Genomic DNA, 57,671 nt, shown 5'->3' with positions numbered 1-57,671 from the left:
TTTTAAAACATACTTAAATAATATATAATAATAAGCGTAAATGATAATTAAGTTAGGAGTGTAAATATGAAATATGTTCAGAAAAATGGTCAACATAACATTCTATATCTAGTAATTTTTTCTATATTTATAGGATTGACGTTTACTATAAATTCAATTAGTGTATCGGCAAAAGAATCCAACAATGACAATCAGGCGTTTGATTTTACTATGTCAGCAGAGTTGCCGGATAATCAGCAAAATAAAGATGTGACATATTTTGACTTAAAAGTAAGACCCGGGGATAAACAAGATTTAAAACTACGGGTGACGAATACTGGAAAAAAGAAGAAGAAGATACGAGTAACGCCAACAAATGCAAAGACTAACCAGAATGGGAATATAGACTATTCTATTCCACCTAAAAGTTATAAACAAGACTCATCATTAAAGAATCCGTTTACAACTTTTGTCGAAGGTGGTTCTAAGATCGTTGATGTTGCTCCTGGAAAGACTGAAGATGTTGTATTTAAAATGACTTTACCGAAACAGCCATTTAAGGGACTGGTTTTAGGTGGCTTTGTTGCAGATTTGCCAGATGACAAGAGTAATGCAGAAGATACCAAGGGTGTTAAGATTGTTAATAAATTCCAAGTTGTTAAGGCAATTATGCTTCGCGAAGATGATGGTAAAGTGGAGCCTGAATTAAAGCTAAACAAAATAAAACCTGCTTTAGTTAATTATCATACAGCAGTGACTGCTAATATTCAAAATATTGAACCAGTTATGTTTGGAAAATTGAAGATTGATGCGAAAATTACAAAAAAAGGGTCTGATAGAGTTATTAAATCGACTGTAGCAGAAAATCAGGAAATGGCCCCTAATTCTAATTATAATTTTCCGATAATGTGGGAGGATGAACCTTTAGAAGCTGGTGATTATACGTTAAAAATGACTGCGTCTACTGGAGATAAAAAGTGGCCTTTTACTAAGAATTTCAATATTTCCGAGAGTGACAGCAATAAGTTAAATAAAGAGGCTGTTAATTTAAATAAGAATCAAGGATTCTCAATTTGGGGCTATGTATTAATTGCACTAGTTATTCTTTTAGTAGCAGCGGGTAGCTTTATTTTCTACAAGAAAAAAATGAGAAACAAGACAGTACAATTAAGTAAGACTAAGAAAAAAGCTACCGGATCATCCAAAAAAACAGTTTCGCATACTAGTAAGACTAAAAAATCAAGTGCCGGTGCAAGTACTGGCAAGACAAAGAAAAAGAAATCATCGGATAAAAAATAAAAAAAGGTAATGGACCAAATGGTCTGTTACCTTTTCTGCATGTCAAAAGCTGATTTTAATTTAATATTATCGGGTTTACTGTCATGAGGATATTGTTGGTAAACAAGCTGATTGGTTTGTTCATCATGAATGATATATAGACTATCAGCAGATCCTTTACAAGGTCCTAAAGAAAAGGCTGTTTTAGAGTCATCGATTAATTCAATATCTTTAAGTGTTTGAGCTAAAAGCTGTCTGAATCGATTTATTTTTTTTATTTTTTCTTCAGCTTTTTCAACGGCTTTACTCAATTTATACCCTTCATCAAGATATTCTTTGATGATAGTTACTTTAATTACTGTTCTTAATTGGTATCTGCGATAGCTGTTATCTGTTTGATTCTTAATTGATTGAATAAAGTTCTTTTCTTCCCAATAACGCAACTGTCTCGTTGAGACGTTGGTCATTTTACTCAGCTCACTAATGCCTACAACAATATCGTGATTTGTTAATAAAGTCTTTAGCGGAATTTTCACATTGGCACCTCTTGATAATTATTTGATGTTTAAATTGTAACTTTTTTAACATTAATGTCAAGCTGGTTGACAAATGACTTTAAAAAATTTAAACTATATTATGTTTTTCAGAAAATAATAACACAAGGAGTGAAATAGATGGAAAATATACAAAAACCGCTTGATATTTACGGGAAACCATATCATCGCGGTATCTTAATAGGTGTTCTTTTAATTGGAACATTCTGTACTGTCTTAAATCAAACGCTGTTGGCGACAGCCTTTCCAGCTTTAATGAAAGACTTTGATATATCTGCATCGACTGTTCAATGGTTGACGACAGGTTTTATGCTGGTCAATGGAATTATGATTCCAATCACAGCTTGGACGATGAATAAGTTTACATCAAAGAGTTTATACTTATTTGCAATGATTGTATTTTTACTAGGAACTATTCAATGTTTTTTAGCGCCTAATTTTGAATTTTTATTGTTAGGTCGTTTAATACAAGCAATTGGTGTAGGAATCTCTATGCCTTTATTGCAAACTATTATGCTAACTATTTTTCCTCCTGAAAAACGCGGGGCGGCAATGGGAATGACAGGGATTGTTATCGGTTTAGCGCCTGCATTAGGGCCAACTTTATCGGGATGGATTATTGACCATTATCAATGGCGTGATTTGTTTGGTATGATCATTCCTATCGTGATCTTAGTTATCATTCTAGCATTTTTCTTTATGCGCAGTGTTATTCCTTTATCTAATCCTAAAATCGATATTTTATCGATCATTTTGTCAACAATTGGATTCGGTAGTTTATTATATGGATTTTCCAGTGTTGGAAATGATGGTTGGGGTAGTATGAATGTATTATTACCGTTAATTATCGGTATTATTTTTATTGCTATCTTCGCACGGCGCCAATTACATTTAGACAATCCGTTTTTAGAATTGCGTGTATTTAAATCACCAGTTTTTACAATAGCTGCTATTTTAGCTGGTGTAACTAATATGGCGATGATTGGAGCTGAAATGGTTATTCCGTTATATATTCAAAATATTCGAGGTGAATCAGCGTTTCATTCTGGTTTAATGCTTTTACCAGGTGCTCTTATAATGGGAGCTATGATGCCGATTACCGGTCGCATATTTGATAAGCACGGCGCAAGACGATTAGCTATTACAGGTATGTTTATTTTAACTGCAGCAACTGCTCCGTTTGCATTCTTAACTGAGACAACACCTGTTGTATATATTATAGTACTTTATGCGATTCGTATGTTTGGAATTTCTATGGTTATGATGCCCGTTACAACTTCAGGTATGAATGCTTTGCCTACTAATCTGATAACTCATGGTACCGCAGTAAATAATACCTTTAGACAGATTGCTAGTTCCATTGGGACAGCAATTTTGATTAGTGTCTTAACGAATGTCACAAAAACTAATATTCCAGACAAATCAATGGCAAAAGCGACACCTTTAGCGTTCAAAGAAGATGTTTTAAATGCTACGTTATCTGGCTATCATGCAGCCTTTATTGTCGCTATCATTTTTGGTTTAGTAGGTCTGATTATTTCTTTATTTTTAAAGAAAGAATCAGTCATTTATAAAGAAGCCGATTCTGATTCTGAAAGGGAGGCTGCCTAATGATTATCTTTATTTTAATTATCAGTGTGGTATTATTTATGCTGACTAATGTGTTTGCTAAGAAAATATGGCAAACCGTTGTATCCTTTGTTTTTGGTGCGTTGTTTGTTGTTTCACTCATTTTGATTGTTTTGAACGTATCAAATCATTACGGAATGAAACAAGTAACGGAAACGAAAGAAATTTCGCTTGTGTCGAGCGGTGACACGAATGGACCTAAACTATTATTGTATCAGCCATTGGGAAATGGTGAAGAGACAGTTTTTCTATATAAAACAAAAGATTCTCAAAAAAAACCGAAAGCAACAGGAACAGACTATGTGACTAATGAAGTAATTAAAAATAGTAAATCACCAAAATTAATTGAAAAGAAAACATATTGGGTTTATAAAAATCGCGGTTTTGAACGTTTCTTCCATATTAATGGCAGCAAAAAAGAATTTGTTAAAGAAGAAAATGAATTTCAAGTACCATCGGATTGGTATGTTTTAACAACTGATCAGGCGAAAGAACTACAAAAAACGATGCAGGATCAGAAAATCCAAATCGAATCCGATGCAAAAGCATTCGCAGCCAATCAATTAAAAGAAGCAATGATGAAAAATCCGAAGTTAGATAAAGCGGCACAACACCAATTAGCTGAAAAGGCTGGGGCTGACTATCAAGCAAAAGTATTTCAAGAGACAGTCGAAAAAATTCAAAAAAAATAAAAGTCAGGGTGAGGCAAATGTGTCTCATTCTTTTTTTGATAGTAACTAAAATAGTTGAAAATTTCTTAAAAAGGTTGTTTTATTAAGAGGTAATATGATACTATCCAGTCATGTATTCGAATCATTTCTTCTTAGATTATGTACCTGTAGGAGGCCAAAATTATGGTACTAAAAAAAATATATACCAAAAAAAAAGAACAATTACCGGAAGAAACAATAAATTCAGTGGGCTTACCAAATGATTGGGCCGTGTTAATCAGCTCCTTATGTTTATTGATAGCGGGATATCTATTTTCAGCGAATGATATATATAGTGGATTTTCAAAGGCATGTTTTATCTTAGTCATTATTATTACTGGAACTACTCCAGTCAAAAAGACGTGGCAGAGTCTCCGTCAAAAACAATTTAATGTCTATCAACTAGTTGTTTTAATTGTAATTATTTTACTGTCAGTAAAACAAATTCTATGGGCGGCTTTTTTACTAGTCACACTGGTCGTTATTTCATTCATTAAACAGCATGTCAAAAAAGAAAAAAAAGACAAGTTATCATAATACAAGCTTATGCAGCAGTAAAATTTATTTTACCGCTGTGTAAACTTTTCCGATTTAAATAATTGCATTTCTTTTTTTTATCGTTTATAGTTGACGAATCAACAATTGACGAATCAACTGTTTAAGGAAGGGGACAATGATGACTGGGAGACAGGTAAATCAGGTTTTTTATCAAGTAAAAATATTGGAACAGCAGATTGCTAAAATATTTGAAGAACGTGTAGGAATTAGTTTAAGCCGATATAAATTATTACTAATTCTTCAAGAAAAAGGTCCATGCCTGCATTCAACACTGAAAGAAGAAATGCAGATTGACCAAGGTGCTATCACTAGGCACTTAAAAGTACTAGAAAATGAAGGGCATGTTTTGCGACAAAGAAACCCTAAAAATAATCGCGAGGTTTTTGTGGAACTGACTAATACAGCAAAGAATAAATTAATTGCATGTGAACATAAGCATCAACAATTCGAAGCATTATTAGGTACGTATGTTGATGAGACAGACTTAACGAATTTATCAGGTTTGTTAGAGTCTTTAACGTCTGCATTGAAAGCTATTGAAGAAAAATAAAAAGGAGTTTATAGAAATGACACAATTTAAAACAAATGACTTTTCAGAAATAGTATTTGGGAGAAAATCAGTCATGAAGAAATGTTGGAAATGATCAGTGAAGCTACAACAGCACCATCTTCAGTAAATCTTCAACCATGGCGGTTTGTGGTAGTTGAAAGTGAAGCAGCAAAAGAAAAATTACATCCTTTAATTCGTTTTAATACAAAACAGAATGAAGAGTCCTCAGCAATGGTCCTAATCTTTGGCGATTTAAGATGTCATGATTTAACAGAAGAGATCTATGATCAGGCCCATACTGCTGGTAAAATGCCGAAAGAAGTCCGTGATCAACAAGTTCAAGCTATTGTTCCGCACTATGAAGCTTTCTCGAAAACTCAAATGAATGACGTTGTTAAGATTGATGCTAGTTTAGCAGCAATGCAGTTTATGCTGATTGCTCGAGCACATGGGTATGAAACAAATCCGATAGGTGGTTTTGAAAAAGATCAATGAGCTGAGGCTTTTGGTTTAAACAAAGAACGTTATGTGCCGGTGATGATTCTTTCTGTTGGTAAAGCGACTGAGTCAGGATATGAATCCGTTCGTTTAGATAGTAAGAAAATTACAACATTCAAATAAAATTTGAAACAATCGAAAGGATTGCCCTTTCGATTGTCTTTGCTTTATAACAACTGCTCTACGTGTGCTATAATTGATAGTAATTTAAGAATGATAGACATAACTGAGGGGTGAAGCTTCATGGCATTATTAGAATTAAATCGTGTGACATATGAGACAGAGAACCAAAAGATAGTAAAAGACGTATCTTTTCAGGTAAATGAAGGCGAGTATCTGACAATTGTCGGTCCGTCGGGTGGTGGTAAGAGTACACTTTTAAAATTAATCGCATCATTGATAACACCAACATCGGGGTCCATCTTATTCCAAAAAAAAAGCCAGTCGGAGTATTCGCTGCCGCTGTATCGTCAGGAAGTTTCATATTGTTTTCAACAACCGACACTATTTGGAGAAACTGTCGCTGACAATATGATATTCCCTTTTGAAGTAAGACAAGTTGCTTACGATGAAAAATTAGCTGCTGAGCAGTTGCAGCGTGTTGATTTGACCGAGGATTATTTAACTAAAAAAATTGTGGACTTGTCTGGCGGAGAAAAACAGCGGGTAGCTCTTGTCAGAAATTTATTGTTTCCGCCTAAGTTGCTGTTGTTGGATGAGGTAACGGCAGGTTTAGATGATGACAGTAAAAAAATTGTCTTGAATTTGATTGATGATATTCATCATCATGCGACGACAATGATTCGCGTGACACATGATGATAGTGAAATAGCTTCAACTCAAAATATTTTAACAATTAGAAATGGAGAGGTTGTCCATGAATCAGTTAGCCATTAATGACGTATCACTAGTTATCTCATTCGCTTTAGTATTGATTGCGATGGCTATTAGTATGAAAGAAAAATTGGGACTGTCAAAAGATATTATTTATGGTGTCGTTCGTGCAGTTATTCAACTAACCATTATCGGCTACGTATTGAAATATATTTTTCAAGTGGATAATATTGTTTTAACGCTGTTGATGAGTTTATTCATTGTATTCAATGCCTCTTGGAATGCTTATAAACGTAATCCCAATCAGCATAAACATTATTGGAAAACTCTTGTTGCAATTATTATTAGCACATATGTGACCATCAGCGTGCTACTTCTATCAGGTGCACTAAAATTTGTTCCATCTCAAGTCATTCCGATAACCGGTATGGTGGCGAATAATGCGATGATTGCTATTGGTCTATGCTATCGAAATTTATATCAGCAATTTCATGATCAACGCCAACAGGTTCTTGAGAAGTTAGCGTTAGGTGCAGATATTAAATTAGCCAGTCGGAGTATATTAAAGTCAAGTATCAAAATTTCTGTACAGCCGACTGTCGATTCAACTAAAACTGTTGGACTGGTAAGTCTGCCAGGAATGATGTCAGGATTGATTTTTGCAGGTGTCGATCCAGTTCATGCAATCAAATATCAAATTATGGTGTCGTTTATGATTTTAGCAACCACAAGCATGGGGGCAATTATCGCTGGCTATGGAGCGTATAAAGAATATTTTAATGATCATCAACAGTTTAATAATTAATTGATGTGAGACAAAAGAACCCAAGACAGTCGGGTTCTTTTTTTTATTGCTATTTTACAAAATATACGGTACATTAAATTATCATTAGAATTTGATTTGTTTTTTGGAATTGAAAATGAATGAGAAGAGTGTTTGGCAGGTTGTAAGGAATTTGACCTGAATGAACTTTTAGGGGGAAAAGGTATGACGTATGAACGAGTGTCAGGTAAAGATTTTTTGAATCGTGTATTGGCAGGAACAGCAACAGGAATTATCGTAGGGATTTTACCCAACGCGGTATTGTCTTCTATATTAAAAATATTTGGAAACAATTCGCTAGCTTTGCTGATTGGGCAAAGTGTGACCATTTTTCAAATTGCGACACCTTTGATTATCGGTGCTTTAATTGCTCATCAATTTAAATTTGCACCGTTGGATATGGCTATTGTTTCAGGTGCGGCTTACGTAGGGTCTGGTGTAACTAAGTTTAATCCAGCCATTATTAATCCGATAACAGAAAAACCAGGAATGTTTATTTCAGCTGGAACAGGAGACCTGATTAATACGATGATTACAGCTAGTCTTGCAATTGGTTTAACGTATTTGTTCGGATCGCGTTTAGGTTCGCTAAAGATAGTCCTAGCACCGATTATTATCGGTGGTGGAAGCGGCTTAGTTGGTTTGCTCATTTTGCCGTTTGTTTCAAAAATAACAACGACTATCGGTGATTTGATTAATTCATTTACTACGTTACAACCTTTCTTAATGAGTGCGCTGATTGCAATGTTTTTCTCAGTGTTGATTATTTCACCGATTTCAACAGTAGCTATTGGTTTAGCTATTCAGTTAAATGGGGTTTCGGCGGGAGCTGCCGCAATGGGCGTAGCTGCAACAACTATTGTATTAGTTGTTCATTCATGGAAAACTAACAAGTCCGGGGTGACGTTAGCTATTGCATTAGGAGCTATGAAAATGATGATGCCTAACTTATTCAAATATCCGATTATTTTGCTGCCAAGTCTAGTAACTGCTTTAGTGTCATCTGTTTCAGTTGCTTTATTTCAAATATCAGGTACACCTAACTCAGCTGGTTTTGGTTTAGTCGGTTTGGTTGGTCCGTTAACGTCATTAGACATGGGGCCTATGAGTATTAATATATTTATGGCTTTAGTATCTTGGATTATTATTCCAACAGCAATAGCCATTGTTTCACGATTTATATTTGAAAAGGTTTTTAAGTTATATGATGAGAAAATAGTATTTGCTCATCAAGAAGCTTAATATAGGCTATTTAGTAAAAATAATATCTATACTGAGTCTTTTTATATTGAATCAGTTTATTAAAACAAATTGCTTTAATAAAGTACACAATTGTATTATAACTATATTGATGGTTTAGCACTTTATTGGAAGTTAAACGCTTAATTAAATAATAAACTGCAAGGAGTTATAGGTATTAATGAATAATATAAAAAGCGAAAATTTTAGACAAAAACTTGATAATGAAAAATTAAGGATTATTGATGTTCGCGAGGTTCATGAATTTAAAAAAGGCCACATAAAAATGGCTGAAAATATTCCATTAAGTATTTTAGCAAATCAACTAGAAAAAGTATCTCATGATGAAACGTATTATCTTATATGTCAGGGTGGTGGACGTTCAGCACATGCGGCTGAATTTTTAAATAGTAAGGGATACCAAGTGGTAAATGTTTTAGGTGGAATGAACGCTTGGCAAGGATTTATCGATAAATCAGATGAAAATTAATTTAAAATACATATTATTTAAACAGACAATTCAAAACAGCACCGTCTTTTTTTGAGACGGTGCTGTTTTTATTTGTTTGTGATGGCTGTCAGGGTACAACGACCAACACTGGTAATTGTGTTCTGCTCATCATAAATTGTTGCTTCCCAGACTTGAATAAGCCGTCCAACTCGGTTAGGTTTAGCTATAACTGTGATGGTACCAGAGCTGACTGGAGCTAAATGATTAACTTGTAAGTCGATGCCGACAGCATGTTTGGCAGAATCATGTAAATTTAAGAGAGCACCCTGACTGCAGGCTGTTTCAATCAATACGCCATTAAGACCGCCATGTAAAACACCGTATGGTTGAAGATGCTTGCCGGTAACAGGCATAGTCATTATGACTTGCTCCGGTGTTTGTGATTGAACAGAAATATTTAATAAGTCGATGAGATTCATAAAAAAGCCTCCAATTTAGTTAAGTATCATACTTATTATATCTTATTCACTGAATAACAAACAATATTTACCCTAATTTTACGCTCTTTGTGTATAATGAAACAGTTAGAAACAATAAGGAGGGCTCTTAAGGTGAGAGAGTGGAAAGTAGTTAAGAATTATGAAGAAATTTTATTTGAACAAGAAGGTAAGGTAGCAAAAATCACAATTAATCGTCCGCATGTACATAATGCGTTCACACCGAACACCGTCTTTGAAATGATTGACGCATTTAATATTTGTCGTGATTGCGAAGATATCGGTGTTATCATCTTAACGGGAGCTGGAGATAAGGCATTTTGTTCGGGTGGTGACCAGAAAGTCCGTGGTGATGGCGGCTATGTGGGAACAGACAATATTCCACGTCTGAATGTGCTGGATCTGCAACGATTAATACGCGTTATTCCTAAACCCGTCATTGCTATGGTTAAAGGCTATTCTATCGGTGGCGGTAATGTCTTACAACTTCTTTGTGATTTGACAATTGCAGCTGACAATGCTGTTTTTGGACAAACAGGACCGAAAGTCGGCAGCTTTGACGGTGGTTACGGTTCAGGGTATTTAGCACGAGTTATTGGTCATAAAAAAGCTAAAGAAGTCTGGTTTATGTGTCGTCAGTACAGCGCTCAAGAAGCACTTGATATGGGGTGGATTAATACAGTCGTACCGCTTGAACAAGTTGAAGATGAAACTATGAGCTGGGCATATGATATGTTAAAACACAGTCCTTTGGCATTAAGAATGATAAAAGCGTCGATGAATGCTGATACTGATGGACTAGCTGGTGTACAGCAATTAGCTGGTGATGCAACGCTGCTATATTATACTATGGCTGAGGCTCAAGAGGGACGCGATTCGTTTAAGGAAAAACGTGATCCGAACTTTGATCAATTTCCTAAGTTTCCTTAATAAGGCTGGAGGGTAGCAAGTAATGAATTGGTTAATACAACAATTACAAGAACGTCCGGATGCACCGGGTTTGTATTACGGCAATCGCATGTGGACGTTTGCTGAAATCGGCCAAGAAGTTCAGGAGCGAATGAGATACTTCAGTGGATGCATCCCAACGACAGCTGTCCGCATTGCCGTTATGAGTCAAAATTCCCAAGAATTATATTTTACTATGCTGGCATTATGGTCGCTGGGGAAGGAAATTGTTTGTTTAAATATACATTTACAACCTCGAGAACTTGAGTATCAATTGACTGATGCTCAAGTCTCTTTTGTGCTTGCATCTGAAAAATGCAGAACGGCATTGCAAAAAGTTCAGAATATCAAGATGATACCTCTTGAACAGCCGACTGATTATTTAGAAAAAGGCTATTTGCAGTTTTCTGACATGTCAGATGAAGCTGTTGCAACGATTATGTATACATCAGGGACTACGGGCAAGCCGAAAGGTGTCATTCAACGCTTTAAAAATCATAGAGCGAGTGCCGAAGCCGCTGCGATTAATCTTGGTTTGTCATCTGCGGACTGTTGGCTTTGCGCAGTTCCATTATTTCATGTGAGTGGGTTGTCAATAATATGTCGCCACCTGTTATACGGATGCAGTATTAAATTATATGAACACTTTGATGCTGAAATGGTGACTGCCGATTTGGTCCGTGGACATGGCAGTATTATGTCAGTCGTACCACTAATGCTTGAAAAATTACTGGCAGAGTTTCCAGACAGCGGTTATCATCAAAAGTTTCGATTGTTTTTATTAGGCGGCGGGCCTGTATCGACAGCAATGCTGCAGGAATGCAGACACTATGGAATTGAAGCAATTCAGTCTTATGGTATGACAGAAACTTGTTCACAAGTCATTTCGCTGAATTCAAAAGATTCCTTAAAGCATATTGGTGCAGTCGGTCGGCCTCTGGAAGGTGTGCAGATCAAAATTGTGGATAGAGAGTATCAAACAGTTTCTGCAGATACTATCGGGGAAATTTGGTTAAAAGGTCCAAGTGTGATTAGCGGTTATTTGAATGATGCTGAATGGCATCATGAAAAATGGACGCTGGATAACTGGTTCAGGACTGGAGATATGGGTTATTTAGATCGTCATGGTTATTTATATGTAGTTAGTCGTTTAAGTGAACTGATTATTTCAGGTGGTGAAAATATCTATCCGGTAGAAGTCGAGCATGTGTTAGAGATGATGCCGACGATTAAAACGGTAGCCGTTATCGGTGAACCAGATAAAATGTGGGGACACGTTCCGGTTGTATATATTGTTGGAACTGCTACACAAGATGAAATAAATACTTTTTTAGAGGGGAAACTAGCGAAATACAAACGACCAAAGAAGATCTATTATTGTCGCGTATTACCGCGGACGGCTAGCGGTAAATTAGCCAAACATCGTTTGTTGACTGCAGAAAGAGAGGATTTTTTATGGAGATAACACCTGTACCGCAAGAACTGGCAGCATATCAAAATGAATCGATTGACTATCTTACTTGGATTTATGATATGGATTTCAAAAAAACGGTACTTGATTTATTTCAAGCTAGTCAATCATTAAAGATTGCGGAAACCTGGTATTGGGAAACGCCTAATCGCCAACAATCAATGGCTGGGTTTGGTGCTGTAGCTCAATTTATCGGTGAAGCTGCAAAGCCTCAAAAAATTAATGATTGGCATAAAAAACAAAAAACAATTGTCTTACCTGATTCTATTGAACTTAGCGGAAGAACACCGTCATTAGTCGGCGCTTTTCCTTTTATGCTACAAGGTCATCATCCGAATGATAATATGTGGGGGGAATTTGGAGACGGCTTTTTCTTTTTACCGAAAATACAGATTTTGGCGAATAAGAAAAAGAAAACTATTCTCTTCAATTTTTCAAAGAAAGATTTGTCTGTTTTAGAAAAAAGTTGGTCAGAACGAGTCTCTTTGGTTCAGAAATTAAGTGAAACTTTGTGCAGCGAAGAGTCGGTGTCTAGTGGTATTATAAAACAGATAGAACTTGATATACCTGCATGGATGGATTTAGTTGAGAAAACGATTAAAACTTTGAATGGTCGAACAGAGTTAGCTAAAGTAGTGACCGCGCGTATTTTAGAAGTTGAATCACGAGATACTTTGTCAAGCGGACAAATAATGGCTGCCTTGCGTGAGCAGCAGCCTAATACATATTTATTTTCGTTAACTAAAGATAGTCAGACATTTATCGGATCAACGCCTGAACGTCTATTAAAAGCAACACCAAGTAATTTTTTGACGGCAAGTATTGCCGGATCGACACCGCGTGGAGCGACTGCAGCTGAAGATCAGCATTTAGGCAATGAGTTGCTACAGGATTTAAAAAATAGGGGCGAACATCAAATTGTGGTAGACCGAATTGTTACAGAATTAGAACAATTGTCAGGTACAGCAATTCATCTAGATGAACCAACACTATTAAAAAATCGTGACATCCAACATCTGTTTTTACCCATTGAGGCACCTCGTGTTGCTCAGACAAGTTTTTTAACAGCAGTTGAAACGTTGCATCCAACACCAGCTTTGGGCGGTGAGCCTAAACAATTGGCGCTTGATTTTTTAGCGGCACATGAACCGATTCATCGAGGACTTTATGGTGCCCCGGTTGGCTGGCTAAGCTTGACAGCTGATTGTGGTGAATTTGCAGTGGGCATTCGCTCTGCTTTGCTTGACAAGCATAAAGGTTATCTTTATGCCGGTTGTGGCATTGTTAAAGAATCACAACCGACATTGGAGTTAGCAGAAACACGGGTTAAATTTCAACCGATGCTTCGTGGAATGGGAGGTAAATAAAAATGGCTTATCAAGAAGAACTAACTGATTATCTGCAAGCAGTAGTTAATGGGTTAATCAGTCAGCATGTAACAAAAGCTGTTATCAGTCCAGGATCCAGGTCAACCCCTCTAGCTTTGCTGCTGTATCATTCAGCTGTAATCGATACATTTATTGGTGTGGATGAGCGTTCGTCAGCCTTTTTAGGGTTGGGCTTAAGTAAAGCAAGTGGTCAGCCGGTGGCTTTATTATGTACATCAGGAACTGCTGCGGCCAATTATTTTCCAGCGATTTGTGAGGCTAATGCCAGTCAAGTTCCGTTAATTGTTTTAACGACAGATCGACCTCATGAATTACGAGATGTCGGTGCACCGCAAGCAATGAATCAAACGGCTCTTTTTGGAGAACATACAAAAAAATTTATTGATATGAGTTTGCCGGATAATCAAGAGGAAATGCTGGATTATGCGTTTTGGCAAACAGCAAGGTTAACTAATATCGCACAGCAAGTACCGAAAGGTCCCGTTCAACTGAATTTTCCATTGCGTGAACCTTTGCTTCCGGACTTAAACCGTACTCCTGTTAAGATGTCGGAAATGTTGGTTCTTGCTGGCAATAAAAAAATATCACAAACTAATCTGGCTCTGCTTGCCGACAAGTTATCTGCGAAAAAAGGAGTTATTATTATTGGTGGTGAACAGTCATTGGCAGAAGCACGTCATCTGATTGCTTTAGCCGACAAACTGCAGTGGCCGATTATCGGTGACCCTTTAACAAATATAACCACTTGTGGAGCGGTCAGTCCAAATATTATGGGACATGCTGATTTATTTGTTGACATTGTGACACATGAAAGGCCAGATTGTATATTGCGTTTTGGAAAATTACCGATCTCTAAAAATGTTATGTTGTGGTTAAAAGAGCTGACTTTTACAGAAATTCCGATTTATTTAGTAGATGAGTCTGGAGAATGGCAGGATCCGTTAAAACGTAGCTGCTTAATCATTCAAGCTGATGCTTCTCAAATTGTTGAAGAGCTGCAACAAAGTCAGATAAAACCATCACCTGACAGTTGGTCAGAAACTTGGCAAACGTGGCAGCAGCGAACTGCGGAGTTGATTCACCAACATCCTGTGTTATTATCTCTCAGTGAAACAGCGGTCGCGTTAAAAGTACATCAAACAATGGCGTCTTCAGGGCAGTTATTCGTATCTAACAGTATGGCAATACGCTATTTGGACCGCTTTGGCGGAGTGACTGAAACAGAACATACAGTCTATGGCAATCGCGGAGTCAATGGTATCGATGGTATTGTATCGACTGCCATGGGGATGGCAATGGTTAAACCGGAATCCGATAACGTGTTGTTAATTGGTGATTTAGCAATGTACCATGATATGAATGGTTTAATGTGGGCGCGTGATCACCGTCTATCGTTAACAATTGTTTTATTGAATAATAATGGTGGCGGTATTTTTTCTTATCTATCTCAAAAAGCATTAGAACCTGAGGAATTTGAGCCTTTGTTTGGGACACCAACGAATTTAGATGGTAAAAAAATGGCGGAATTGTATGGTGCAGAATATGCTAATCCTAAAAGTTTGGCTGAATTGGAAGAGCTGTTGACTAGCGGAAAAAATGCTGCTGGCTTACGTATCATTGAAGTGACAACTAGTCGTACTGAAAGTATCACAGAATATGAAGCAATTAAGAATTCTATACGTGAGGCCTTTTAATGAGACAGAAAATCGATGGTCATTATTATACATATCATTGGACAACGCCGTATCAAAAGGATCGTCCGACATTATTGTGTTTACATGGATTTACAGGAACTGGGCAGACATTTTCATGTTTAAAAGATGTGGATGCGTACAATATACTTATCCTAGATTTAATTGGTCATGGCAGCAGCGCGGCCCCTCAATTAGGGAAATATTATCAATTCGACTATGTGTTAAGTATCATAGATAACTTTTTAAACTCTTTATCGTTAACAAAAGTTGATGTGCTAGGATACTCTATGGGTGCACGGACTGCATTGGGGTTTACCTTGGATTATCCAGAAAAAGTCAATCAGTTAATTATGGAGAGTGGCACGCCAGGAATTGAGTGTCCAAAAGAACGTCAGAAGCGTCAAAAGCAAGATCATCAATTAGCAGAGGAAATTGAGCATCAAGGCATTGAAGCTTTTGTCGATTCTTGGGAGAGATTACCACTATTTGCTACGCAAAACGACTTGCCTGCGTTAAGGCGGATCGCTATTCGCAACGAACGCTTAGCGCAAAAAAAAGTTGGTTTGGCTAATAGTTTGCGCTTCATGGGAACTGGAGTTATGCCTAATTATTGGCCACGTTTAAAAGAACTATTGCACAAGAGGGTAGTATTGATTGTGGGCACTAAAGATGAAAAATTCAGTCAAATCGCAATGAATATGAAGATTTTTCAGCCGACAATTCAGGTAGTTACAGTGAAACATGCTGGACATTGTATCCATTTGGAGCAGCCAGATAAATTTATCAGTATAATCAATCAAATGGCAGGTGAGTGAAATGAGGATAACAACGATTGATCGATACTTTGTCACACTGCCGTTTGTCCAACCGATTGTGACTAGCTATGGGGCATTGACACATAAAATGGCAGATATCATTGTTATCAGAGATGATTTTGGCAATGTGGGCTATGGCGAGTTAACTGCATTAGAGTACCCAGATTATATTGAAGAAACTTTATCAGGAGAACGGCTGATTTCTGAACAGTGCCTGATACCGTTATTAAGAGACCGTGACATCAATCATCCTATCGAAGTAAAAACTTTATTTTCAAAAATAAAAGGTCATAACATGGCAAAGTCAAGTTTAGAAACAGCTGTATGGGACTTGTATGCGAAACAGCAGAAATCTAGTTTATCAAGTTTGATAGGGGGAACAAGGACAAGGGCATTGGCTGGTGTTAGTTTGGGTATGATGTATGAACAATCTGAGTTAGTTAATCGGGTGTCGGAGTATGTTGAACAAGGATATCAGCGTGTCAAACTTAAGGTCAGTCCCGATTGGGATGTGACGCCTGTGACTTGGATTCGTGAGGCCTTTCCTGAACTACCGCTAATAGTTGATGCTAACTCCAGTTATACGTGGGCACAAAAAGGTCAGCTACAGACATTGGATGAGTTGGGGATAGTTATGCTTGAACAGCCATTCAATACGTATGACTTTTTAGAACATGCAAAATTACAAAAATTGTTGAATACTCGCGTGTGTTTAGATGAGAATATCCGAAGACTAGATGATTGTCGTTTAGCTGAACATTTAGGCAGCTGCCGCAGTATTAATTTAAAAATCCCGCGAGTTGGAGGTCTAACAGAGGCACTGGATATTTTAAAATTTTGCAGGGAGCATGATATTAGTGTTTGGTTGGGCGGTATGTACGAAACCGGTATTGGTCGGGCGTTAAACGTTCAATTTTCTGCCATGTCGGCACTAAAATTTCCGGGAGACTTAGCAGCGTCGTCACATTATTTCAAGGAAGACGTGATTCAGGAACAATTTACAGTAGATAATGGTAGTATTGAGATTCCGAGAGGGTACGGTATTGGTGTTTCATTAAAATAATGTAAACAGATTATTGCCTTACATCATTTTCGTATAAAAAAGACCCCCAGCTTAACTGGAGGTCAAAAAGGAGTTGTTTTATTTACTTTGGAGGAGTAAATAAAATGAAAAGGTTTGTTAATGTTGTTTGTTGGTATATTTATATAATAGGGGTTAAATGCGAAAAAAATATGAATTTAACAAGTACAATTTATGAAATATACGTTTTATGAATTGGCGAGGTTAAAAAAGTAGTTATAAAGCAGAATAGTTGGTTATAATGAGTGATAAACATTTATGGAAGGGCTGATACAGCATGTCAAAAATGTTCGAAAGTGAATTGGTTACAGAGCGTCTAATACTGAGAGAATGGGAATTAACGGATGCACCTGCACTTTATAAATATGCGTCTGATGAAAAAGTTGGACCTCGTGCAGGCTGGCCGGTGCATACAAGTGAAGCAATGAGCCGAAGGATTATTGCTGAGGAGTTGCAGAAACTGCATAGTTTTGCTGTTTGTTTAAAAAAAGACAGAGGGCACATTATTGGAGCGATTGGCATTAAACAACAAGACGAGAAAATGAATGAGGCCGAAATTGGTTACTGGATAGGTGTTCCGTTTTGGGGGCACGGCTATATGCCGGAGGCGCTTAATGAAATTATTCGATATTGCTTTGATGAGCTTAATCTGACTGATTTATGGTGCGGTTATTATGATGGCAATCAACAATCTTATACTGTCCAATTAAAATGCGGATTTAAAGATGCGTATACGGTTGAAGAGAAATCCGTTCCGTTATTAAATGAATATCGTACAGAGTATTTTACACATTTGACTAAAAAAGATTGGTTAGTGAAGGAGCAGACAAAATGACAGGTGATTATCCCTTATTAAAAAATAAAATGCCTAAAACGATTAAGAAAGTTTGGTATAAGGCTAATATATTAAGTGTTTTAATAATGTTAGTGATAGGTGTCATCAGTGTAGCTGTTCTTTTTTATTTAGGTTGGTGGAGGCAGCTGTGGTTGTGGCCAGCTGTCATTTACTTTGGAATGGTAGCGGTTGTTGGAATCGTTACTGCTGTACTTGTACCTTACCGCTATGCTTTTCATCGGTATGAAGTAACGAGTGATGATTTAGCCTTTCAAGAAGGATATTTTTTTAGATCAACGACTTATGTACCTATTAATCGCATTCAACATGTAGAGACAGAACAAGGCCCATTTTTACGAAAAGAAGACCTAATGGAATTGGTCGTTAACACTGCTGCAACAAGACATAAAATTTCGGGTTTAACGGTGTCAGATGCTGTCAAGTTGCGACAGCAGATCATCGATTTAGTAAAGGTGACTAAAGAGGATGTCTGAACGTCAAAGATATCACCCGTTAGCATTGGTTTTAGCAATAGTTAAGAATTTGAAAGAATTTACTTTTGCATTAGCGATATTGATAATTTCATCAGGATTTTTTCAGCATTCATTAGTTAAATTTTTGTTAATAGGTGGAACGATCCTTTTTTCAATTATTTTGGCTATTTGGAATTATTTGACTGAAACGTATGAAATTCGTGATGCCGACTTAATCGTTTATAAGGGTGTCTTCTTCAAAAAAGAAATAACAGTTCCTTATGAACGCATTCAGACAATTAAACAAAGGCAGTGGTTTTTTCTAAAGCTGTTTAAAGTTGTCGAACTTTTGATAGATACAGCGGGAAATGACAGCGAACCAGAAGTTCATCTTCCTGCAGTCAGTTATGACTTACTTCAGAAAATCGAAGTTCGCAGGCAAGCTAAAGGAACGGCCACGTTTAATACAGCGGACAGTCTGGCTAGTTATAGTTTATTGGCTGCTGAAAAAGTAAATGACCGTCTAATTAAACAATTAGTCTCAGAAAGTATGCCTTTTTATCGTGTACCAAATCGGGATATTTTGATGTTCGGCTTAACGGATTTAAGTATTTTTGCAGTAGTATTTGCCGTATATTTTTTTGTTGATGATTTTATACCGCTTAACTGGATAAAACGAGTAACAAATATGTCTGAAGAACTTTTGCGAATGAGTTGGCTGATGCTGGCTCTGGTGATAATAGGTATATTGATAATTTTATCGTCAATCTCTATAGGTAAACAGTTTTTAACCTTACATCAATTTACAATTACTCGAGACAGTGGAACCTTAATTACCGAGAGCGGACTATTGGAAAAACGAATTCAAAAAATTCCACTGCATAAAATACAAGGAATAAAAATTCGTCAGCAGATAATTCGTCGTCTATTTGGTTTGGTTTCTGTTGAATTACTTTTAGCCCGCGGGCAAGCTGGTGATGAAGACAGTACTTCAGCAAAACGTCAGTATTTGTTGCCTATTGTTAAACAAGATATGTTGTATCATCAACTGTCGTATTTATTACCGGAGTGGCAGATAGAAGAGCCGGTATTGACCTATGTGTCGAAAGACAAAATGTGGTATTTTTGGCGCTGGTGGTTAGCAATAATCATTCCTTTGACCGCTGCGGGCATGTATTTTTATCTTTGGGCCGCAATTCCAAGCCTCTTACTGCTTTTATTAACAGGTTTTCTATCATGGTTGCAAGCAGACTCTCAGGGATATGCTTTGCAGAAAAAAACATGGTTGGCTATTCAGAAGCACAAGTGCTTGACTAAAGAACTGCTTTTGGTTGAGCCGCGAAGACTTCAGGCAGTAAAACGCAGTACAAGTAAGTGGCTGCGGCCTAAAGCGATGGGACATGTTGAATTTTGGATTAGCTGTGATAATGGTACAAAACAGACAGTATTGAAATATTTGCCAACATTAGATATTACTTGTATTTGTCAATCTTATCGTCAGCACAATTCTAAGGAGTAGTATTCTGTTCTGACAAATTGTATGATAGGCTAGATAATAAAGGGGGAGAAATAAATGAATTCAGCTATTTTTAAGACGTATCAATTTTATTTTTCTTTGATGAGTTTAATTGTTGCAGGTGTTTTTATTTTTCAAGACGGTGTAGTAGCAAAAATTGTTGCGGTATTATTTTTTATCAATTGTATAACTAATGCTGTAATAGCACATCAGAAGGTCCAAAAGAAATCAAAATAAGAATGTTGCTATTTTTTAAGACGGGAGTCAATTTTGACTACCGTTTTTTATATTCTTGTTTGTGATTATATTTTCAAATATTTTAAAAATCTTTGTGATATTCTTCCAAAAGGTTTTTGGTTATGATAGGATAATCTTGATAGTTTAGGAGGAAATTATATGCCAAAAATCATTACTACCGTGGAATCTCTTTCACAAGCAAAACAATTGGTCGAATTGAATATTGATTATATATACACAGGTGATGCAAACTTTGGTTTGCGACTGCCAACACATTTTGAACGACATGAGTTAAAAGAATTAACTGATTTAACACATGCTTATGGAAAGAAAATAAGAATTGCAGTTAATGGGATTATGCATCCTGAAAAAATGGAAGAGTTACCGGAGTATTTAGCTTTCTTACAGGAAATCGGTGTGGATGATCTTGTTGTAGGAGATCCGGGGGTCATATATGTACTTAATCGAGATAAATATCATCTGCCTTTTATCTATGATGCCGCGACGATGGTGACTAGTTCCCGTCAAATTAATTTTTGGGCTGGTAAAGGCGCTCAGGGAGCTGTTTTGGCTCGAGAAATCCCCTATTTAGAGTTAAAAGACTTAGGACCGGCTTTAAACATTCCTGGTGAGATGCTGGTTTACGGAGCAACGTGTATTCACCAATCAAAACGACCGTTGTTAGAAAATTATTTCAACTTTGTTAAGACGGATGAGGCGACCACAAAAAATAGAGGTCTATTTATTTCAGAGCCGAAAGATGAAACGACACACTACTCTATTTATGAAGATCAGCACGGTACACATATTTTTAATTCTGCTGATATTAATTTGATGCATCAGTTAGGTGAATTGCACGACATGAAGTTAGATTCGTGGAAATTAGATGGTATTTTTACACCAGGCGACCTATTTGTGGAAATTGTAGACGCTTTTGCTGAAGCAAAAAAACTAATTGAAGCAAATCAGTGGACAGAAATAGAAGCGGCAAGGTTAAATGAAGTAGTGGTTGCTGCTCATCCTAATGGCCGAAGTTTAGATGAAGGATTTTACTATTTGAATCCCGAGGATATTAGATAAAGGAGTATATAACGAATGACAACATTAAAAAGACCAGAGGTTTTGGCGCCGGCTGGAACATTAGAAAAGCTAAAGGTAGCTATCAGATACGGAGCAGATGCTGTATATATTGGTGGAAATGCTTACGGACTAAGGAGTCGGGCCGGTAACTTCACTTACGACGAGATGGCAGAAGGTGTTCGATTTGCAAAAGAACATAATGCTAAAGTTTATGTTGCTGCTAATATGGTGACACATGAATTCGATGCAAAAGGTGCCGGTGAGTTTTTCCGTGAATTACGTGATGTCGGAATCAGCGCAGTTATCGTTTCAGATCCAGCACTGATAGAGGTTTGTATTACTGAAGCTCCCGGTTTACCTATTCACCTATCAACACAGTCCTCGGCAACAAACTATGAAACTTTAGAATTTTGGAAAAACGAGGGATTAGAACGGGTTGTACTGGCACGTGAAGTGTCAATGTCGGAAGTTGCTAAAATTCGTCAGCATACTGATGTGGAAATTGAAGCTTTTATTCATGGTGCAATGTGTATTTCTTACTCTGGTCGTTGTACATTATCGAACCACATGTCACATCGCGATGCTAATCGCGGTGGCTGTTCTCAATCATGCCGTTGGAAATACGATTTGTTCGATATGCCTTTTGGTGAAGAACGTCAAAGTTTAACGAACAGCGGTGAAGTCAGCGAGCCTTTTTCAATGAGTGCGGTGGATATGACGATGATTGAACATATCCCGGACTTGATTCAAAATGGTGTAGACAGCCTGAAAATTGAAGGTCGAATGAAGTCGATTCATTATGTATCAACTGTGTCAAATGTCTATAAGGCAGCCGTTGACAGTTATATGGAAGATCCTGAAAATTATGTCTGCAAACAGGAATGGATTGATGAGCTATGGAAAGTAGCTCAGCGAGAATTAGCGACTGGTTTTTATTATGGAACACCAACTGAAAACGAACAATTATTCGGTAAACGCCGCAAAATGCCGGTTCATAAGTTTATCGGCGAGGTACTGGACTACGATGGTGCAACCAAAATGGCAACTATTCAACAGCGCAATCATTTTCGTTTGAATGATGTTGTTGAGTTCTATGGACCTGGCTTCACACATTTTCAACAAACATTGACTAAAATGTGGAATGAAGATGATGAAGAAATTGATAAAGCGCCCAATGCCATGATGATTGTTAAAATACCGGTGGAACAGCCAGTAAAACCAGGAGATATGATTCGCAAGAAAAAATAAGGGGGTCATTATAATGGAAAAATTTGATTATATTGTTATCGGAGGCGGCAGCGGCGGAATTGCATCTGCTAATCGTGCCGGTATGTATGGTGCAAAAGTACTCTTAATAGAAGGAAATAATATTGGAGGTACCTGTGTTAATGTCGGTTGTGTCCCTAAAAAGGTGATGTGGACAGCATCGGACATGCGTCATACAATGCTACATGCAGCTAAAGAGTACGGTTTTGATGTCGAGATTAAACAAGAAAATTTTGCGGATTTTGTTGCAAGACGTCAAGCATACATTACACGCTTGCATGGCGCTTATATGCGCGGACTTGATTCAAACAAAGTAACTTTCCTGGCAGGGTATGCTTCTTTTGTTGACAATCAAACAGTTGAAGTTGATGGTCAACAATATTCAGCACCGCATATATTAATTGCAACAGGTGGTAAAATTACCCGTCCTGATATTCCTGGAAGTGAACTTGGAATTGATTCTAATGGATTTTTTGAATTGACAAAATTGCCTAAATCTATCGTAGTTGTAGGGGCTGGCTATATTGCCGTTGAATTGGCTGGTGTTTTAAATGGTCTAGGTGTAGAAACTCATTTGGCTTATCGCAAACAAACAGTCTTACGCAGTTTTGATACGATGATTTCTGATGCATTGGTTGAAAGTTATCAACAGCAAGGTATTCATATGCATGCTCATTCTGTTCCAAAAAAAGTGGTAAAAACTGCAGACGGCTATCTATTAACCTTTGAAAACGGTGAGTCGATTGAATCAGAAGAAATTTTATGGGCAGTTGGACGTCATGCCAATGTAGATGGTTTAAATATTGAAGCGACTTCTATTGAATTGACTGAACGTGGTGCAATTAAAGTTGATGCTTATCAGAATACAACCCACCCTGGAATTTATGCTATTGGTGATGTAGTTGATAAAATCGATTTGACACCTGTGGCAATTGCGGCTGGACGCCGTCTATCAGAGCGCCTGTTTAATGGGAAAACTGATTTGAAATTAGATTACAAAAATATTCCAACAGTTGTTTTTTCACATCCGACAATTGGAACAATTGGGTTGACTGAAGCACAGGCTCGGCAACAGTACGGGGATGATGTAAAAATTTATACATCAACTTTTACACCGATGATGTATGCTATTACAGAAGAAAAACAAAAATGTTATATGAAGTTAGTTTGTGTTGGTATTGAGGAGAAAGTCGTCGGACTACATGGAATTGGTTTAGGGATGGATGAGATGTTGCAAGGCTTTGGTGTTGCGATTAAGATGGGTGCCACGAAAGCAGATTTTGATAATACAGTTGCTATACATCCAACTAGCGCTGAAGAATTTGTCACAATGCGTTAATAATTACTCAGATTATAAAAGCTATTAAGTAATAATCACTTAATAGTTTTTGAAAGTCTGTGTGTTATAGGGTATAATTATTTTGTTAGTAATTAATTAAGGAGGGTTATAAAATGGATGTTTTATCATTGGCTCGATTCCAGTTTGGGATGACCACCGTTTTTCACTTTTTTTTCGTTCCATTGTCTATTGGTTTAGGCTTTGCAATCGCACTTATGCAAACTTTATATGTAGTTAAAAAAGATGAAATGTATAAAGACATGACTAAGTTTTGGAGTAAAATATTTCTTCTAAGCTTTGCTGTTGGGGTCGTTACCGGAATTATCCAAGAATTTCAATTTGGTATGAACTGGTCAGAGTACTCACGTTTTATGGGGGATATTTTTGGGGCACCACTTGCAGTGGAAGCTTTATTAGCATTCTTCTTAGAATCAACATTTATTGGATTATGGATGTTTGGTTGGGATAAGTTCGGTAAAAAACTGCACTTATTATGTATTTGGTTAGTTGCTATTGGATCAACACTATCAGCATTATGGATTTTAGCGGCTAACTCATTTATGCAAACGCCGGTGGCTTATCGGATTAATGAAGCTACTAATCGTGCGGAATTAACAAGTTTTGCTGGTTTATTGAAAAACAAACAATTATGGATGGAATTCCCACACGTAATTTTTGGGGCAGTTGTTACAGCAGCGTTTGTTATCGCGGGATCATCTGCTTGGATGATGATGAAAAAGAAAGATCTACCTTTTTACCGTCGTTCATTAAAATTTGGATTAATTATGGGGTTAGTCGGTTCAATCTTAACAATTGGTGCTGGACATCAACAAATGATCCATGTTGCAGATGATCAACCAATGAAATTTGCTGCAATGGAAGGTATATACGATGACACTTCGTCACCGGCACCTTGGACACTTATTTCAGGAATTGATACGAAAGATAAAAAAGTAGATTGGACTATTGAAGTGCCTTATATGTTAACGCTTCTTGGAGGCAAAGATAAATATATAGGTATGGATGAAGCTAATAAACAACTGCATGAAAAACATGATGCACAATTCGGCCAAGAAATGGACTATTATTTACCAGTTAAGTCATTATTCTGGGGATTCCGTTTTATGGCGGGCTTCGGAACGTTGTTGGCCTTGATGGCTGTTGTCGGTTTATTCTTACTTAAAAATGACCGGATTTATAAAACAAAATGGTTCTTATGGTTATTGGTTGTTGGGATACTCTTCCCGTTCATTTCAAACACATTTGGTTGGTTAATTACTGAATTAGGTCGTTATCCTTGGACCGTTTACGGATTGTTCACAATTAAAGATAGTGTTTCACCAGCGGTAACAGCAGGTAATTTACTATTTAGTAACATTGTTTATTTTGGTCTATTCTTGATTTTAGGCGGCGTGATGGTTGTTAAATCAAAACGAGAAGTTGCTAAAGGTCCTTATTATGTGGATGAGTCAGAAGCAAAAAAAGATGGCATTGATCCATTTGCGAAGGAGGTCTTCTAGATATGACAGCATTAGAGTTATTGTGGTTTGTTTTAATTGGTGTATTATTTAGCGGATTCTTTTTCTTAGAAGGTTTTGACTTTGGTGTTGGTATGTCAGTGAAGTTACTGGCTCGCAACAAACGTGAACGTGATCAAATTATTGAAACAATTGGACCAGTTTGGGATGGTAATGAGGTTTGGTTGATTACAGCCGGTGGAGCGATGTTTGCATCTTTCCCAGAATGGTATGCTACATTGTTCAGTGGATTTTATGTGATGTTCTTACTGATTTTAGTTGGTTTGATTTTACGTGGTGTGTCATTTGAGTTTAGAGCACATGCACATTCAGCACGCGAACGTAATTTATGGGAATGGGCAATGTTTATCGGCAGTGTTTTACCGCCATTTTTATTCGGTATGGTTTTTGTCAATATGATTCAAGGCATGCCGATTGCAGCAGATAAAAATATTATGAATGCTGGTTTTGGTGATTATGTCAATTTATTCTCAATTGTTGGTGGAGTCGCTGTCACATTAATTTGTTTCTTACACGGGTTGAACTATATCCGTTTAAAAACAGCAGGCAATGTTCGTGAGCGCGCACATGTATATACTAAAAAACTATACCCTGTTTTATTTGCCGGTTTAGTTGTGTTTGCCATTTTAGCCTATATTAAAACTGATTTCTTTACTGAAAAACCAGTGCCATCATTTATTTTATTAGGATTAATTGTTCTATTTGCTGTGATTTCTGCATATGGTTCACATGTTAATAAAGAGTTAATGTCATTTTTAGCAACAGGTTTAATTTTGGTTGGTATCGTTGTATTTATCTTTAATGGTATGTTCCCACGTGTCATGATTGCAGATGATCCATCATTAAGTATGTTGATTAAAAATTCAGCTAACTCATCTTATACATTGAAGACAATGACTATTGTTACTGTATGTATTTTGCCATTTGTATTAGCTTATCAAAGTTGGAGCTATTATGTTTTCTCAAAAAGAATTCATGTTAGCAATAAATTAGATACAAACGGATATTAATAGATAAGGAGATGACCTAATTGATTGATAAGAATTTATTTCGAATTAATAAAATTAGGCCAATCTTAATAGGGCTTGCAGGAATCGGATTCCTGCAAGCCTTATTGATTATTGGACAGGCTTATTTTTTAGCCAAAGGAATTAGCGCGTTGTGGGATGGTGCATCAGTGACATCACAACTTCAATCGCTAATTATTTTTTTTAGTTGTTTTTTTATGAGGCAAGTACTGCTGTATATTAGAGATAAAATGCTTGATACGTATGCTTATGGGCAAGCCAAAGTTTTACGGCAGCAATTATTAGAAAAATTATTTCGATTAGGTCCTAATTTCGTTCAAAAAGAAGGAACCGGAAATATGGTTACTATGGCAATTGAAGGCATTTCTCAAATTGAGAATTACTTTACACTTGTTTTACCAAAAGTGACAAACATGATGATTATTCCGTGGCTGATTTTGATTTTTGTTTTTTATTTAGATATTCGCTCAGGAATAATTTTGCTTTTAGTCTTTCCAATTATTATTATTTTTATGATTATTTTGGGCTATGCTGCACGAGCTAAAGCAGATCGTCAATATGAAGGGTATCAGTTGCTTAGCAATCACTTTTTAGATTCATTACGCGGTTTGGAAACATTAAACTATTTAGGACTTGGCAAAAAGTATGAAAAAAATGTTTATGCTATAAGTGAAGATTATCGTAAAGCAACTATGAGTACGTTGAAAATTGCGATTTTATCAACTTTTGCTTTAGATTTCTTTACAACGTTATCTGTCGCAATTGTTGCTGTGTTTTTAGGATTTAAATTAATGAATGGTCATTTGGAGTTGTGGCCTGCAATGACAGTTTTAATTTTGGCACCTGATTTTTTCTTGCCGATTCGTGATTTTTCAAATGATTATCATGCTACATTAGATGGTGGTAATACATTTAAGTCCATTATGACAATTCTTGATAAAAAAGAATTTGACCAAATTTCAGAGCTACCTTTAAATGAAAAATGGACAGCGGACGATGAATTTAAGTTAGTTCATACCTCTGTTAAATATGATGAGGTGAATCAAAAAAGTACATTGGAAGACATTAATTTTACTTGGACTGGATGCGGTAAGATTGGTGTAGTCGGTTTGTCAGGTTCTGGGAAATCGACATTGATTAAGTTGTTAGGTGGATTTTTAGGAGCTGAAGAAGCAAGTATTTCGGTCAATAATGAAACAGTCGACAATTTACGTGTGGCTAATTGGCAGGATAAATTGTTTTATGTGCCACAAGACCCGTATATTTTTCATGCATCTTTACGTGATAATGTAGCTTTTTATCAACCAGATGCACCGGAATCAGCTATTTTATCAGCAATCGACCGAGCTGGGTTAACCCAAGTAGCTGCAGAACTTCCGGATGGTTTGGAGACAATTATCGGTGAAGGAGGACATACGCTAAGCGGAGGACAGTTTCAGCGTGTCGCAATAGCACGTGCGTTTTTAGACAGTCAACGAAGTATCCTGCTTTTTGATGAACCGACTGCTCACTTAGATGTTGAAACGGAAGAAGATTTAAAACAAATGATGCTGCCGTTATTTGATAACCGCTTAGTCTTTTTTGCTACGCATCGTTTGCATTGGATGCGCGAAATGGACTACATAATTGTCATGGAAAATGGTCAAATTACCGAACAGGGCACGTATGAAGAACTAAGAGCAAAACAAGGGGCATACAGTACCTTTGTTAATGAGTTGAAGGGAGAGTAATATGAAAAAGAAATATTTATTACTTTCAAAAGAAGATACATGGGTGAGACCTTATTTTAAGAAATACAAAAAATTACTAGCTTTAGTTTTGTTTTTAGGTTTATTGACCTTCTTTTCAGCAGGTGCCTTAATGTTTACCTCTGGTTACTTAATCAGCAAATCGGCAACACATCCGGAAAATATCCTGATGGTTTATGTGCCGATTGTGATGACACGTGCTTTTGGTATTGGACGTCCGACATTTCGCTATGCGGAGCGTCTAGGCAGTCACAATTGGGTGTTGAAAATGACTTCTGATATTCGCTTGAAGCTGTATCGTTCACTGGAGTCGCAAGCAGCAACTTCTAAACAAAATTATCAAAGCGGAAGCTTGCTGGGTATGTTGGCTGAGGATATCAATCATATTCAAAATTTATATTTGCGAACAATTTTCCCTGCTTTCATTTCAATTCTGCTGTATATTTTTATTATTATTGCTTTAGGTATTTTTTCGATACCTTTTGCTTTGCTGATGCTGGTTTTAATGAGTTCGTTTTTAATTCTTATGCCGTTAGTGTCAATTTTAGTGAATAATGCGCGTATCTATAAGCAAAAAGAGCAGCGTCACTTACTTTACAATGACTTAACAGATGCCGTTTTAGGTGTTGGCGACTGGCAATACAGCGGTCGTTATCAAGAATTTTTAAATCAATACAATGATTCTGAAGCTGGTGTGCGCCAGCAGGATGAACAGTTGAACCGCTACACGCGTAATGAAGGACTTGTTAAGCAGTTGCTATTTGGTTTAGTTGTTATTGCTTTGTTTATCTGGTCAGGCAATTATTTTGCCAGCTTGGATTCTGCTAATGCATTAAATTGGATTGCGGCTTTTGTTTTGGCTTTTTTTCCGTTAATTGATGCCTTTGCACCGGTTAGCGACTCAATCAGAGAATTGCCTTTGTATGAAGATACGGTTCAACGTTTAGATAAACTGCCTCATTCACATGATGAACCAACCTATCACGAAGAGTGTGAGTTGCCGGCAGCGTTAACTGACTCGACAATTGTTTTAAAAAATGTGTCGTTCCGCTACCCGCAATCAACGCGTCAATTATTAACTGACTTTTCACTAACTATTAAACAAGGTGAAGTGGTCGCAGTTTTAGGACGCAGCGGGATGGGGAAAACGACCTTATCTAAACTAATTCGCGGCGACTTGACGGCAATAATGGGGAGAATTACCATCGGAGGTTATGACGTCACTAATTTTGTGGGACAGCAATCACATTATATCGGTGTATTGAACCAATCACCCCATTTGTTTAACACGACCATAGCTAATAATATCCGACTAGGTAATATCGAAGCGACCGATGAAGAAGTTTTAGAGGCCGCCCATCGTGCAGGGTTAAAACAAGTTATTGATGCTTTGCCAGACGGCGTGGATACGATAGTTGAAGAAGGTGGTAAACGTTTTTCCGGGGGAGAACAACAACGGATTGCGTTAGCGCGTATCTTATTACAAGATGTACCGATTATCATTATTGATGAACCGACTATCGGTTTAGACCCGATTACAGAAAAACAACTATTAACGACAGTCTTTGAAACATTAGCTGGTAAGACAGTAATTTGGATTACACACCATCTAGTAGGTATTAATCATGCTGAGCGAGTTGTCTTCTTAAAAGATGGCCAAATACGAATTGACGGATCACCTGAAAAATTAAAGAAAACAAATACATACTACCAACGGTTAATTGCTCTGGATACCTATGAATAGTGATTCTTTTTTAAGTTATTAAGAGAAAATAGCAATTGTCCAAAAAGTAACAAAAAAATAATGCTAAATACACGTATTTTTTTCAAAAGACCTTTACATCAGTATATGAACAAGGTACTATTAATGTAGTTATGTATAAAGCGTGCATAGGCAGAAAAATATTGCTTGTTATAATAACGAAGGCAATAAGAATATAAAAATGGTCATTCAACCAGCGTACTTAATAGGGATACTAAGTGATAATAATTGAAGTGAATGATGGATAAAGGAGCTTTGAGGACATGGAACCAGATTGGCAAGAGCGTCTAAATAAATTGCAATTGGAAAATAGTGACTTATATTTTAAGTTGCAACAAAGTAAATCTGATGAAATGAAGTATCAACAAGAATTGAATCGATTGCAAGAAATCTTAAATCATACAGATCAGTCGTTGCAAAGTGCAACCAGTGGACATGACGAGACTAAAATAAATTTACAAGAAAAAATCAATAAATTAACATTTGAATTGCAAAAGAAAGAGCAAGAAATTCTTGAAAAACAGGAACGAATTCAACAACTAGAATTAGAAATTTCTGGACATGATCGTTATGTAGCAGAATTGAAGACTGACTTAGATCGTGCTCGCGAAGATAACCAATCACAGATTTATAATTTAATTCAAGAAAATGATAAATTAAAAAATGATTTGGTTAGCTATCAAGAAACAGAATTAGATGCAAATCAAAAAAATCAAGAACTTCAAACAGAAACATTTGATCTGAAAAATAAGATCCAACAACTAACATTGGATAAAGATACATTAGCTAAAGAATGGGACATGAAGCTGCGTAGTATCGTTCAAGAAAAAGATCAATTGCGTGCTGAAATTGAGAAGAGTTACGATGCAGCTAATGAACGACACAATGAAATTTTACAATTGCGTAATCGTATTATTGAATTGGAAGCAGCATTACAACAAAGCAATCAGGAAAAAGTGGACATGTCTCGCACCTATGAAAGTCGCTTAAGTATGCTACAAGCTGATCGTGATCGTTTGCAAATGGATGTAGAGAATAAAAAACGTTTATATAATCAAGAAAAACAAAATGAAGTACGTCAGCTAACAGACCGTTTAACTAAGCAACAGACATTAGTTGATAAAATGATGACCACTCAACAAAAGACACAAGATAGTTGGCGCTCACATTATCAGCAATTAGAAAAAAATTATCAGCAAGTCCGTTCGCAATCAACACGGTACGAAGAAGAGCTGGCACATCTACAACGAGAAAATCAAGCGTTGACAATGCAGCTAAATACAGCAACTAATGCTGTTTTACCGGATTTTTCTTCAGTTGTAACCAGTGAGGCCCCGCTGCCAAATTATGATAATTTAGAGCCTGATACACTAACACATTCGATTGTTAATAATCAATCTTTAGAAACTGTTTCTAGTGACGATTACCAAGAATTAGAAGCTGAAGTTAAGAAAGCTCAAGCTCAAGCTAAAAACTATGAAGAAGAATTATCAGACTTGCGTCAAATGAATGATGACTTAATGTTGAAATTAACAGAGGTTGAAGAAAAAGTTGATGCTGTACCAACAGCAGCTACGACGCAGCCAGCACTAGTTGCTCATACAGTTGACTCTGCTGATGCTGAATACGGTGATGATGATGAATTAGTTTACGACTCTGACTCTGATTATGACTATGATAATGATTACGATTATGATGACTATAGTTATGATGATTATAGTTATGATGACTATGGTTATGATGATTACGATTATGATTATGAAGATGATGATGAGCTATTAGAATATGACCCGGATACAGCGGAAGATGATATTGCTGAACTGTTGGAAGACACGCACAGCACTAAAAAAGTTAAGGTACCTAAGGCCGAGTATGAGGCCTGTGAAGATCAGCTTGACATTTTGACTGATCGTTGGAAGAAAGCTAAATTAACGTCGGCTAAACAATTGAAATTTAAAAAATGGGCGGAACCAAAAGTTAAGAAATTTAGTCGTTTCTATCGTGATCTTGATGACTATGTTAAACCACCCAAATTATTTTCACGTAAATATAAGATGGAAGCAGATGTGTATAATCGCATAAAAGCTTATGCTTTATTAAGTCGACACATTGAAGAAATGAGCGAAAAATAAAAATAACCCGAGCAGATTTTTTTAAGAAACTCTGCTCGGATTTTTTATTTTAAAGGATTAACATGATAATAACCATCAAATATATAGTAAATACTGATTGGCAGTCCTAAAAAAGCTGCAATCCAGAATAATTTGATTGAAATAGTTGATAGACAGATTAATCCGAATATTAATGCAATCACGGCTGCTATCATAATGAATAGTCGTTTTTTACTCATTTTAGTGACTCCTCCAGTCTTTTGATGATAGTATCAGTATATAAAAAAGCAGATATAAATTCATCCATCTTAGGACTGATTTATGTCTGCTTTATTTTGTTTGCCCAATACGTTAGCTAAAGCTTAAATAAACGTAATGATTATAAATACAATAATGATACCAACGGTAATGAGATAATCTAGTAAGTTTTTTCTTCATCGCTGATTCTTCTTTGATAAAGCAAAAAAAGCTGGTTCATTAATTTCGACTTCTATGGGTTAATTTTAATAGTACCGCTGTCACAGCACTAGTTGCAATACCGGCTACGATAGCTTCGGGAATACCGTTTGTTACGATAACGGCTAATACAATTTTGTAGAGACTGGATCCTAGTGCACCGCTTTGAATTTGCGAGTAGCCTTGATTGAAAAGAAGGTAGATTAGGTTCATAACTAAAATGGTGTTTGTTAGTGAACCAATCACCCCAGAAATAAATAGACTTATCGGTTCTTTTAATTTAGGCAATGATTTTTTCATCAATTGAAAGGCATAGTACGGTACGATACCTACTAAAATACGCGGAATAATTGCAATGACGATTGCCCATAAACTCCCTTGATTAGTTCCGATAACGGGAATAAATGGTGAAAAAACAAAGGACATCGGTACAGGGTTGACAGTAGCATTAAACATACTAATTAAACCAAATGATAAGCCTAAAAAGGCACCGTATCTTGGACCGAGCACAACTGCACCGATGATAACTGGTACATGAATCAGCGTGGCGCTAATAATGCCGAGGTTAATAAAGCCAAGCGGTGTAAAAGCAAATAATAGAATAATTGACAGAAAAATAGCTGTCATTGTAAGTTGGTGAGTTTTCAAATTAGTTCTCCTTACTTAAAAAATACTGAATCTGCCCAACAATTTCGGCGACATCAGCCAAAGCACCTTTTCCATAATCACCGCAAGCTAACAAGCTTTCTTTCGGTTCAATGATGTGGTAGTCATAGGTAGTCAGTTTTCTTAGATTAGCTTGCATCGCTGGATTTGCGTACATGTACGTATTCATAGCCGGTGCGATGAGTTTTGGTACGTCATGTACTGCTAGAGCAGTTGTCGACAGCATATCATCAGCAATTCCATTGGCTATTTTTCCAATAATGTTTGCTGTTGCCGGTGCGATGATAAATAAATCAGCTCGTTTGACTAAGTCAATGTGATTAATATCACCAGGTGTTTTTTCGAGCATCACATCTGTGTGCACTGAATGTCTAGATAAAACCTGCAGTGTCAAAGGAGGGATAATGTTTGTGCTATTTTGAGTCATAATTACTTCTACGTCGATTCCTTGCTTACCTAATTGACTAATTAAATCGGCTGCTTTATATGCTGAAATACTGGCAGATACTCCTAGTAAAACAGTGGGCATACTAATTACCTCCTTGTGTTAAAATTAATTGTCGTAAGCCATCCGCTATTGCTTGTTTTGTCGAAAAACGATCAATAATTCCGCTTGAATTAATTAGCAATCCAGTGTGTTGCTGATCAGTAATGGATTCTAAATCATTAGCCAAGATATAATCAGCTTGATTTTTTTTGATACTGGCCTGTGCTGCATCGTATAATTCTTTCTCAGATACGCCGACTAATAATTTAAAGCCGATTAAAATAGTTTCGGGCTGCCACTTCTTGATGGAATGAATCACTTTAGGTGCCTTATCCAAAAATAAAATCAATTCTTCCCCAGCAGAATCAATTTTTTTCGCTTGAGATTTAGGAAAAAAATGCTTATTTTTGAGTGTCTGTTTGATGATGGCAGATAGTTCATCTTTTGATTCCCATTTTTTTTCAGTTAGATGTTCAGCCACTGTATTGGCTAGAATTTCTTCGTTAGCGAGATGCGATAGTTGATAGTCGCTGACAGCCATACTATGAATGACGTAGTCGATTTTTTTTTCAGTTAATATTTTTTTCATTGTTTGGTATAAATCAGTGACCGATTGTATAGGATAGAAAAAAATGTCTGCTTCGCCTGTAGGTTTCGGTAATACAGCTTGTGGACCGTAAACATAATGGATAGAAAGATCATCATGCTGTAATGCATCTGCTATTTTTTGACCTAAGCGGCCTGTAGCATGGTTGGTTAAGTGGCGTACATCGTCAATTTTTTCTGATGTACCGCCGGCAGTGATTAAAATGTTCATATGAACTCTCCTTGCTTAGCGTACGTCATTCACGATGACACTCCGCTTTTCTAATAATCGCTTGATAATTTCTTCTGAAAGTTTTTTACGAGAAACTGGATAAGCTCGCTCAGCCAGGTGGTGAACTATGGGAATATGCGCGGCTAGTTGAATGGCAGTTCCTTTGAAAATGGTTAGTGGTCTTCTCTTTGTTGTCACAAGTCCGGACCGAATGATGATAACTGAGTTAGTTTTGTCCAATAAATCCTGTTCTGCCAATTTTTTTGCTTTTAGATATCCTACAGGCCCGGCTTTGGCAGATAAAAAAAGATAAGGGATTTGGAATTCTTCACAAACGCTGCTGATTAAGTGGTTTGTATAAAAAATCATCCGATGGTAGGTTTGACCGCGATGCTTGTTTTGAAATAGAATACCGATCAAATTAATACATCCCAAGCAATCAGCTAAGTAATGTTTCCAAGAGGTGTCTGTAAAAATATCAGCTTTTACCCAAATCATCAGTGGATGGGACATCCAAGGCTGTTCTTTTTGAGGTTTTCCGTGTTTAGAGATACTGATAACGGATATATTTTTGCGTAAAGCTTCTTTGCAAACTCCCTGACCAACAAATCCGCTGCCACCGATAACTACAATTGATTGTGTCATCATCATTCCCTCTTTTCTCAAATAATTGGTTATATTTTAACATATTATACCTGAATTAGCAGAGAAATCTATTCTGCTAGTCGGATAGCTTTTATTTACATTAGAAACTTGATAAACTATAACAAGCAGAAGTAGAAAAGAGGAAACTAAAAATGAGGTTATTATTTGTTGGAGATGTTGTTGGATCACTAGGCAGAGAGGCAATTTCAACATATCTGCCGAAGTTAAAGAAAAAATACCGGCCGCAAGTGACGATTATCAATGGAGAGAATGCTGCTGGAGGTCGTGGTATTACTGAGAAAATCTATAAAGGTTTTTTACAGGATGGAGCAGATGTCATTACGTTAGGGAATCATGCTTGGGATAATCGCCAAATTTTTGAATTTATTCAGGATGCTAAGAAATTAGTCCGTCCTGCGAATTTTCCTAAAGAAACAACGCCCGGTAATGGGATTGTTTATGTCAAGGTGAATCAGGTGGAATTAGCTGTAATTAATCTGCAAGCAAGAACGTTTATGGTACCGATTGAGGATCCATTTGTTGTAATAGATGAGTTAATTGAAGAAGCACGTCAACGAACACCGTTAATCTTTGTTGATTTTCATGGGGAAGTGACAAGTGAGAAACAAGCTATGGGTTGGTATACCGATGGTCGTGTCTCGGCAGTTGTCGGAACACATACTCATGTGCAAACAAATGACAGCCGTATTTTACCTAATGGAACAGCTTATTTAACCGATGTTGGTATGACAGGGCCCTACGATGGAATATTAGGTATGCAGCGAGAAGCAGTTATTGAAAAATTCCGAACAGCTTTGCCGCATCGTTTTGAAGTTGTTACAGAAGGGAGAGAGCTTGTTTCTTATTGTGTCATTGATTTAGATGATAAAACAGGTAAAGCAACACATATAGAAGCTCATTTGATCAATCCTGATCGACCGTTTCGCGATTAGTCAAATAAGCAGTAAGCGAGGTAACGAATATGTCAGAGCTGAGTTATGATTATGAACCGGCTGTTGAAGAGGCTTTAAGAAATCTTTTAAGTAGCTTAAGCTCAAACCCGATAATTGCTGCGTATCAGCAGGCAGAAGAGCGTATTGGTCAGCATGATGGTTTGAAGCAGTTGGTAGATGACATTAAACAGTATCAAAAGCAGGCTGTTCAATTTGCACATTATGATAAACCGCGAGCAGAACAAGAAGCTATTAAACAAGCTGATTTAAAACAAAGAGAATTCGATGAACACCCGCTTGTCATCGATTACCGAGAAAAATTAGTTGAAGCCAATGATTTGCTGCATCATTTGACACAATTATTGGAAAGTCAGGTCAATCTCGAACTTGAAAAAAGATTAACAGAGGATTAAGGAAGGTAAGTAAATGGTACAACAACCAAAATTAACACCCATGATGGAACAGTATATGATAACAAAAGCGCAGTATCCCGATGCGTTTTTATTTTATCGTTTGGGTGATTTTTATGAATTGTTTTATGAAGATGCAGAAAAGGCAGCACAAATTCTTGAACTGACATTAACTAGTCGAAATCGTAATGCTGAGAATCCCATACCGATGTGCGGAGTACCCCATCATGCAGCGCAGGGATACATTGATGTGCTAATTGATAAAGGGTACAAAGTAGCTATCTGTGAACAAATGGAAGACCCTAAAGAAGCAAAAGGCATGGTGAAGCGTGAGGTTATCCAGCTAGTTACACCTGGTACCGTCGTAAGCAGCAAAGAATTAGATGCCAAAGAAAATAATTATTTGACGGCACTATTTATTGATGAGCAGCATAAAGAGTACGGATTTGCTTATGCTGATTTAAGTACTGGAGAATTGAAGGCCAGTCACTTAGCTGATATTGACGGCATCATAAATGAATGCAACAGTTTGCAGACGAAAGAAATAGTGCTGAATAAAGAATGTTCAGAAGTATTGATGCAGCGCTTTGAACAAAAGAATATCTTAGTATCTTATCAAGCACTGCAAGCTCCTAATTCTGAAGAAAGTTATTTAACAGCATATCTTGAAAATTCTTTAGCTGCAAATGCAGCTGTTATTTTAGTAGCCTATTTAAGCAGTACTCAGAAAAGACAGTTAGGACATTTGCAGCAGGCAGTTGCTTACGAACCTAGTCATTTTTTAAAAATGGACTATTATTCTAAGTACAATCTTGAGTTAGCACGTTCAATCAGAACTGGAGAAAAGAAAGGAACATTATTGTGGTTGTTAGATGATACTCAAACCGCAATGGGCGGCCGCTTATTAAAGCAATGGCTAGACAGACCATTAATTCAAGAACAAGCGATAATTTCGCGGCAGGATATGGTTGAGAGCTTACTTAATGCCTATTTTGAGCGAATCGAAATAAAAGAGAATTTAAAACGTGTGTACGATTTAGAAAGGTTAGTCGGTCGTGTGTCTTTTGGGAATGTGAATGCTCGTGATTTACTTCAGCTAAAACAGTCGCTGCAGCAAATTCCGATTCTGAAACAAACTTTGTCAGGTCTTGATAGTGGCGTCTGGTCTACGTTATTGACAAATTTAACACCTCTTCCTGCCGTATCTGATTTAATCGAGCAAGCTGTTAATGAAGAAGCACCGCTGTCTATTACAGAGGGAAATATTATTGCTTCAGGTTATGATGAACAATTAGATATTTACCGAGATGCCATGACAAATGGTAAACAGTGGTTAGCTGAATTAGAGGCGAAAGAACGAAATTTAACGGGAATTAAAACGCTTAAAATTAAATTTAATCGAGTTTTTGGTTACTTTATTGAAGTGACCAAGAGCAATATTGGTGAAGTACCTGCAGAGCGCTATGAGCGAAAACAGACGCTGGCAAATGCCGAACGTTATGTCACACCTGAGCTAAAAGAGCTGGAGACGATTATATTAGAAGCTGAGGAACAGTCTCAAAGTTTGGAATATCAATTGTTTATTGCTATTCGTGATGAAATCAAGCAGCATATTTCGGCACTGCAGAAATTAGCCAAATCAGTCGCAGAGCTTGACGTTTTACAGAGTTTTGCTTCGGTCAGCGAAACTTATAATTATGTTCGCCCGACTATGCTGCCTGATAAACATGAATTGGAATTATTGGAAGGCCGTCATCCAGTTGTTGAGAAGGTTGTTGGTCACCAAGAATATGTACCGAATACTGTATCAATGCCTGAAGATGTAGATATTTTGCTTATTACTGGTCCAAACATGTCTGGGAAGAGTACATATATGCGTCAATTAGCTTTGACGGTTGTCATGGCACAGATGGGGTGTTTTGTGCCTGCAGAAAAGGCAGTTTTACCGATTTTCGATCAAATATTCACACGTATCGGTGCCTCAGATGACCTGATTTCTGGACAGAGTACTTTTATGGTCGAAATGATGGAGGCTAATCAAGCGTTGCGACATGCAACGGTTAATAGTTTAATACTATTTGATGAGTTAGGCCGCGGCACCGCAACTTACGACGGAATGGCACTAGCACAGGCAATTATCGAATACATTCATGCGCATGTCCATGCAAAAACTTTATTTTCCACCCATTATCATGAAATTACCGCTTTAGAACAAACACTGTCGGGACTAAAAAATTGTCATGTTGGTGCTGTTGAACAAGAGGGTGAGGTGGTCTTCTTACATAAGATGATGGATGGACCGGCAGATAAGAGCTATGGCGTACATGTCGCAAAACTAGCGGGGCTCCCAGAGAATCTTTTAGCTAGAGCTAGCGAGATTTTGCATCACTTAGAGACACAGCACAATCAGGACTTGATGTTGGAAAATGAGGCAATCGCGCCAATAGATGCCATACAGAAAATTCCCAAGGAAGTGGAAATGGTGCAGGAAACTGATGATTCATCCGCGCAACTGTCATTATTTTCAGATATATCTGAAGTAGATCAACAAATTGTGGATGAATTAAAAAAACTTAATTTAATGGCGATGAATCCAATGGAAGCTATGACAAAATTATATGAAATGCAACAGAAATTAAACGGCTAGGAAGGTGAAATCAATGGGGAAAATCGAAGAATTATCGCAAGTATTGGCCAATCAGATAGCAGCTGGAGAAGTTGTTGAGCGGCCAGCCTCTGTTGTGAAAGAACTAATTGAGAACGCCATTGATGCAGGAAGTACACAAATTGATGTTTACTTAGAAGAAGCCGGTCTTAAAAAAATCCAAGTTGTTGATAATGGTGAAGGTATCGAATCCAGTGATGTTTTAAATGCTTTTAAACGGCATGCAACGAGTAAGATTCATACGAGAGATGATTTGTTCCGGATCCGCTCACTTGGCTTTCGAGGTGAAGCCTTGCCCAGTATTGCGTCTGTGTCAGAAATCATTATGGAAACATCGACAGGTGAAGAAACCGGTCGTTATTTAAAACTAGTAGGCGGTGAAGTAGTAATTGATAAACCTCACTCACTTAGAAAAGGAACATCAATTACTGTAGAGAATCTTTTCTTTAATACACCAGCACGTTTAAAATATGTTAAAACTCTGCAAACGGAACTAGCTAATGCCGGGGACATCATTAACCGTTTAGCTTTAAGCCATCCTCAAATCGCCTTTCGCTTAGTACACGATGGGCATAAAATGTTGTCGACAACTGGAAATGGTGATTTGAAACAGACGATAGCTGGCATCTATGGTGTGGCTACGGCTAAGAAAATGTTGCCTGTATCGAGTGAAGATTTGGATTTTAAATTAACAGGGTATATTTCTTTGCCTGAATTAACTCGAGCCAGCCGTAATTATGTGTCTATCATTATTAATGGTCGCTATATAAAAAACTATTTACTAAATAAAGCAATCGTTGAGGGATACGGCTCAAAATTGATGGTTGGACGCTATCCACTTGTTGTGTTGCAAATTGAGATGGATCCGCTGCTGGTAGATGTCAATGTTCATCCGACAAAACAAGAGGTCAGGCTAAGCAAAGAAAAAGAACTGATGACATTAATCAGTACAGCCGTTCGTGCGACTTTATCTCGTGAAAATCTGATTCCAAATGCTAGTGATACAAGCCCATATAAGAAAAGGACAACTGAGCCTAAATCAGAACAGCTGGTGCTTGCACCAGATACAGAAATTTACTCAGGCACTGCCAGCCGAACGAGCAGCAGCTCCGACCAGGTTAATACCATCAGAGATAAAAATTTAGTGTATAATGCTAAAACAGGCGAGTTCTTTGTTCCAGGTAAAAAAATGACAGAACAACCTGGATTTTCGGCTGCAAAAAACAAATCAGAAGCTGATATGCCACAACAAACAGTATCAGATTCGTCAGCTGAAACGGAACAATTGTCAGTTGTATCAGATGAGATAATAGACACAGTTGAAGCTCCAGTTGAGAGTGAAATACCTGTTGGTGAGATAAACTTTCCGGAGTTGGAATATTTTGGTCAAATGCATGGAACGTATCTGTTTGCACAAAGTTCTGCTGGTTTATATATTGTTGACCAACATGCAGCCCAAGAACGCATAAAATATGAGTATTATAGACAAAAAATCGGTGAAGTCGGAACAGATAAACAACCGTTGTTAATTCCAGTTGTCTTAGAATATTCGCAAGATGACATGCTGCGAATAAAAGAAAAAGAATCCTTATTGAATGAAATCGGAATTGAACTTGAAGAGTTTGGACCGAATAGTTTTATTATTCGTGAACATCCGGCGTGGTATCCTCCTGGTGAAGAAGAAGCCATTATTCGTGAAATGATTGATGATATTCTTTCCGGTAAAACGGTCACGGTTGCTTCATTTAGAGAAGCAACAGCTATTATGATGAGTTGTAAAAAATCAATTAAAGCAAATCACCACTTGAATGAGATACAAGCACGAGCTTTGCTAGAAGACTTAAAAAAATGCGAAAATCCTTATAATTGTCCACATGGGCGTCCGGTAGTTATCCATTTCACCAATCAAGATATGGAAAAATTATTTAAACGGATTCAAGACCCTCACTGATAATTGTTTGAGTGGCTAAAAAGGCTTTGTCTAACAAGAAATCAGAACTGCTAATAAAAAATGATAAAAACGGGATTGTCTTTTAAATAGACGATTCCGTTTTTATTATGTGCTTGTTGATAAATGAACTATTAGGATGTTGTCTGTTTTAATAACAAGCAGATTACCGACTAACATTGTTATTTTTGAACGAGTGGTATTTAAAAATAAAAGTCAGAAAAACTAAATTTTTTAAAAAACGATTGTTTTTTAATGTTAATTAAGCGCTTTCTTTAATGTGGTTGACTTTTTACACAAAATGATAGAAAATACGTGTATACTTATTTTTTTGTTATTTAAATTTATTTTACTTTGGAAAAGGGGTTCTTTTTTTATGGAAACAAAAACTAACAAATTATTAGTATTCTCAAGTTACGATTATGACGTTACGGCATTTGAGAAATACCCAGAAAAAGGATTAGAATTAGAATATGTAAAAGAAACATTAACTCCCGATATTTTAAGAAAACATGCGAAAAAAGGTGAATACGTAGGAATTATCGTATTTGTTAACGATCAAGTAGATAAAGAAGTTATTGATATCATGGCTGAGAACGATATGTACTTTATCGCAACACGTTCTGCAGGCTTTAACCATATCGATTTAGCGTATGCAAAAGAAAAAAATATGAAAGTCTATCGTGTTCCAGAATATTCTTCATATTCTATCGCTGAACACGCTGTGACATTATTATTAAGCAGTATCCGTGATATTCCAACAGCTGTTTACAATACAAGACACAACGATTTTTCATTAAAGCCAACTATGATGGGATTTGATATTCATGGTAAAACTGTTGGTTTAGTCGGAACTGGTAAAATTGGTCAAAAATTTGCACAAATTATGGCAGGTTTTGGAGCTACTGTCATTGCGTATGATAAATTTCCAGCAACTGAATGGGCTGAGAAATTTGGAGTAACTTATGTTGAATTAGATGAATTATATGCAAAAGCGGATATTATCGCATTGTTCTGCCCAGTCTTCCCTGAAACTCAACATATGATTAATAAAGACAGCATCGCTAAGATGAAAGACGGAGTAATTATTATTAATACTGCTCGTGGACTTTTAGTTAAAACTGAAGATATGGTTGATGCTCTTAAATCAGGCAAAGTAGCTCGTTACGGTGCAGATGTATATGAAAATGAAGCAAAATACTTCTTTAACGATTACAGCAACATACCAGTTGAAGATAAAGTGTTAGAAGAATTACTTGCTCAACCGCATGCAATGATTACACCGCATTCAGCTTTCTTTACAAACGAAGCATTTGAAAATATTTATAAAATAACTATGGCAAATGTTATGGACGGCATTGATTCAAAAGAAAATGCTCGTGAAATGACACAAACCGTTTAATTATTAAAGAAAATGCCCTCGAACAATTCGTTTGAGAGCATTTTTTATTATTAATAAGCTGTTTCAATAAGTTTTGTATGTAAGTCAGATTGAGCACCATCCAAAATAAGCTGATGCTTAAACAAGCATTCTATAACGGCTAGATTGTGATGCTTGGCTAAATCAGAGAAGCCTCTGAAAGAATCCGTTAAGTCGTTTCGATACGTTTCTAAGCACATTTTTAAAGGTTCCTCTTTGTCTGTAGAAAGTAGATTTAACCAAAGATTGATAAGTGTTACTGCTTCTTTTGAGCGTTTATGGTAATTTATAATAGGTAGTGATATATAGACTATTCCTCCCAAAATTGACAAAATTTAACAACTTCTCTATTCTATTAGTATTATGAACTTGTTCCAGTAAAAAAACAACCGGAGGTATTTATGAGTTATATTTTAGCGTCTGCTTCTCCTAGGCGACAAGAGTTGCTGTGCAAGGTTATGACTGACTTTGACGTTATACCTGCTGATATAGATGAGACACCCTTAGACAATGAAGTACCAATTGATTATGTTGAACGTATGGCTAGAGAAAAGGCAAAAGTAATTTTTTGTAAAAATAAAGATGCTATCGTAATCGGTTGCGATACTTCCGTAGTTTATGAAAAAAATATTTTAGGAAAACCTAAGGATGCTTCAGAGGCTTTTAAAACACTGAAGCAATTAAGCGGTAAAATGCACCATGTGATAACGAGCATTGCAATAATAAGTAATAATCAACTTGAACAGCATACGGAGATAGTGGAAGTCACTTTTTATGACCTACTTGAGTCGCAAATCAACTCTTATATTGCTTCTGGTGAACCAATGGATAAAGCTGGTGCTTACGGTATTCAAGATCAAGGGTCTTTATTTGTTAAACAAATTAATGGCGACTATTACTCTGTTGTAGGATTACCAATCGGTTGGTTGAATGACTGGTTATTGAAGGGTCACTCAAAACAGATTAGTTGAGTAAAAATGGCTTTTTTTATAAAATAAATGCAACTTTTAGTGAAAGAAGGTTTTACCTATGACAAAGAAAGACTTGCAAAAGCAGCTAACACCTCTACAATATGAAGTAACTCAAGAAAATGGTACAGAAAGACCATTTTCCAGTGAGTATGATCAATTTTCTGATGAAGGAATATATGTAGATATTGTCAGTGGTGAACCGTTATTTTCATCAACTGATAAATATGATGCGGGCTGTGGTTGGCCTTCATTTACAAAACCGATAGCGTCGTTAAAAGAACTAGAGGACCGTTCACTATTTCGGACTCGCACAGAAGTACGAAGTCAAGAAGCAGATTCGCATTTAGGGCATGTTTTTCCAGATGGTCCTATTGATCAGGGTGGATTACGTTATTGTATTAATGGTGCTGCTCTACGCTTTGTTCCGATTAATGATTTAGAAAAAGAAGGATACGGGCAGTATTTATCTCTTTTTAAATAGATGATTCATTTGTTTGCTACCGGTTATATAGCCGGTAGCATTTTTGTGAACTAAAAGAATATTTTAAAAGAAAATCATTTGGAAATTAGATTAGAATATTAAAAGATGAACCATGCTAGCGGGGACCGTTAGATTTTATTTAGAGACAGTTTAGAAAAAAGAAAACTTATGGTACAATTTAGGGAACGTATGTACGGAGGGATAAAAGATGTATGAATATATTAAAGGTACAGTGACATTTGTCAGTCCATATTATATTGTAGTGGAAGCGGGCAGTATCGGGTACCAATTGCTGGTTGCTAACCCATTTCGATTTTCAGCTTATTATAACCAAGAAGTGATAGTTTATGTTCATCAGGTTATACGGGATGACGGTCAAGCTCTTTATGGATTTTCAACTTTAGAAGAAAAGCAATTGTTTCTTAAATTAATTAGTGTATCTGGTATCGGTCCCAAAAGTGGTTTAGCCATTATGGCATTAGATGATCATGGCGGTTTAGTGTATGCTATTGAGTCAGAAGATGCAGCTTACTTAACTAAATTTCCTGGAGTTGGGAAAAAAACAGCTCAACAGATGGTTTTGGATTTGCAAGGGAAATTGGATGATTTAACGATTGATACCCCTGCTGTTGAAGCAATGACTAAGCAAGATAGTTTATTTACGATGACCGATGATAATCATTTAAAAGAGGCTTTAGAAGCATTAAGGGCTTTGGGTTATACCGAACGCGAAGTGAAAAAAATAACGAAAAAACTAGAAGAGCAGCCTCAGACCAGTACAGATCAGTACTTGCGTAACGGGTTGAAACTATTAATGAAAAAGTAAAAGGAGGTTAAGACTATGTCAGATGAAGCAGATCGTTTACTGTCTGGGTCATTAGTCCCGCAAGAAGAACAGGCAGAATTATCGCTGCGACCGCAATTTTTGTCGCAATATATTGGTCAAGATAAGGTTAAACAGGAATTATCTATTTATATATCTGCTGCTAAAGCTAGAGAAGAATCATTGGATCATGTCTTATTATATGGGCCTCCTGGTTTAGGTAAAACAACAATGGCGATGGTTATTGCTAATGAGATGGGAGTTAATATCAAAACGACCAGCGGCCCTGCCATCGATAAGCCAGGGGACTTAGTTGCTCTTCTGAATGAATTAGAACCAGGGGATGTTCTATTTATTGATGAGATTCATCGGCTGCCTCGTGTTGCGGAAGAAATGCTTTATTCAGCAATGGAGGATTATTACATTGATATCATTGTAGGCCAAGGACCAACAGCGCATCCGGTCCATTTCCCGCTGCCGCCGTTTACATTGGTTGGGGCTACAACGAGAGCAGGCATGCTGTCAGCACCTCTTCGGGATCGTTTCGGCATCATCTGCCACATGCACTATTATGAAGATCATGAATTAAAAGAAATTGTTCTACGGTCAGCCAATATTTTTGAAACAATTATTTTGGACGAAGGAGCTTATGAAATTGCGCGACGCTCTAGAGGAACTCCGCGAATTGCTAATCGTTTATTAAAACGCGTCCGGGATGTGGCGCAAGTTGAAGGAAATGGTGAAATTGATGTGGAAATTGCGGACAGAGCCTTATCTTTATTGCAAGTCGACCATTTAGGTTTAGATTATGTGGATCAAAAATTGTTGCGGACAATGATTGATCTATATCAAGGCGGGCCTGTAGGGCTGTCAACTATTGCGGTTAATATCAGCGAAGAAACAGAGACAGTTGAAGATATGTATGAGCCGTATTTGATTCAAAAAGGTTTTATTAAACGGACTGCAAGAGGGCGCGTTGCGACTGAATTAGCCTATAGTCATTTAGGATATGATTATATTGCAGACTAAAGGGAGGCCGTTTACAAATGATAATTTGGGTAGATGGTGCATATGGTTTTGGCAAGATAGCAATATGTCAAAAAATGACTGAATTCATACCAAATGCGTATCTGTATAACTCGGAAAATGTTCGTCATAATCTACCGGAATCCTTTCAAGAACCGATTTTCAGGATTATTCGGAGTGGTGTGAGTGGAATGTTCAGGTTCTGTTGCAAAGTTTAAAACGAAAAAGCCTTTTACTTAATTGTTTCAAAACTATGCTGGAATCCCTAGTAATTGATTGATTTCATAAATCACTGAAAAGCCAAAGAGATTTCCGTCTCTTCGGCTATTTTTGTATAGAGCATGATGGACTCAATTCTTTTAATTGTAATTGAGGCAGTCCTTATGGACTGATATAACTTGTTCCTTTTCTTTATTGGACGATGATCTTGTTCAATAATACTATTCAAATATTTACTCGTTCGATGTTCTGTTCTGGTAAATAAATTTTCTGATTTAAGTTGATTAAACGCACAGCTTAATGAAGGTGCTTTGTCCGTTACAATAACTCTTGGTTCTCTGAACTGTCTGATTAACCGTTTAAAGCAAGAGTAAGCAGATTGACTGTCACGATTTTTTCGCAGCCATATATTCAAAGTCAGCCCTGAAGAATCAATAGCACGATATAAATAATGCCACACTCCTTTTAACTTAATATAGGTTTCATCCATTCTCCAAGAATTACCAACGGATTTATTTCTTTTCTTCCACAGGCAGTAAATAATCTTACTGTATTCTTGTACCCATCGGTAAATAGTTGTGTGACAAACGTTGATTCCACGATCATTCATAATTTCAGAAACTTTCCGATAACTTAAGCTATATCTTAAATAATAGCCCACGGCTATTGTAATAATATCTTTATTAAATTATTTTCCTTTGAAATAAGTCATCTGAATGCCTCTAATTATCTTTTTCTTCTTATTTTAACTTAAACTAAGATAATTGAAAATCTTTGCAATAGAACCAAACATGGTGTTTTGCGTGATGAGTGGTTCGTAAATTATTAATTAATTATTCATAGTTAAAGACTAAGACATTCATAAAAATGTCATAATTGGAGACTATTATATAGACATACCAACAAAACAACCCTAACAAAACAAACTTTTTCATTTTATTTACTCCTCCAAAGTAGATAAAACAACTCCTTTTTAACCGTCAGCTGACTGCTGGCGGTTTTTTTGTCTGGTTTGTTTATCTTCTCCGGTTTGTGTCTTCTCATCAAATCGCTTTTGTTTATTAATGACTGTGCCCATACGTTCAAGCTTTAAAGGATCGCCACCAGGGGAGCCTAAATTTGGTCCATTGCTAAATCCTGAGTTAATGATTTGTTTTCCCCAGCGTTTTTCTAAATTGACGCCTTCTTTTCTTAATTTATCATTTTTTCACGAATCTTTTCTGATCGTAATTGTCGCTTCGTCAGACCAAACACCTCCAAAGGGATGCGATAAGTTACAGGATGATGATAATTATATTATAGATTAATTATAACATAATGGCTGTGTCTTGCAAATTGAGTTTGTAAATGTCAAGCGGTCCTTTTAAAATTGTTTAATAATCTAGCTGACGATAAATAAACAATTTCGCACTATTAATATAATATGTTGCTTGGTAAAAGGAAATTAATTTTATTATGGTTAGGTTAAACTATAATGTTTGAAGAGGGGGAATCAATTAAGCGGTTAAAATAGATTATTATTAATTTTGTCCAATTCATCTATTAATGTAACCGTTAGAAATTTTACCTTTTTCTCAACATGGTATGGTTAATTATTTATTTTTTAGATGGATCAATAAACAAGAGTTAATAAGTGATATTTTTTGATTATTAAGTTACAATAATAAGTGTATATCAAACATAGGAGAGTGATTTGATTATGAAAAAAGCAGGATTAATTATCGGTACAGCAGGTGCAGTATTCGCATATGCGGTTTGGAAAAAAATGCAACAACCTAATTTTAATAAATATTCTGTTAAGGGAAAGGCACAAGAAAAAATGGGCGCAGCTTTTCAAAATGATGATATGAGAGTAGAAGGAGCATTAAATCAAGTAACTGGTGCTTCCAAAGAAGTAGCTCATGATATAGCACATCATACAACTAAGTTTGTTGACAAAGTTTTAGGTGCTGGGTCTAGCAACCAAGTTAAAGGTCAAGCAGAAGAGTTTATTGGTAAAACTACTGATAATCATATGAAACAAGCGGAAGGAAAATTTGATCAAGCTATTGGTAAAACACAAGCATTCACTTCTGATGCAAAAGATAAGATTCTTCCTGGAGAGAAACATCCGAAACATAAATAGTATTAAAAAAGTCGAACGTTATTATGTTCGACTTTTTTGTTTAATTTAATAAATCTTGGCGTGCCACTTTCGTTTTCGATGTATGAGACTCGGATCACTCTTTTTATCTTGTATATTTATCCTTTCCGTATATGCATCATTCTTCCGATAAATTTTAATGGTTAAGACTAATAGGTCAAAAATTAATAGAATACCTAAACAAAAAATCTCTAAAAAAATGATAGTAATTATTTTTTGACTATGTGGTGATAGTAAGTTGGGATGAAGAAGGGGGACACAAAAAGAATAAATGTTAATGGATAACCAGATAATAGCAGTAAATAAAATTCTGCCGAAATAAGCTTCACGTACGTTTTGGGAATTATTTGGATCATCATCATTAACGAACAGGCTGTTTGAAATATTTGATGTTGTTAACAGCAGTGATAGAGCTGTTAATGATACGGGAAAGTATGTAGCTATTTTAACATCTTTGATATCGAAAATGAATAGTGCGCAAAAAAAGAAGAGCAGTAAAATAATATTTTTTGTTGGTGTAAATATTGAGGGAAAAGCCTGTTTAATCAGCTTTTTTAAAGTATACTGGTCATTTAAAACAGTTTTTTTCTGAACTTTATTACTTTTATGGACTAATAATAGCCAAAAAATGAGAAAAATAAGAAAAGTAATCGATTCAAAGGGGGTAATTTGAGGCATAAGTAAGACTCCTTTCTTAGATAAATCAATTAATTATATCAAAAACATAAAGGATGGCAAAATTGATTTTGAAATTATGGTATTTACCTAAATTAATGACGTCATTAGTTTTTATTTCACACTAAAGATGTTAGAATACTACAGAAAGACTGTAAAGAAAAGGTGAGAAGATGACATTAAGTACATCAGATTTTGATTTTGATTTACCCGAAGAATTGATCGCGCAAACTCCTCTAAAAGACCGTGTGTCATCACGTCTATTAGTGTTAGACAGTAAAACAGGTCAGATGCAGGATAAACATTTTTCGGAGATTATTGATGAGCTAAATCCCGGAGATGCATTAGTTATGAATAATACACGGGTTTTACCCGCAAGACTTTATGGTGAGAAGCCTGAAACAGGTGGACATCTAGAGGTATTACTGTTAACGAATACTGATGGTGATACATGGGAAACACTAATTAAACCTGCAAAACGTGCTAAAGTTGGAACGGTAATTTCATTTGGTGATGGACGGTTGAAAGCGACTGTAACAAAAGAGTTGGATCATGGAGGCCGGATTATTGACTTTGACTATGACGGTGTTTTTTTGGAAATTTTAGAATCGTTAGGCGAAATGCCACTTCCGCCGTATATTAAAGAGAAATTAACGGATAACGAACGATATCAAACAGTGTACGCTGAAGAGAACGGGTCTGCAGCTGCACCAACAGCAGGACTTCACTTTACAAAAGAACTATTGGATGAAATCAAGGCTAAAGGTGTTAACTTAGTATATTTAACGCTGCATGTAGGATTAGGAACTTTTCGCCCAGTGAGTGTCGAAGATGTTGAAAACCACACAATGCATAGTGAATTTTATCGATTAACAGAAAATGCGGCTGTGGAATTAAATCGTATTCGTCAGGCAGGTGGCCGCATCATAGCGGTTGGAACTACTTCAATCCGTACACTTGAAACGATAGGGACAAAATTTAACGGTGAGCTTAAAGCAGATAGCGGATGGACGGATATTTTTATTAAGCCTGGATATGAATTTAAAGTTGTTGATGCTTTTTCGACAAACTTTCATTTGCCAAAATCTACGTTAATTATGTTAGTTAGTGCATTTGCCGGACGAGACACGACGTTAGCTGCGTATGAGCATGCTGTTAAAGAAAGATATCGTTTCTTTAGTTTTGGCGATGCCATGTTTGTTAAATAAAATAAGGAAGTGAACCAAATGACAGAACCAGCGATTAAATATCGTTTGATAAAAAAAGAAAAGCACACTGGAGCACGTTTAGGTGAAATTATAACACCGCATGGCACGTTCCCAACACCAATGTTTATGCCGGTCGGTACGTTAGCAACCGTTAAAACAATGGCACCAGAAGAATTAAAAGAGATGGGAGCCGGTATTATTTTAAGCAATACTTACCATTTATGGCTGCGCCCTGGTGAAGACATTGTTGAAGAAGCAGGCGGTCTGCACCGTTTTATGAACTGGGATCAAGGTATCCTCACAGATTCAGGCGGTTTTCAGGTTTGGTCACTTAGTGATATGCGTCATATTGAAGAAGAAGGCGTTCATTTTAGAAATCATTTGAACGGGTCTAAGATGTTCTTGTCACCAGAGAAAGCAATTCAAATTCAAAATAAATTGGGTCCGGATATTATGATGAGTTTTGACGAATGCCCTCCGTTTTATGAGAGTCATGACTATGTAAAAAAATCTATTGAACGGACATCAAGATGGGCAGAGCGAGGCTTGAAGGCGCATGCTAATCCAGATCGTCAAGGGTTATTCGGCATAATCCAAGGTGCCGGCTACAAAGACTTACGTCAACAAAGCGCAAAAGAATTAGTTGGTATGGACTTCCCCGGTTACTCAATTGGCGGATTATCAGTAGGTGAAACAAAGCATGAAATGAATACTATGCTGGAATATACGACACCGCTTATTCCAGAAAATAAACCGCGCTATTTAATGGGTGTTGGGACAGCAGATTCACTAATTGATGGTGTTATTCGCGGTATTGATATGTTTGACTGCGTTTTACCGACGCGAATTGCGCGTAATGGGACTTGCATGACCAGCAAAGGTCGTCTTGTGGTGAAAAATGCAAAATATGCACGCGATTTCAGACCTCTGGACGAAAAATGCAATTGCTACACTTGTCGAAATTATACACGCGCGTATATACGTCATTTAATTAAATGCGATGAAACTTTTGGTATGCGCTTGACATCATATCACAATCTGTACTTCTTATTAAATGTGATGAAACAGGTACGTCAAGCAATCATGGACGACAATTTATTAGAGTTTCGTGAAGCCTTTTTTGAAGAATATGGATTTAATGAAGAAAATCCGAAGAATTTTTAATTTTATTTGGTAATAGGTAGTTTACAAGGCAGAAGTTTGCTAAAATCTAACTATAGTGTTTAGTTAAAGAATAAAAGGGGGGTAAAACATGCCAGGAGGAATAGGCGGTATGTTAGTTCCACTAATTTTAATTGGTGGGATGATGTTTATGATGACGCGATCACAAAAGAAACAACAACAACAGCGTCAACAATTATTGGATGGTATGGCAGTCGGTAGTGAAGTAGTGACTATTGGCGGACTTTATGGAGTAATCAGCGAAATAAACCAAGATAAGGGAACAGTAACACTTGATTGTGAAGGTATTTTCTTAGAGTTTGAACGCCAAGCGATTAAGACCGTTAAACCAGCATCAACGGTTGTAACCAGCCAAGAAGTAAAAGAAACTGAAGTAATTGACGAAGAAGATGAAACAGTTGAAAAAACTGAGGAAGTTATTACAGATGAAAAAAAAGATAATTAATTAAAAAGGAGCAATTGATTGCTCCTTTTTTTAGCAACTTTGTTCATAAAACGAATTATTTGTTTTAAAGTGAAAAAATTCACTATTAAAACTTTACAAAGGAGATAAAATAAAGTATAGTCAACATGTGAAAAACATAACAATACTTTTAGGAGGCTTAAAAATGGGGAAAATGAAAGAAAACAAGAGTACAAAAGTACAGGGAAATGTCGAAGAAAATATTAATGAATTGGTGAGCAAGGGGCGAGCGGCGTTAAAAGAGTTTAAGACGTTTAACCAAGTAAAGATTGATTTTATTGTTCACGAAATGGCGATGGCTGCCTTAAATCAACACATGCCTTTAGCGAAAATGGCGGTTGAAGAAACGGGTCGCGGAGTTTACGAAGACAAAGCAATAAAAAACATGTTTGCATCTGAAAGTATTTGGAATAATATTAAAAACGATAAAACGGTCGGAGTTATCAGCGAAGATGAGCAGAAAGAAATCATCGAAATAGCTGATCCGGTTGGAGTTGTTTGCGGGGTAACACCGACAACTAATCCGACCTCGACAACAATATTTAAAGCACTCATCTCGATAAAGACAAGGAATCCGATTATTTTTGCATTCCACCCAAGCGCGCAGAAATGTTCTGCTGAAGCAGCTAGAATTGTGCGTGACGCAGCAGTAGCAGCTGGCGCACCGAAAGATTGTATTCAGTGGATTGAACAGCCGTCTATCGAAGCCACAAACGGATTAATGAATCATGAAGGTGTGGCTATAGTTCTTGCAACAGGTGGATCAGGAATGGTAAAAGCTGCTTATTCAACTGGTAAGCCGGCCTTAGGTGTAGGACCGGGAAATACTCCGGCATATATTGAAAAAACAGCAAAAGTAAAACGTGCTGTTAATGATTTGATCGCATCAAAATCATTTGATAATGGAATGATTTGTGCATCCGAACAAGCTGTTATTGTCGATGAAGAGGTGTATGATGCAGTTAAAAAAGAATTTGAAGCACATCAAGTCTACGTGGTGAAACCAAATGAATTAGCAAAAATTGAAGCAGTAGTAATGAATGATGCTAAAACAGCTGTTAACCCAAAGATTGTGGGTCATTCTGCAGTGTCGATTGCGACAGAAGCCGGCGTTAAAGTCCCTAAAGGAACAAAAATTTTGATTGTTGAGTTAGCTGGAGCAGGACCAGAGTATCCATTGTCACGTGAAAAATTATCACCAGTCTTAGCGATGATGAAATCCAACAATACTGAACATGGTTTAGAATTATGCGAAAAGATGCTTAAGCTTGGTGGGGAAGGGCATACAGCAGTTCTACATTCAGAAAATGATGATTTACATATAGCATTCGGTTTGCGGATGAATGCATGTCGTATTCTGATAAATTCACCGGCCTCACAAGGTGGGATAGGTGACATATATAATGAAATGATTCCATCATTAACACTGGGTTGTGGATCATACGGTAAAAACTCTGTATCTAAAAACGTAACGGCTATTAATTTGATAAATACAAAAACTGTGACGAAACGGAGAAATAATATGCAATGGTTTAAATTACCTGAAAAAATCTATTTTGAAAAAAATTCCGTACAGTATTTACAGCAAATGGAAGGTATGGAGCGTGTATTTATTGTATGCGATCCGGGAATGGTCGAATTCGGTTATGCGGATAAAGTTATTGAACAATTATTGCAGCGAGATAATAAAGTAACTTTTGCTATGTTTTCAGATGTAGAACCGAACCCATCAACTAATACTGTATATGCTGGAACAAAGATGATGCGTGATTTTGAACCAGACACAATTATCGCTATCGGTGGTGGTTCAGCTATTGATGCTGCTAAAGGAATGTGGCTATTCTATGAACATCCAGAAACATCATTCTTTGGAGCAAAACAAAAATTTTTAGATATTCGTAAACGTGCCTATAAGATTCCAAAAGCTAAAAAAGCGAAGATGATTTGTATTCCAACAACATCGGGTACTGGAGCTGAGGTAACGCCTTTTGCTGTTATTACTGATAGTGAAACACATGTTAAATATCCGCTAGCAGATTACGCGTTGACACCAAATGTGGCGATTATTGATCCTCAATTTGTTTTAAGTGTGCCAGCTGCTGTTACTGCAGATACGGGGATGGATGTTCTGACACACGCATTGGAGTCATATGTGTCAGTCATGGCGTCTGACTACACTCGGGGACTTAGCTTGCAAGCAATCAAACTGGTTTTTGAAAATTTAGAAGAGTCTGTTAAACAACCGACACTTGATAATCGTCAGAGTATGCATAATGCATCAACTATGGCTGGTATGGCGTTTGCCAATGCCTTTTTGGGTATTTGTCATTCAATTGCACATAAAATTGGCGGAGAATATCACATTCCTCATGGACGCACAAATGCTATTCTTCTTCCGCATATTATCAACTACAATGCAAAAGACCCATCAAAACATGCGTTGTTCCCTAAATATGAGTATTTCAGAGCAGATAAAGATTATGCAGATGTGGCGCGTTTCTTAGGTCTACCTGGAACAACCAATGAAGAATTAGTTGCCTCTTTAGTTAAAGAAGTTGCTGAATTAGGTAAACGTTGTGGTATTGAGATGAGCTTAAAGGCACAAGGGGTGACCAAAGAAACTTTAGATAGTACTGTGGACCGCATGGCAGAATTGGCTTATGAAGACCAATGTACGACAGCAAATCCAAAAGAACCATTAATTAGTGAGTTGAAACAGATAATTATCGATTCATATGAAGGTTGTTGATAGTCATTGTTGATACCGTATCATTTGATACGGTATTTTTTATTTTGATTTCATAAAAAATTGCTTGGATTTTAAATTTTTAAGAAAAAAAATTGATTTATAGATTATGCTATAAATTGATGATAAAATAAACAATGCGTGTTTAATAATTTAATGAACCAGTAGAGGTGACAAAGTGAAAAAATTTAATTCAAGTAAAAATATTATTATTGCATTAATTATTGTTATTGTCGTTGTGTTTTTAGTCAGTATCAGTGCGATGCAGCGTGATAAAAAGCAAGCCAGTCTACCTGGTCAGTCGCAAACAAACGGTGTAATCGCTGTTGTTGATGATATTGTTATGGCACCGATTCGCGGTGTTGAGAACAGCGTAAAATCTGTTTTTAATTTATTTAATACTTATTCTGAAAATCAGCATTTGAAAAAAAGAGTTGACCAAAATGTAATGCTGCAAGCAGAGTTGGATAATTATAAAAAAGAAAATAATCAATTAAAGGATCAGCTAAAACTTAATTCTACATTATCCAATTATGACATCGTAAATGCTAATGTTGTCAATCGGTCACCTGATACATGGCAGGATGTTTTAGTCATTAATAAAGGAACAAAAGATGGTGTTGAAACAAATATGGCTGTTATGGGTGATAAAGGGTTAGTCGGCCGTGTCATCATTTCTGACAAAAACAGTGCTAAAGTCGAACTGTTGACAACAGTAAATAAAAATACAAATCATTTTCCAGTCATGATGGAGACAGCTGATGGGAAAGAGTCATTCGGACTGATGGATGCATATAACAGTAAAACACACACGTTGACAGTATCTCAGCTGACGACAGTTGATGGAATTAAAAAAGGCAGCAAAGTAGTCACATCAGGACTTGGCAACAACTCACCAAAAGGCTTGTTAATCGGAGAAGTTCAAGAGATACAAAAGAGTAAAACAGGTCTTCATGATGAGGTGCTCGTGACACCTATTTCTGATATGTATGATATTACTACAGTCACGGTCATTAAAAGATTGGAAGGTAGTAAGTAATGAGTAATGAGAAAAAAAAGATCATGTTTTATGTGCTGCCGATTGTCTTTTTTTTATTGATGCTGTTAGATGGACATTTAAGCAGTATAATATTGACAGTATTTGCTGTACCTATGTCATTTACGTCAAATTTATTATTGATGGTAATGATGTTTGCCACGTTTCAAATGAATAAGAGTTATATGCTTAGCTGGTCGGCCTTTATTGGTTTGTTGTATGACTCTTATTATTACAATGTTATCGGAATAAACTTGATCCTTTTTCCTGTTTTAGTTTGGTTAATATATTTTTTGTTTGAACGTATAGTTCCTAGTACATTTACAATTATTTTAGCTTTTGTCGTTTTTGTAACGGGGTTATCCGTTGGACGAGTTATTTTGTTAACGATGTTTAAATTGACAGATACAACTACCATCGACTTCTTAACGCGAACGTTGGCACCAACATTGATAGTGAATTTAATTTTAGTAGCTGTGCTCGTGATTCCATTGAAAAAAGTTTTCAATATAAAACGATGATTATTTATAATGAAATATCTTTGTAATATTCTCATTATATGAATGACATCTGATTGTGCTACAATTTATCTGTCGTTGGGAAAACCAACTTAATGTAAGAATATAAATATTATAAGAAAATTGAAATTTTAAAAAAATAAAAAAGAAGACTTTTTGGAGGAAGAACATAGTGAAGAAAAAATTATTATCAGCGTTATTAGTAAGCGGGATTACATTGTCGGCAACTGCTCTTCCATTAGCAGTAAACGCAGACTCAATTGATGATCAAATTGCATCACAAGATAAAAAAATTAAAGACTTATCAGATCAAGAAAACACAGAAACAGCTAAATTAGCTGATATTCAAGCTAATATTTCATCAATCCGCAGCGAAGCTGAAGGATTACAAACTGAACAAGCAAATTTAGGGAAACAAATCGGTCAATTAAATAAAGATATTTCAAGTTTAGAAAAACGTATTGAAAAACGTAATGAAGCAATCAAAGAACAAGCTCGTTCAGTACAAGTAGATTCTGCTAATTCTAATATGGTTGATTTAGTGTTAAGTTCTGACTCTGTATCAGACGCTATTACAAAAGTATTTGCTGCCAGCAAATTAGTAGGAGCAAATAAAGATTTAATGCAACAACAACAAGATGATAAAGATGCTGTTGAAGCTAAACGTAATGCAACTGAAGAAAAAAATGCAGAAATTCAAAAAAATGCTGTAGCATTAGAAGCTAAAAAGGGTGAATTAGAAGATCAGCAATTAGCTCAAACAGCAGCAATCAGTCAAATTTCAGCAGATAAAGAGAAAGAAAGTAGCAAGAAAAATGAATTCTTAGCTCAAAAAGCAGAAGCTGAAAAACAACGCGAGGAACAACGTAAAGCTGTTGAAGCAGCTAAACAAGCAGCTGAACAACAAAAAGAAGAAGCAGCTAAACAAGCAGCTGAACAACAAAAAGAAGAAGCAGCTAAACAGGCAGTAACTGAAAGCACCAAACCTGCAACTAGCAACACTGAAAACACAACTGTAACTACAGGAACAAGCTCAACAATTGTTAGCCCAAGTAAAGAAACAGGATCAACTGTAGGTGCAACAAATAATACGGTTAACACAACTGAAACAACTACTGTAAACACAACAAACAACAATACAGAAACTACTACAACTCCTACTGTTTCTAAACCAGAAACAACACCAACAACTGCACCATCAAACGGTAATGCAGTTGTTGCAGAAGCATATAAACATATCGGTAAACCATATGTTTGGGGCGCTAAAGGACCAGGAAGTTTCGACTGTTCAGGATTTACATCTTACGTTTATCGTCAAGCAGCTGGCCGTGAAATCGGTGGATGGACAGTACCTCAAGAAAGTGCTGGACAAACAATTTCATTAAGCGAATTACAACCAGGCGATTTAGTATTCTGGGGTGGACATGGATCAACTCATCACGTTGGTATTTATGTAGGTGGCGGACAATACATCCACGCACCACAACCAGGCGAATCAGTAACTGTACAAAGCATTTCTGCTTGGTCACCTGATTTCGGCGTACGTATGTAAGACTTAACTTAATTTTTAAAAGGACTTTATTGAGTAATCGATAAAGTCCTTTTTTTATATGTTTTGAAAACCACCTGCTATGCGGGTGGTTCAGAAGAGCTTTCAGCGTGGTATAAAAAAAGTCTCCTAAAATGATAAGATATATTTGGTTTCCCGACCACGAAATATCAATCATTTAGGAGGTCCCTTATGAAAAAGGACAATCAAAGTTTATCACACACAACATGGAAA

At 36.6% G+C, this 57,671-nt stretch carries 55 protein-coding genes and 1 pseudogene; 46 read left to right on the top strand and 10 right to left on the bottom strand.

What is annotated here, in order from left to right:
* Positions 1–66 precede the first annotated feature (66 nt).
* Entirely contained in the window at positions 67–1,278 is a 1,212-nt protein-coding gene (locus CBF37_RS06050; protein ID WP_125983853.1) for a WxLIP family cell surface protein, read from the top strand.
* 26 nt (positions 1,279–1,304) lie between these two features.
* On the opposite strand, the gene CBF37_RS06045 is transcribed toward CBF37_RS06050, so the two are convergent.
* Positions 1,305–1,793: a MerR family transcriptional regulator gene (locus tag CBF37_RS06045; protein ID WP_240626674.1), complete on the bottom strand. Its 489-nt coding sequence runs from the start codon at positions 1,791–1,793 to the stop codon at positions 1,305–1,307.
* 138 nt (positions 1,794–1,931) lie between these two features.
* On the opposite strand from CBF37_RS06045, the gene CBF37_RS06040 reads away from it, so the two are divergent.
* From CBF37_RS06040 to CBF37_RS06000, 9 genes and pseudogenes are all read left to right on the top strand, one after another.
* Positions 1,932–3,422, top strand: a complete 1,491-nt coding sequence (locus CBF37_RS06040; protein ID WP_125983852.1) for an MDR family MFS transporter — start codon at positions 1,932–1,934, stop codon at positions 3,420–3,422.
* A complete protein-coding gene (locus tag CBF37_RS06035; RefSeq protein ID WP_125983851.1) occupies positions 3,422–4,132 on the top strand; it encodes a DUF4811 domain-containing protein in 711 nt (236 codons plus the stop codon). The genes CBF37_RS06040 and CBF37_RS06035 overlap by 1 nt, the downstream gene beginning before the upstream one ends.
* A gap of 162 nt (positions 4,133–4,294) precedes the next feature.
* Positions 4,295–4,687 carry a hypothetical protein gene (locus CBF37_RS06030; protein WP_125983850.1) on the top strand — a complete coding sequence of 131 codons (393 nt, stop codon included), beginning with the start codon at positions 4,295–4,297 and terminating at the stop codon, positions 4,685–4,687.
* 139 nt (positions 4,688–4,826) lie between these two features.
* Entirely contained in the window at positions 4,827–5,258 is a 432-nt protein-coding gene (locus tag CBF37_RS06025; RefSeq protein WP_165866655.1) for a MarR family winged helix-turn-helix transcriptional regulator, read from the top strand.
* Between the two features lie 16 nt (positions 5,259–5,274).
* Positions 5,275–5,879: pseudogene (locus CBF37_RS06020) on the top strand (nitroreductase family protein).
* A gap of 120 nt (positions 5,880–5,999) precedes the next feature.
* A complete protein-coding gene (locus tag CBF37_RS06015) occupies positions 6,000–6,653 on the top strand; it encodes an ABC transporter ATP-binding protein (RefSeq protein ID WP_125983848.1) in 654 nt (217 codons plus the stop codon).
* Positions 6,634–7,395 (top strand): ABC transporter permease, encoded by a 762-nt coding sequence (locus tag CBF37_RS06010; RefSeq protein ID WP_125983847.1) that lies wholly within the window; start codon positions 6,634–6,636, stop codon positions 7,393–7,395. The genes CBF37_RS06015 and CBF37_RS06010 overlap by 20 nt, the downstream gene beginning before the upstream one ends.
* A 183-nt stretch (positions 7,396–7,578) precedes the next feature.
* Positions 7,579–8,655, top strand: coding sequence for a PTS sugar transporter subunit IIC (locus CBF37_RS06005; protein WP_125983846.1), 1,077 nt, complete (start codon positions 7,579–7,581; stop codon positions 8,653–8,655).
* A 178-nt stretch (positions 8,656–8,833) separates the two neighbouring features.
* Positions 8,834–9,142, top strand: coding sequence for a rhodanese-like domain-containing protein (locus CBF37_RS06000; RefSeq protein ID WP_125983845.1), 309 nt, complete (start codon positions 8,834–8,836; stop codon positions 9,140–9,142).
* 68 nt (positions 9,143–9,210) lie between these two features.
* On the opposite strand, the gene CBF37_RS05995 is transcribed toward CBF37_RS06000, so the two are convergent.
* On the bottom strand, positions 9,211–9,582 hold the full coding sequence (locus tag CBF37_RS05995; RefSeq protein ID WP_125983844.1) for a hotdog fold thioesterase: 372 nt from the start codon (positions 9,580–9,582) through the stop codon (positions 9,211–9,213).
* 96 nt (positions 9,583–9,678) lie between these two features.
* Between CBF37_RS05995 and menB the strand changes: the two genes are divergently transcribed.
* The 18 genes from menB to CBF37_RS05905 all read left to right on the top strand — a co-directional run bounded on the left by menB (position 9,679) and on the right by CBF37_RS05905 (position 31,951).
* Positions 9,679–10,530 carry a 1,4-dihydroxy-2-naphthoyl-CoA synthase gene (menB, locus tag CBF37_RS05990; RefSeq protein ID WP_206168041.1) on the top strand — a complete coding sequence of 284 codons (852 nt, stop codon included), beginning with the start codon at positions 9,679–9,681 and terminating at the stop codon, positions 10,528–10,530.
* 22 nt (positions 10,531–10,552) lie between these two features.
* On the top strand, positions 10,553–12,013 hold the full coding sequence (locus CBF37_RS05985) for an o-succinylbenzoate--CoA ligase (RefSeq protein ID WP_125983842.1): 1,461 nt from the start codon (positions 10,553–10,555) through the stop codon (positions 12,011–12,013).
* The gene (locus tag CBF37_RS05980) at positions 12,004–13,386 is read left to right on the top strand and encodes an isochorismate synthase (protein WP_125983841.1); all 1,383 of its coding nucleotides are present in this window, start codon (positions 12,004–12,006) and stop codon (positions 13,384–13,386) included. The genes CBF37_RS05985 and CBF37_RS05980 overlap by 10 nt, the downstream gene beginning before the upstream one ends.
* A gap of 2 nt (positions 13,387–13,388) precedes the next feature.
* Complete coding sequence (menD, locus tag CBF37_RS05975) at positions 13,389–15,101, top strand: 2-succinyl-5-enolpyruvyl-6-hydroxy-3-cyclohexene-1-carboxylic-acid synthase (protein WP_125983840.1); 1,713 nt, start codon at positions 13,389–13,391, stop codon at positions 15,099–15,101.
* Positions 15,101–15,916, top strand: coding sequence for a 2-succinyl-6-hydroxy-2,4-cyclohexadiene-1-carboxylate synthase (gene menH, locus CBF37_RS05970; protein WP_125983839.1), 816 nt, complete (start codon positions 15,101–15,103; stop codon positions 15,914–15,916). The genes menD and menH overlap by 1 nt, the downstream gene beginning before the upstream one ends.
* Position 15,917: 1 nt before the next feature.
* Positions 15,918–16,979: an o-succinylbenzoate synthase gene (gene menC, locus CBF37_RS05965; protein ID WP_125983838.1), complete on the top strand. Its 1,062-nt coding sequence runs from the start codon at positions 15,918–15,920 to the stop codon at positions 16,977–16,979.
* Between the two features lie 295 nt (positions 16,980–17,274).
* Positions 17,275–17,832, top strand: a complete 558-nt coding sequence (locus CBF37_RS05960; RefSeq protein ID WP_240626673.1) for a GNAT family N-acetyltransferase — start codon at positions 17,275–17,277, stop codon at positions 17,830–17,832.
* Positions 17,829–18,326 carry a PH domain-containing protein gene (locus CBF37_RS05955; protein ID WP_125983837.1) on the top strand — a complete coding sequence of 166 codons (498 nt, stop codon included), beginning with the start codon at positions 17,829–17,831 and terminating at the stop codon, positions 18,324–18,326. The genes CBF37_RS05960 and CBF37_RS05955 overlap by 4 nt, the downstream gene beginning before the upstream one ends.
* Positions 18,319–19,824 (top strand): PH domain-containing protein, encoded by a 1,506-nt coding sequence (locus CBF37_RS05950; RefSeq protein WP_125983836.1) that lies wholly within the window; start codon positions 18,319–18,321, stop codon positions 19,822–19,824. Before CBF37_RS05955 ends, CBF37_RS05950 begins: the two co-directional genes overlap by 8 nt.
* 54 nt (positions 19,825–19,878) lie before the next feature.
* Positions 19,879–20,058: a hypothetical protein gene (locus tag CBF37_RS05945; protein WP_125983835.1), complete on the top strand. Its 180-nt coding sequence runs from the start codon at positions 19,879–19,881 to the stop codon at positions 20,056–20,058.
* 159 nt (positions 20,059–20,217) lie between these two features.
* Positions 20,218–21,138 carry a peptidase U32 family protein gene (locus CBF37_RS05940; RefSeq protein ID WP_125983834.1) on the top strand — a complete coding sequence of 307 codons (921 nt, stop codon included), beginning with the start codon at positions 20,218–20,220 and terminating at the stop codon, positions 21,136–21,138.
* Positions 21,139–21,153: 15 nt separating this feature from the next.
* Positions 21,154–22,386 carry a peptidase U32 family protein gene (locus CBF37_RS05935; protein WP_125983833.1) on the top strand — a complete coding sequence of 411 codons (1,233 nt, stop codon included), beginning with the start codon at positions 21,154–21,156 and terminating at the stop codon, positions 22,384–22,386.
* Between the two features lie 13 nt (positions 22,387–22,399).
* Positions 22,400–23,743, top strand: a complete 1,344-nt coding sequence (gene gor, locus CBF37_RS05930; protein WP_125983832.1) for a glutathione-disulfide reductase — start codon at positions 22,400–22,402, stop codon at positions 23,741–23,743.
* A gap of 113 nt (positions 23,744–23,856) precedes the next feature.
* Positions 23,857–25,263: a cytochrome ubiquinol oxidase subunit I gene (locus CBF37_RS05925; RefSeq protein ID WP_125983831.1), complete on the top strand. Its 1,407-nt coding sequence runs from the start codon at positions 23,857–23,859 to the stop codon at positions 25,261–25,263.
* A 2-nt stretch (positions 25,264–25,265) separates the two neighbouring features.
* Positions 25,266–26,291, top strand: a complete 1,026-nt coding sequence (gene cydB / locus CBF37_RS05920; RefSeq protein ID WP_125983830.1) for a cytochrome d ubiquinol oxidase subunit II — start codon at positions 25,266–25,268, stop codon at positions 26,289–26,291.
* A 20-nt stretch (positions 26,292–26,311) separates the two neighbouring features.
* Positions 26,312–28,039 (top strand): thiol reductant ABC exporter subunit CydD, encoded by a 1,728-nt coding sequence (cydD, locus tag CBF37_RS05915; RefSeq protein ID WP_125983829.1) that lies wholly within the window; start codon positions 26,312–26,314, stop codon positions 28,037–28,039.
* Position 28,040: 1 nt separating this feature from the next.
* A complete protein-coding gene (cydC, locus tag CBF37_RS05910; RefSeq protein ID WP_125983828.1) occupies positions 28,041–29,801 on the top strand; it encodes a thiol reductant ABC exporter subunit CydC in 1,761 nt (586 codons plus the stop codon).
* Between the two features lie 281 nt (positions 29,802–30,082).
* Complete coding sequence (locus CBF37_RS05905; protein WP_125983827.1) at positions 30,083–31,951, top strand: coiled-coil domain-containing protein; 1,869 nt, start codon at positions 30,083–30,085, stop codon at positions 31,949–31,951.
* A 44-nt stretch (positions 31,952–31,995) separates the two neighbouring features.
* Here the strand turns inward: CBF37_RS05905 and CBF37_RS11620 are convergent, their stop codons facing one another.
* From CBF37_RS11620 to CBF37_RS05885, 5 genes are all read right to left on the bottom strand, one after another.
* Positions 31,996–32,169, bottom strand: coding sequence for a hypothetical protein (locus tag CBF37_RS11620; RefSeq protein WP_165866654.1), 174 nt, complete (start codon positions 32,167–32,169; stop codon positions 31,996–31,998).
* A 238-nt stretch (positions 32,170–32,407) separates the two neighbouring features.
* Positions 32,408–33,013: an ECF transporter S component gene (locus CBF37_RS05900; protein ID WP_125983915.1), complete on the bottom strand. Its 606-nt coding sequence runs from the start codon at positions 33,011–33,013 to the stop codon at positions 32,408–32,410.
* A gap of 22 nt (positions 33,014–33,035) precedes the next feature.
* Positions 33,036–33,581: a flavoprotein gene (locus tag CBF37_RS05895; protein ID WP_125983826.1), complete on the bottom strand. Its 546-nt coding sequence runs from the start codon at positions 33,579–33,581 to the stop codon at positions 33,036–33,038.
* A gap of 1 nt (position 33,582) precedes the next feature.
* A complete protein-coding gene (locus CBF37_RS05890; protein WP_125983825.1) occupies positions 33,583–34,356 on the bottom strand; it encodes a phosphopantothenoylcysteine decarboxylase domain-containing protein in 774 nt (257 codons plus the stop codon).
* A 15-nt stretch (positions 34,357–34,371) separates the two neighbouring features.
* Positions 34,372–35,001, bottom strand: coding sequence for an NAD-dependent epimerase/dehydratase family protein (locus tag CBF37_RS05885; protein ID WP_165866653.1), 630 nt, complete (start codon positions 34,999–35,001; stop codon positions 34,372–34,374).
* A gap of 152 nt (positions 35,002–35,153) precedes the next feature.
* On the opposite strand from CBF37_RS05885, the gene CBF37_RS05880 reads away from it, so the two are divergent.
* The 5 genes from CBF37_RS05880 (at position 35,154) to CBF37_RS05860 (ending at position 42,379) form a co-directional block, all read left to right on the top strand.
* The gene (locus tag CBF37_RS05880) at positions 35,154–35,954 is read left to right on the top strand and encodes a TIGR00282 family metallophosphoesterase (RefSeq protein ID WP_125983823.1); all 801 of its coding nucleotides are present in this window, start codon (positions 35,154–35,156) and stop codon (positions 35,952–35,954) included.
* 29 nt (positions 35,955–35,983) lie between these two features.
* Entirely contained in the window at positions 35,984–36,367 is a 384-nt protein-coding gene (locus CBF37_RS05875) for a YlbF family regulator (RefSeq protein ID WP_125983822.1), read from the top strand.
* A 13-nt stretch (positions 36,368–36,380) separates the two neighbouring features.
* Complete coding sequence (gene mutS, locus CBF37_RS05870) at positions 36,381–39,011, top strand: DNA mismatch repair protein MutS (protein ID WP_125983821.1); 2,631 nt, start codon at positions 36,381–36,383, stop codon at positions 39,009–39,011.
* A gap of 13 nt (positions 39,012–39,024) precedes the next feature.
* Positions 39,025–40,980, top strand: coding sequence for a DNA mismatch repair endonuclease MutL (gene mutL, locus CBF37_RS05865; protein WP_125983820.1), 1,956 nt, complete (start codon positions 39,025–39,027; stop codon positions 40,978–40,980).
* 373 nt (positions 40,981–41,353) lie between these two features.
* Positions 41,354–42,379, top strand: a complete 1,026-nt coding sequence (locus tag CBF37_RS05860) for an NAD(P)-dependent oxidoreductase (RefSeq protein ID WP_165866652.1) — start codon at positions 41,354–41,356, stop codon at positions 42,377–42,379.
* Between the two features lie 50 nt (positions 42,380–42,429).
* Here the strand turns inward: CBF37_RS05860 and CBF37_RS05855 are convergent, their stop codons facing one another.
* The gene (locus CBF37_RS05855; RefSeq protein ID WP_125983818.1) at positions 42,430–42,729 is read right to left on the bottom strand and encodes a hypothetical protein; all 300 of its coding nucleotides are present in this window, start codon (positions 42,727–42,729) and stop codon (positions 42,430–42,432) included.
* A gap of 69 nt (positions 42,730–42,798) precedes the next feature.
* Here CBF37_RS05855 and CBF37_RS05850 point away from each other — a divergent pair, with 69 nt between their 5' ends.
* From CBF37_RS05850 to CBF37_RS05830, 5 genes are all read left to right on the top strand, one after another.
* Positions 42,799–43,368 (top strand): Maf family protein, encoded by a 570-nt coding sequence (locus CBF37_RS05850; protein ID WP_125983817.1) that lies wholly within the window; start codon positions 42,799–42,801, stop codon positions 43,366–43,368.
* Positions 43,369–43,426: 58 nt separating this feature from the next.
* Positions 43,427–43,849 (top strand): peptide-methionine (R)-S-oxide reductase MsrB, encoded by a 423-nt coding sequence (msrB, locus tag CBF37_RS05845; RefSeq protein WP_125983816.1) that lies wholly within the window; start codon positions 43,427–43,429, stop codon positions 43,847–43,849.
* A 208-nt stretch (positions 43,850–44,057) separates the two neighbouring features.
* The gene (gene ruvA, locus CBF37_RS05840; protein WP_125983815.1) at positions 44,058–44,675 is read left to right on the top strand and encodes a Holliday junction branch migration protein RuvA; all 618 of its coding nucleotides are present in this window, start codon (positions 44,058–44,060) and stop codon (positions 44,673–44,675) included.
* A gap of 15 nt (positions 44,676–44,690) precedes the next feature.
* Positions 44,691–45,701 (top strand): Holliday junction branch migration DNA helicase RuvB, encoded by a 1,011-nt coding sequence (gene ruvB, locus CBF37_RS05835; RefSeq protein WP_125983814.1) that lies wholly within the window; start codon positions 44,691–44,693, stop codon positions 45,699–45,701.
* Positions 45,702–45,718: 17 nt separating this feature from the next.
* Complete coding sequence (locus CBF37_RS05830) at positions 45,719–45,916, top strand: hypothetical protein (RefSeq protein WP_125983813.1); 198 nt, start codon at positions 45,719–45,721, stop codon at positions 45,914–45,916.
* Between the two features lie 33 nt (positions 45,917–45,949).
* Here the strand turns inward: CBF37_RS05830 and CBF37_RS05825 are convergent.
* Positions 45,950–46,593 (bottom strand): IS6 family transposase gene (locus CBF37_RS05825; protein WP_240626675.1). Its coding sequence is split into 2 segments (ribosomal slippage): positions 45,950–46,041 and positions 46,041–46,593, totalling 645 coding nucleotides; the frame shifts between segments, so codons are not numbered across the junction.
* Between the two features lie 1,023 nt (positions 46,594–47,616).
* Here CBF37_RS05825 and CBF37_RS05820 point away from each other — a divergent pair.
* Positions 47,617–48,042, top strand: a complete 426-nt coding sequence (locus CBF37_RS05820) for a CsbD family protein (protein WP_206168040.1) — start codon at positions 47,617–47,619, stop codon at positions 48,040–48,042.
* Between the two features lie 45 nt (positions 48,043–48,087).
* Here CBF37_RS05820 and CBF37_RS05815 read toward each other — a convergent pair whose 3' ends face one another.
* A complete protein-coding gene (locus CBF37_RS05815; RefSeq protein ID WP_125983812.1) occupies positions 48,088–48,738 on the bottom strand; it encodes a hypothetical protein in 651 nt (216 codons plus the stop codon).
* Positions 48,739–48,908: 170 nt separating this feature from the next.
* Between CBF37_RS05815 and queA the strand changes: the two genes are divergently transcribed.
* From queA to CBF37_RS11855, 7 genes are all read left to right on the top strand, one after another.
* Complete coding sequence (queA, locus tag CBF37_RS05810; protein ID WP_125983811.1) at positions 48,909–49,943, top strand: tRNA preQ1(34) S-adenosylmethionine ribosyltransferase-isomerase QueA; 1,035 nt, start codon at positions 48,909–48,911, stop codon at positions 49,941–49,943.
* A gap of 18 nt (positions 49,944–49,961) precedes the next feature.
* Positions 49,962–51,107 carry a tRNA guanosine(34) transglycosylase Tgt gene (gene tgt / locus CBF37_RS05805; protein ID WP_125983810.1) on the top strand — a complete coding sequence of 382 codons (1,146 nt, stop codon included), beginning with the start codon at positions 49,962–49,964 and terminating at the stop codon, positions 51,105–51,107.
* 88 nt (positions 51,108–51,195) lie between these two features.
* On the top strand, positions 51,196–51,570 hold the full coding sequence (gene yajC / locus CBF37_RS05800) for a preprotein translocase subunit YajC (protein WP_125983809.1): 375 nt from the start codon (positions 51,196–51,198) through the stop codon (positions 51,568–51,570).
* Between the two features lie 163 nt (positions 51,571–51,733).
* Positions 51,734–54,337 carry a bifunctional acetaldehyde-CoA/alcohol dehydrogenase gene (gene adhE / locus CBF37_RS05795; RefSeq protein ID WP_125983808.1) on the top strand — a complete coding sequence of 868 codons (2,604 nt, stop codon included), beginning with the start codon at positions 51,734–51,736 and terminating at the stop codon, positions 54,335–54,337.
* A gap of 175 nt (positions 54,338–54,512) precedes the next feature.
* Complete coding sequence (gene mreC / locus CBF37_RS05790) at positions 54,513–55,373, top strand: rod shape-determining protein MreC (protein WP_125983807.1); 861 nt, start codon at positions 54,513–54,515, stop codon at positions 55,371–55,373.
* Complete coding sequence (gene mreD / locus CBF37_RS05785) at positions 55,373–55,891, top strand: rod shape-determining protein MreD (protein WP_125983806.1); 519 nt, start codon at positions 55,373–55,375, stop codon at positions 55,889–55,891. The genes mreC and mreD overlap by 1 nt, the downstream gene beginning before the upstream one ends.
* Before the next feature lie 169 nt (positions 55,892–56,060).
* Positions 56,061–57,440 (top strand): C40 family peptidase, encoded by a 1,380-nt coding sequence (locus CBF37_RS11855; protein ID WP_125983805.1) that lies wholly within the window; start codon positions 56,061–56,063, stop codon positions 57,438–57,440.
* The last annotated feature ends 231 nt before the right edge of the window (positions 57,441–57,671 follow it).

This window comes from Vagococcus vulneris (assembly GCF_003950515.1).
GTDB lineage: Bacteria > Bacillota > Bacilli > Lactobacillales > Vagococcaceae > Vagococcus > Vagococcus vulneris.
Note: the sequence above shows the minus strand (reverse complement) of the source record. Positions and strands in the feature narration are given on the sequence as shown.

Excerpts from the sequence above, each read along its gene's own strand:
- CBF37_RS06050 (WP_125983853.1), top strand. The coding sequence starts at position 67 with ATGAAATATGTTCAGAAAAATGGTCAACATAACATTCTATATCTAGTA.
- CBF37_RS06040 (WP_125983852.1), top strand. The coding sequence starts at position 1,932 with ATGGAAAATATACAAAAACCGCTTGATATTTACGGGAAACCATATCAT.
- CBF37_RS06035 (WP_125983851.1), top strand. The coding sequence starts at position 3,422 with ATGATTATCTTTATTTTAATTATCAGTGTGGTATTATTTATGCTGACT.
- CBF37_RS06030 (WP_125983850.1), top strand. The coding sequence starts at position 4,295 with ATGGTACTAAAAAAAATATATACCAAAAAAAAAGAACAATTACCGGAA.
- CBF37_RS06025 (WP_165866655.1), top strand. The coding sequence starts at position 4,827 with ATGACTGGGAGACAGGTAAATCAGGTTTTTTATCAAGTAAAAATATTG.
- CBF37_RS06015 (WP_125983848.1), top strand. The coding sequence starts at position 6,000 with ATGGCATTATTAGAATTAAATCGTGTGACATATGAGACAGAGAACCAA.
- CBF37_RS06010 (WP_125983847.1), top strand. The coding sequence starts at position 6,634 with ATGAATCAGTTAGCCATTAATGACGTATCACTAGTTATCTCATTCGCT.
- CBF37_RS06005 (WP_125983846.1), top strand. The coding sequence starts at position 7,579 with ATGACGTATGAACGAGTGTCAGGTAAAGATTTTTTGAATCGTGTATTG.
- CBF37_RS06000 (WP_125983845.1), top strand. The coding sequence starts at position 8,834 with ATGAATAATATAAAAAGCGAAAATTTTAGACAAAAACTTGATAATGAA.
- CBF37_RS05995 (WP_125983844.1), bottom strand. The coding sequence starts at position 9,582 with ATGAATCTCATCGACTTATTAAATATTTCTGTTCAATCACAAACACCG.
- menB (WP_206168041.1), top strand. The coding sequence starts at position 9,679 with ATGAAACAGTTAGAAACAATAAGGAGGGCTCTTAAGGTGAGAGAGTGG.
- CBF37_RS05985 (WP_125983842.1), top strand. The coding sequence starts at position 10,553 with ATGAATTGGTTAATACAACAATTACAAGAACGTCCGGATGCACCGGGT.
- CBF37_RS05980 (WP_125983841.1), top strand. The coding sequence starts at position 12,004 with ATGGAGATAACACCTGTACCGCAAGAACTGGCAGCATATCAAAATGAA.
- menD (WP_125983840.1), top strand. The coding sequence starts at position 13,389 with ATGGCTTATCAAGAAGAACTAACTGATTATCTGCAAGCAGTAGTTAAT.
- menH (WP_125983839.1), top strand. The coding sequence starts at position 15,101 with ATGAGACAGAAAATCGATGGTCATTATTATACATATCATTGGACAACG.
- menC (WP_125983838.1), top strand. The coding sequence starts at position 15,918 with ATGAGGATAACAACGATTGATCGATACTTTGTCACACTGCCGTTTGTC.
- CBF37_RS05960 (WP_240626673.1), top strand. The coding sequence starts at position 17,275 with ATGTCAAAAATGTTCGAAAGTGAATTGGTTACAGAGCGTCTAATACTG.
- CBF37_RS05955 (WP_125983837.1), top strand. The coding sequence starts at position 17,829 with ATGACAGGTGATTATCCCTTATTAAAAAATAAAATGCCTAAAACGATT.
- CBF37_RS05950 (WP_125983836.1), top strand. The coding sequence starts at position 18,319 with ATGTCTGAACGTCAAAGATATCACCCGTTAGCATTGGTTTTAGCAATA.
- CBF37_RS05945 (WP_125983835.1), top strand. The coding sequence starts at position 19,879 with ATGAATTCAGCTATTTTTAAGACGTATCAATTTTATTTTTCTTTGATG.
- CBF37_RS05940 (WP_125983834.1), top strand. The coding sequence starts at position 20,218 with ATGCCAAAAATCATTACTACCGTGGAATCTCTTTCACAAGCAAAACAA.
- CBF37_RS05935 (WP_125983833.1), top strand. The coding sequence starts at position 21,154 with ATGACAACATTAAAAAGACCAGAGGTTTTGGCGCCGGCTGGAACATTA.
- gor (WP_125983832.1), top strand. The coding sequence starts at position 22,400 with ATGGAAAAATTTGATTATATTGTTATCGGAGGCGGCAGCGGCGGAATT.
- CBF37_RS05925 (WP_125983831.1), top strand. The coding sequence starts at position 23,857 with ATGGATGTTTTATCATTGGCTCGATTCCAGTTTGGGATGACCACCGTT.
- cydB (WP_125983830.1), top strand. The coding sequence starts at position 25,266 with ATGACAGCATTAGAGTTATTGTGGTTTGTTTTAATTGGTGTATTATTT.
- cydC (WP_125983828.1), top strand. The coding sequence starts at position 28,041 with ATGAAAAAGAAATATTTATTACTTTCAAAAGAAGATACATGGGTGAGA.
- CBF37_RS05905 (WP_125983827.1), top strand. The coding sequence starts at position 30,083 with ATGGAACCAGATTGGCAAGAGCGTCTAAATAAATTGCAATTGGAAAAT.
- CBF37_RS11620 (WP_165866654.1), bottom strand. The coding sequence starts at position 32,169 with ATGAGTAAAAAACGACTATTCATTATGATAGCAGCCGTGATTGCATTA.
- CBF37_RS05900 (WP_125983915.1), bottom strand. The coding sequence starts at position 33,013 with ATGACAGCTATTTTTCTGTCAATTATTCTATTATTTGCTTTTACACCG.
- CBF37_RS05895 (WP_125983826.1), bottom strand. The coding sequence starts at position 33,581 with ATGCCCACTGTTTTACTAGGAGTATCTGCCAGTATTTCAGCATATAAA.
- CBF37_RS05890 (WP_125983825.1), bottom strand. The coding sequence starts at position 34,356 with ATGAACATTTTAATCACTGCCGGCGGTACATCAGAAAAAATTGACGAT.
- CBF37_RS05885 (WP_165866653.1), bottom strand. The coding sequence starts at position 35,001 with ATGACACAATCAATTGTAGTTATCGGTGGCAGCGGATTTGTTGGTCAG.
- CBF37_RS05880 (WP_125983823.1), top strand. The coding sequence starts at position 35,154 with ATGAGGTTATTATTTGTTGGAGATGTTGTTGGATCACTAGGCAGAGAG.
- CBF37_RS05875 (WP_125983822.1), top strand. The coding sequence starts at position 35,984 with ATGTCAGAGCTGAGTTATGATTATGAACCGGCTGTTGAAGAGGCTTTA.
- mutS (WP_125983821.1), top strand. The coding sequence starts at position 36,381 with ATGGTACAACAACCAAAATTAACACCCATGATGGAACAGTATATGATA.
- mutL (WP_125983820.1), top strand. The coding sequence starts at position 39,025 with ATGGGGAAAATCGAAGAATTATCGCAAGTATTGGCCAATCAGATAGCA.
- CBF37_RS05860 (WP_165866652.1), top strand. The coding sequence starts at position 41,354 with ATGGAAACAAAAACTAACAAATTATTAGTATTCTCAAGTTACGATTAT.
- CBF37_RS05850 (WP_125983817.1), top strand. The coding sequence starts at position 42,799 with ATGAGTTATATTTTAGCGTCTGCTTCTCCTAGGCGACAAGAGTTGCTG.
- msrB (WP_125983816.1), top strand. The coding sequence starts at position 43,427 with ATGACAAAGAAAGACTTGCAAAAGCAGCTAACACCTCTACAATATGAA.
- ruvA (WP_125983815.1), top strand. The coding sequence starts at position 44,058 with ATGTATGAATATATTAAAGGTACAGTGACATTTGTCAGTCCATATTAT.
- ruvB (WP_125983814.1), top strand. The coding sequence starts at position 44,691 with ATGTCAGATGAAGCAGATCGTTTACTGTCTGGGTCATTAGTCCCGCAA.
- CBF37_RS05830 (WP_125983813.1), top strand. The coding sequence starts at position 45,719 with ATGATAATTTGGGTAGATGGTGCATATGGTTTTGGCAAGATAGCAATA.
- CBF37_RS05820 (WP_206168040.1), top strand. The coding sequence starts at position 47,617 with ATGAAAAAAGCAGGATTAATTATCGGTACAGCAGGTGCAGTATTCGCA.
- CBF37_RS05815 (WP_125983812.1), bottom strand. The coding sequence starts at position 48,738 with ATGCCTCAAATTACCCCCTTTGAATCGATTACTTTTCTTATTTTTCTC.
- queA (WP_125983811.1), top strand. The coding sequence starts at position 48,909 with ATGACATTAAGTACATCAGATTTTGATTTTGATTTACCCGAAGAATTG.
- tgt (WP_125983810.1), top strand. The coding sequence starts at position 49,962 with ATGACAGAACCAGCGATTAAATATCGTTTGATAAAAAAAGAAAAGCAC.
- yajC (WP_125983809.1), top strand. The coding sequence starts at position 51,196 with ATGCCAGGAGGAATAGGCGGTATGTTAGTTCCACTAATTTTAATTGGT.
- adhE (WP_125983808.1), top strand. The coding sequence starts at position 51,734 with ATGGGGAAAATGAAAGAAAACAAGAGTACAAAAGTACAGGGAAATGTC.
- mreD (WP_125983806.1), top strand. The coding sequence starts at position 55,373 with ATGAGTAATGAGAAAAAAAAGATCATGTTTTATGTGCTGCCGATTGTC.